41 protein-coding genes (2 of these 41 cut by a window edge) are annotated in these 57,671 nt (G+C 65.7%); 25 read left to right on the top strand and 16 right to left on the bottom strand.

Annotated features, from left to right (window positions below):
- A protein-coding gene (locus Q0071_RS14165) for a sterol desaturase family protein (protein ID WP_298170627.1) crosses the window boundary here: on the bottom strand, positions 1 to 784 show its 5' portion. 95 nt of this gene lie to the left of the window's left edge; 784 of the gene's 879 nt are visible here — the first part of the coding sequence; its start codon is at positions 782 to 784; its stop codon lies off the left edge, out of view.
- Positions 785 to 983: 199 nt separating this feature from the next.
- On the opposite strand from Q0071_RS14165, the gene Q0071_RS14160 reads away from it, so the two are divergent.
- Positions 984 to 4,313, top strand: a complete 3,330-nt coding sequence (locus Q0071_RS14160; RefSeq protein WP_298170624.1) for a glycosyl hydrolase — start codon at positions 984 to 986, stop codon at positions 4,311 to 4,313.
- Positions 4,314 to 4,409: 96 nt separating this feature from the next.
- On the opposite strand, the gene Q0071_RS14155 is transcribed toward Q0071_RS14160, so the two are convergent.
- The 6 genes from Q0071_RS14155 to Q0071_RS14130 all read right to left on the bottom strand — a co-directional run bounded on the left by Q0071_RS14155 (position 4,410) and on the right by Q0071_RS14130 (position 10,563).
- Complete coding sequence (locus tag Q0071_RS14155) at positions 4,410 to 5,723, bottom strand: NAD(P)/FAD-dependent oxidoreductase (protein ID WP_298170622.1); 1,314 nt, start codon at positions 5,721 to 5,723, stop codon at positions 4,410 to 4,412.
- A gap of 93 nt (positions 5,724 to 5,816) precedes the next feature.
- A complete protein-coding gene (locus Q0071_RS14150; RefSeq protein ID WP_298170615.1) occupies positions 5,817 to 6,977 on the bottom strand; it encodes an alpha/beta hydrolase in 1,161 nt (386 codons plus the stop codon).
- Positions 6,978 to 6,980: 3 nt separating this feature from the next.
- Positions 6,981 to 7,883: a VOC family protein gene (locus Q0071_RS14145; protein ID WP_298170612.1), complete on the bottom strand. Its 903-nt coding sequence runs from the start codon at positions 7,881 to 7,883 to the stop codon at positions 6,981 to 6,983.
- A gap of 3 nt (positions 7,884 to 7,886) precedes the next feature.
- Positions 7,887 to 9,128, bottom strand: a complete 1,242-nt coding sequence (locus Q0071_RS14140; RefSeq protein ID WP_298170610.1) for an amidohydrolase family protein — start codon at positions 9,126 to 9,128, stop codon at positions 7,887 to 7,889.
- A complete protein-coding gene (locus tag Q0071_RS14135) occupies positions 9,125 to 9,553 on the bottom strand; it encodes a heme-binding protein (RefSeq protein ID WP_298170602.1) in 429 nt (142 codons plus the stop codon). Before Q0071_RS14135 ends, Q0071_RS14140 begins: the two co-directional genes overlap by 4 nt.
- A gap of 86 nt (positions 9,554 to 9,639) precedes the next feature.
- Positions 9,640 to 10,563, bottom strand: coding sequence for a LysR family transcriptional regulator (locus tag Q0071_RS14130; protein WP_298170599.1), 924 nt, complete (start codon positions 10,561 to 10,563; stop codon positions 9,640 to 9,642).
- A gap of 118 nt (positions 10,564 to 10,681) precedes the next feature.
- Here Q0071_RS14130 and Q0071_RS14125 point away from each other — a divergent pair, with 118 nt between their 5' ends.
- Genes Q0071_RS14125 through Q0071_RS14110 form a run of 4 tightly spaced genes read left to right on the top strand, consistent with a single transcriptional unit; the run spans position 10,682 to position 15,152 of the window.
- The gene (locus Q0071_RS14125; RefSeq protein WP_298170597.1) at positions 10,682 to 12,031 is read left to right on the top strand and encodes a family 1 glycosylhydrolase; all 1,350 of its coding nucleotides are present in this window, start codon (positions 10,682 to 10,684) and stop codon (positions 12,029 to 12,031) included.
- 4 nt (positions 12,032 to 12,035) lie between these two features.
- Positions 12,036 to 12,905, top strand: coding sequence for an alpha/beta hydrolase (locus tag Q0071_RS14120; RefSeq protein ID WP_298170594.1), 870 nt, complete (start codon positions 12,036 to 12,038; stop codon positions 12,903 to 12,905).
- A gap of 2 nt (positions 12,906 to 12,907) precedes the next feature.
- Positions 12,908 to 14,017, top strand: coding sequence for a ThuA domain-containing protein (locus tag Q0071_RS14115; protein WP_298170591.1), 1,110 nt, complete (start codon positions 12,908 to 12,910; stop codon positions 14,015 to 14,017).
- Positions 14,010 to 15,152, top strand: a complete 1,143-nt coding sequence (locus tag Q0071_RS14110) for an FAD-dependent monooxygenase (RefSeq protein ID WP_298170588.1) — start codon at positions 14,010 to 14,012, stop codon at positions 15,150 to 15,152. The genes Q0071_RS14115 and Q0071_RS14110 overlap by 8 nt, the downstream gene beginning before the upstream one ends.
- A gap of 196 nt (positions 15,153 to 15,348) precedes the next feature.
- Here Q0071_RS14110 and Q0071_RS14105 read toward each other — a convergent pair whose 3' ends face one another.
- The gene (locus tag Q0071_RS14105) at positions 15,349 to 16,017 is read right to left on the bottom strand and encodes a TetR/AcrR family transcriptional regulator (protein ID WP_298170585.1); all 669 of its coding nucleotides are present in this window, start codon (positions 16,015 to 16,017) and stop codon (positions 15,349 to 15,351) included.
- 126 nt (positions 16,018 to 16,143) lie between these two features.
- Here Q0071_RS14105 and Q0071_RS14100 point away from each other — a divergent pair, with 126 nt between their 5' ends.
- From Q0071_RS14100 to Q0071_RS14070, 7 genes are all read left to right on the top strand, one after another.
- Positions 16,144 to 17,241, top strand: a complete 1,098-nt coding sequence (locus tag Q0071_RS14100) for an LLM class flavin-dependent oxidoreductase (RefSeq protein WP_298170582.1) — start codon at positions 16,144 to 16,146, stop codon at positions 17,239 to 17,241.
- A gap of 242 nt (positions 17,242 to 17,483) precedes the next feature.
- A complete protein-coding gene (locus tag Q0071_RS14095) occupies positions 17,484 to 19,883 on the top strand; it encodes a TonB-dependent receptor (protein ID WP_298170579.1) in 2,400 nt (799 codons plus the stop codon).
- A 77-nt stretch (positions 19,884 to 19,960) separates the two neighbouring features.
- Positions 19,961 to 20,728 (top strand): TIM barrel protein, encoded by a 768-nt coding sequence (locus Q0071_RS14090; RefSeq protein WP_298170577.1) that lies wholly within the window; start codon positions 19,961 to 19,963, stop codon positions 20,726 to 20,728.
- Entirely contained in the window at positions 20,721 to 22,070 is a 1,350-nt protein-coding gene (locus tag Q0071_RS14085; RefSeq protein WP_298170574.1) for an MFS transporter, read from the top strand. The genes Q0071_RS14090 and Q0071_RS14085 overlap by 8 nt, the downstream gene beginning before the upstream one ends.
- Positions 22,071 to 22,191: 121 nt before the next feature.
- A complete protein-coding gene (locus tag Q0071_RS14080; protein ID WP_298170571.1) occupies positions 22,192 to 23,199 on the top strand; it encodes a TIM barrel protein in 1,008 nt (335 codons plus the stop codon).
- A 14-nt stretch (positions 23,200 to 23,213) separates the two neighbouring features.
- Positions 23,214 to 23,591, top strand: a complete 378-nt coding sequence (locus Q0071_RS14075) for a DUF6379 domain-containing protein (RefSeq protein ID WP_298170568.1) — start codon at positions 23,214 to 23,216, stop codon at positions 23,589 to 23,591.
- 4 nt (positions 23,592 to 23,595) lie between these two features.
- Positions 23,596 to 25,986, top strand: coding sequence for a glycoside hydrolase family 3 C-terminal domain-containing protein (locus Q0071_RS14070; protein ID WP_298170565.1), 2,391 nt, complete (start codon positions 23,596 to 23,598; stop codon positions 25,984 to 25,986).
- A gap of 4 nt (positions 25,987 to 25,990) precedes the next feature.
- Here the strand turns inward: Q0071_RS14070 and Q0071_RS14065 are convergent, their stop codons facing one another.
- Entirely contained in the window at positions 25,991 to 27,628 is a 1,638-nt protein-coding gene (locus tag Q0071_RS14065; protein WP_298170562.1) for a family 43 glycosylhydrolase, read from the bottom strand.
- A 110-nt stretch (positions 27,629 to 27,738) separates the two neighbouring features.
- Between Q0071_RS14065 and Q0071_RS14060 the strand changes: the two genes are divergently transcribed.
- Genes Q0071_RS14060 through Q0071_RS14040 form a run of 5 tightly spaced genes read left to right on the top strand, consistent with a single transcriptional unit; the run spans position 27,739 to position 33,215 of the window.
- A complete protein-coding gene (locus tag Q0071_RS14060; protein ID WP_298170674.1) occupies positions 27,739 to 28,851 on the top strand; it encodes a Gfo/Idh/MocA family oxidoreductase in 1,113 nt (370 codons plus the stop codon).
- A gap of 11 nt (positions 28,852 to 28,862) precedes the next feature.
- Complete coding sequence (locus Q0071_RS14055) at positions 28,863 to 29,921, top strand: sugar phosphate isomerase/epimerase (RefSeq protein WP_298170559.1); 1,059 nt, start codon at positions 28,863 to 28,865, stop codon at positions 29,919 to 29,921.
- Positions 29,918 to 30,517 carry a gluconate 2-dehydrogenase subunit 3 family protein gene (locus Q0071_RS14050; RefSeq protein WP_298170556.1) on the top strand — a complete coding sequence of 200 codons (600 nt, stop codon included), beginning with the start codon at positions 29,918 to 29,920 and terminating at the stop codon, positions 30,515 to 30,517. The genes Q0071_RS14055 and Q0071_RS14050 overlap by 4 nt, the downstream gene beginning before the upstream one ends.
- A gap of 11 nt (positions 30,518 to 30,528) precedes the next feature.
- The gene (locus Q0071_RS14045) at positions 30,529 to 32,208 is read left to right on the top strand and encodes a GMC family oxidoreductase (RefSeq protein WP_298170553.1); all 1,680 of its coding nucleotides are present in this window, start codon (positions 30,529 to 30,531) and stop codon (positions 32,206 to 32,208) included.
- 26 nt (positions 32,209 to 32,234) lie between these two features.
- Entirely contained in the window at positions 32,235 to 33,215 is a 981-nt protein-coding gene (locus Q0071_RS14040) for an aromatic ring-hydroxylating dioxygenase subunit alpha (RefSeq protein ID WP_298170549.1), read from the top strand.
- Between the two features lie 3 nt (positions 33,216 to 33,218).
- Here the strand turns inward: Q0071_RS14040 and Q0071_RS14035 are convergent, their stop codons facing one another.
- Positions 33,219 to 34,445 (bottom strand): MFS transporter, encoded by a 1,227-nt coding sequence (locus Q0071_RS14035; protein WP_298170546.1) that lies wholly within the window; start codon positions 34,443 to 34,445, stop codon positions 33,219 to 33,221.
- 184 nt (positions 34,446 to 34,629) lie between these two features.
- Between Q0071_RS14035 and Q0071_RS14030 the strand changes: the two genes are divergently transcribed.
- The 4 genes from Q0071_RS14030 (at position 34,630) to Q0071_RS14015 (ending at position 38,806) form a co-directional block, all read left to right on the top strand.
- Positions 34,630 to 36,105 carry an MFS transporter gene (locus tag Q0071_RS14030; protein ID WP_298170543.1) on the top strand — a complete coding sequence of 492 codons (1,476 nt, stop codon included), beginning with the start codon at positions 34,630 to 34,632 and terminating at the stop codon, positions 36,103 to 36,105.
- Between the two features lie 85 nt (positions 36,106 to 36,190).
- Positions 36,191 to 36,760 carry a cupin domain-containing protein gene (locus Q0071_RS14025; RefSeq protein ID WP_298170540.1) on the top strand — a complete coding sequence of 190 codons (570 nt, stop codon included), beginning with the start codon at positions 36,191 to 36,193 and terminating at the stop codon, positions 36,758 to 36,760.
- Positions 36,757 to 37,713, top strand: coding sequence for a fumarylacetoacetate hydrolase family protein (locus tag Q0071_RS14020; RefSeq protein WP_298170537.1), 957 nt, complete (start codon positions 36,757 to 36,759; stop codon positions 37,711 to 37,713). The genes Q0071_RS14025 and Q0071_RS14020 overlap by 4 nt, the downstream gene beginning before the upstream one ends.
- A gap of 70 nt (positions 37,714 to 37,783) precedes the next feature.
- Positions 37,784 to 38,806, top strand: coding sequence for a LacI family DNA-binding transcriptional regulator (locus tag Q0071_RS14015; protein WP_298170535.1), 1,023 nt, complete (start codon positions 37,784 to 37,786; stop codon positions 38,804 to 38,806).
- Positions 38,807 to 38,932: 126 nt separating this feature from the next.
- On the opposite strand, the gene Q0071_RS14010 is transcribed toward Q0071_RS14015, so the two are convergent.
- The 4 genes from Q0071_RS14010 to Q0071_RS13995 all read right to left on the bottom strand — a co-directional run bounded on the left by Q0071_RS14010 (position 38,933) and on the right by Q0071_RS13995 (position 45,662).
- A complete protein-coding gene (locus tag Q0071_RS14010; RefSeq protein ID WP_298170533.1) occupies positions 38,933 to 40,108 on the bottom strand; it encodes an ROK family transcriptional regulator in 1,176 nt (391 codons plus the stop codon).
- Positions 40,105 to 40,977, bottom strand: a complete 873-nt coding sequence (locus Q0071_RS14005; RefSeq protein ID WP_298170531.1) for an ROK family protein — start codon at positions 40,975 to 40,977, stop codon at positions 40,105 to 40,107. Before Q0071_RS14005 ends, Q0071_RS14010 begins: the two co-directional genes overlap by 4 nt.
- On the bottom strand, positions 40,974 to 42,521 hold the full coding sequence (locus tag Q0071_RS14000; RefSeq protein ID WP_298170529.1) for a tryptophan halogenase family protein: 1,548 nt from the start codon (positions 42,519 to 42,521) through the stop codon (positions 40,974 to 40,976). Before Q0071_RS14000 ends, Q0071_RS14005 begins: the two co-directional genes overlap by 4 nt.
- A gap of 129 nt (positions 42,522 to 42,650) precedes the next feature.
- Positions 42,651 to 45,662 (bottom strand): TonB-dependent receptor, encoded by a 3,012-nt coding sequence (locus Q0071_RS13995; RefSeq protein ID WP_298170527.1) that lies wholly within the window; start codon positions 45,660 to 45,662, stop codon positions 42,651 to 42,653.
- Positions 45,663 to 45,897: 235 nt separating this feature from the next.
- Here Q0071_RS13995 and Q0071_RS13990 point away from each other — a divergent pair, with 235 nt between their 5' ends.
- Entirely contained in the window at positions 45,898 to 48,438 is a 2,541-nt protein-coding gene (locus Q0071_RS13990) for a glycoside hydrolase family 3 protein (RefSeq protein WP_298170524.1), read from the top strand.
- Positions 48,439 to 48,538: 100 nt separating this feature from the next.
- On the top strand, positions 48,539 to 51,940 hold the full coding sequence (locus Q0071_RS13985; RefSeq protein WP_298170521.1) for a LamG-like jellyroll fold domain-containing protein: 3,402 nt from the start codon (positions 48,539 to 48,541) through the stop codon (positions 51,938 to 51,940).
- 154 nt (positions 51,941 to 52,094) lie between these two features.
- Here Q0071_RS13985 and Q0071_RS13980 read toward each other — a convergent pair whose 3' ends face one another.
- Together Q0071_RS13980 and Q0071_RS13975 are read right to left on the bottom strand one after the other, a co-directional pair.
- Entirely contained in the window at positions 52,095 to 54,284 is a 2,190-nt protein-coding gene (locus Q0071_RS13980; RefSeq protein ID WP_298170518.1) for a molybdopterin cofactor-binding domain-containing protein, read from the bottom strand.
- 17 nt (positions 54,285 to 54,301) lie between these two features.
- A complete protein-coding gene (locus Q0071_RS13975) occupies positions 54,302 to 54,811 on the bottom strand; it encodes a (2Fe-2S)-binding protein (RefSeq protein WP_298170515.1) in 510 nt (169 codons plus the stop codon).
- A 193-nt stretch (positions 54,812 to 55,004) separates the two neighbouring features.
- On the opposite strand from Q0071_RS13975, the gene Q0071_RS13970 reads away from it, so the two are divergent.
- Complete coding sequence (locus Q0071_RS13970) at positions 55,005 to 56,192, top strand: efflux RND transporter periplasmic adaptor subunit (protein ID WP_298170513.1); 1,188 nt, start codon at positions 55,005 to 55,007, stop codon at positions 56,190 to 56,192.
- A protein-coding gene (locus Q0071_RS13965; protein ID WP_298170510.1) for a multidrug efflux RND transporter permease subunit crosses the window boundary here: on the top strand, positions 56,192 to 57,671 show its start. It continues 1,712 nt past the right edge of the window; the window shows 1,480 of its 3,192 coding nt (coding positions 1-1,480); its start codon is at positions 56,192 to 56,194; the stop codon falls past the right edge of the window. Before Q0071_RS13970 ends, Q0071_RS13965 begins: the two co-directional genes overlap by 1 nt.

Genomic DNA, 57,671 nt, shown 5'->3' with positions numbered 1-57,671 from the left:
GCCCCACTTCCACCGCCTCGCCCGCCTTGAACGTCCCGTGCAGCCGGTCAAACAGGATCAGCGCGCAAGAATAGTTGCAGCGGGTGTCTTCGTATTCCACCGAATGGTGCAGGCTGTGCGCCTCCACCGTTGTGAAAACGGCCGAATACCAGCGCGGCGGATTGAACCGCACATTGGCGTGGCTGAACGCCGCGATCGTTCCCAGCATATGCCCGGCGCACAGCAGCGCGGTCAGCGAGAAATCGAGGAAGACGGTCACGCTGAGGCCGATCAGAAACAGTTCGAAGGGATTGCCCACCGCGCCCTTCAGTGCATTCAGCTGGCGCACAAAGTGGTGCGGCGCATGTACCACCCACAGTGGAAACCAGTTGTGCATCGCGCGGTGCAGCCAATAGTGCCCCCACTCGATCAACAGCATGATCAGCGCGACCTGCACGATCAGCGGCGCGTGCTCCAGCCAAGGCGTGCGGATGCCCAGCGCATCCTTGACGCCGATCAGCGGCGCATCGGCCCAGTGCTTGCCCGCCCAGCGCACCACGGTGTAGAACATCACGAAGTAGAACAAGTCGGAGAAGAACTCCGCCCGGGTCAGCCGCCAGCCAGCGTGGCGTTCGTTGATCTGCTCCAGCCCCAGGATCATGAACTTGGTGCAGACCGCGGCGATGACGATGGTCCAGCCATTCGTCACCAGCTCCGGCGGTAGCAGCGACCAGAACGCGAAGATCGCCAGCAATGTCGCTGGCTGGTAATACTTGAAGATCACCGGCTTAATACCCGCCGCCATTGCGCGAACCCCCACGGCTGTTCTGTGCGTCAAAGGCTAACACCAAGTCCCGATATCAACAACTGCCCCATTCGTCATACCCGCAGAGGGATTGATGCTCGCTCCCACCGCGCCCCGGTTGCAATGGGATTTCGCTTGCATCCAATGCGCGTTTTTGATCAAAGCAATCATAAACAATCACCGCCTCGGGAGAAGAGCGTTGCACAAGGCCTCTATCCGCGCCCTCGGCGCGCTCCTGCTCGCTGGCAGCGCGCTCGCCCCAGTCCACGCCGAACAAGCGGCTGACCCGCTCGCCGATGGCTTCCGCGATCCCCCTTCCTCCGCCCGCCCGCGCGTCTGGTGGCACTGGATGAACGGCAACATCACCGAGGAAGGCATCCGCCTCGATCTCGAATGGATGAAGCGCATCGGCATCGGCGGCGCGCAGACCTTCGATGCGCAGCTCCAGACGCCGCAAGTCGTCGAAAAACGCCTCGTCTACATGACGCCGGAATGGAAGCACGCCTTCCGCACCGCCGCCGAAACCGCCGACAAGCTCGGCCTCGAACTCGCCATCGCCGCCTCACCCGGCTGGAGTGAAAGTGGCGGGCCGTGGGTCAAGCCCGAAGACGGCATGAAGAAGCTTGTCTGGTCCGAAACCCGCATCCCCGGCGGCAAGCGCTTCAAGGGCAAGCTGGCCCCGCCGCCCAGCACCACCGGCCCGTTCCAGGATCTCGGCATGCAGCCCGAGATCGGCGTCGATCATCCCAAGACCGATCTGCCGCGGCTCTACCGCGATACCTATGTCCTCGCCGTCCCTGAAACAGCCACCCCGCTTGCGCCGGTGTGGACAGCGTCCTCCGGCACCATCGACGGCGCAAGGCTTACGGATGGCAAGCAGGCCACCACCATCGAATTGTCGGCGGGCAACTCTGACGCCCCCGCATGGATCCGCGCTGATTTCGCCGCGCCCCAGCTGGTCCGTTCGGCCACGCTCGCCATGCCGCCGGTCTCGCTGTTCAGCGCCGCCAAGTTCGTGCCGGTCCTCGAGGCGAGCGAAGATGGCGCCGCGTTTCACGAAGTCACCCGCTTCCCCACCGGCACTTCGGCGCAGTACACGATCACATTCGCGCCGGTCGCCGCCAAGGCGCTGCGGGTGCGCTTCCTTGCCGAACAGACCGGCTTCGGCCTGCCCACCCCGCCCGCGCCTGGCGTGGAATTTCCCAGCTTCCCCGGCTTCATGAGTGGCACCGGCCCCCATGTCACAATCGCCGAACTCGGCTTCTCCACGACACCGCGCACCCACCGCTTCGAGGAAAAGGCCGGCTTCGCCACCACGCTCGATTACAACGCAATCCCCACGCCCGATGCGCCTGCCACGCCGGAAAACGCAGTTATCGATCTGACCGACCGCGTCGGACCCGATGGCAGTCTCGATTGGACCCCGCCCAAGGGCCAGTGGCGCGTCCTGCGCCTCGGCTACTCGCTCACCGGCACCGAGAACCACCCCGCCCCGCCCGAGGCAACCGGGTTCGAGGTCGACAAGTTCGATGCGGACGCCGTCCGCCGCTATGTGAACACCTACCTCGATACCTATATCGCCGCCGCCGGGCCGGACATGATCGGCCAGCACGGCGTGCGCGCCCTGCTGAATGACAGTATCGAGGTCGGCGCGAGCAACTGGACGCCGCAAATCGTTGCCGAATTCAAGGCCCGGCGCGGCTATGATCCCGTTCCGTGGCTGCCTGCGCTCACTGGCGTGATCCTTGGAAGCCCGGCGCGCACCGACGCGTTCCTGCACGATTACCGGCAGACGCTCGCCGATCTCATGGCGGATGCCCACTACAAGACCATTGCCGTAGAGGCCCACAAGCGCGGCCTGATCCACTATTCCGAAGCCCTGGAAGACAAGCGCCCCTCGCTTGGCGACGACATGGCGATGCGCCGCAACGCCGATATCCCGATGGCCGCGATGTGGTCCTACGATGTCACGCATGGCGAGCCACAGCCGAGCTATCAGGGCGACATGCGCGGCGCGGCCTCGGTCGCCCACGTCTACGGGCAGAACCTCGTCGCCGCGGAATCGCTCACCGCTGCGCTCCAGCCCTGGGCCTTTGCCCCGCGCGACCTCAAGCCCATGATCGACATGGAATTCGCCCTCGGCGTCAATCGCCCGGTGATCCACACTTCGGTCCACCAGCCTTTGACCGACAAGGCCCCCGGCTTCTCGCTCTTCATCTTCGGCCAGTATTTCAACCGGCTGGAAACCTGGGGCGAGCAGGCGCGGCCCTGGACCGACTACATGGCGCGCAGCAGCTACATGCTCCAGCAGGGCCGCAACGTGGCGGATGTGGCATACTTCTACGGCGAGGAAGCCCCGCTCACCGCGCTTTTCGCCAAGGCCGTGCCAGGCGATCTGCCCAGCGCCAACGCCTTCGATTTCGTCAACCCAGACGTCTTGCTGAACCAGCTTGCGAACGACGGCGCAGACCTCGTCGCCAAGAGCGGCGCGCGCTACAAGGCGCTCTACCTCGGCGGCAGTTCGGCGCGGATGAGCCTCGCCGTGCTCCGGCGCATCGACACCCTTGTGCGCGGCGGTGCCACCCTGATCGGCGAAAAGCCCACTGGCTCACCCGCATTGCAGGATGATCCCGCCGTCTTCGCACGCCTCGCCGATGCGCTGTGGAGCGGCGATACCGGCAAGGGCCGCGTCCTTGCCAGTCACGATCCGGACAGCGCGCTTGCCAAGCTCGGTATCGCGCCGGACCTGACCTACACCAAGGCCGCGCCGGACTCTGCGCTACGCTTCGTCCACCGCACCACCGGCGATGCCGAAATCTACTTCATCACCAACCGCAAGAACCGCGCCGAGCCAACCACGCTGAGCTTTGCGCAGACCGGCAAGGCCGCTGAATGGTGGGATGCTGCCACCGGCAAGGCGAACCCGATCGGCTACGCCACCGAGAGCGGACGCACATCGATCCCACTGACGTTGAAACCCTGGCAATCGGGCTTCGTCGTGTTCCGCAAGGCTGGCCCCGCGAGCATCGACGTCCCGGCCCGGGCGCAAACCCCGCTCGCCACGCTCACCGGCCCCTGGGCGCTGACCTTCCAGCCCGGCCGCGGCGCCCCTGCCAGCGTGACGCTCCCCGCGCTCGAAGACTGGACGCGCAGCGCAGATCCCGGCGTGCGCTACTTCTCCGGCACCGCCACCTATCGCCAGACGCTGAAAGTCCCCGTCACCAAGCCCGGGCAGCGCCTCATCCTCGATCTCGGCGATGTGCGCGATCTCGCTGAAGTGCTGGTCAACGGGAAGTCCGCCGGCATATTGTGGAACCCGCCCTACGAAGCCGACATCACCGGCCTTGCCCGCCCCGGCACCAACTCCCTCGAAATCCGCGTCACCAACCTGTGGGTCAACCGCCTGATCGGCGATGCGCAGCCCGGTGCCAAGCCGATCACCTTCACCACGCTGAAAACCTACCGCGCCGATGCGCCCTTGCGGCCCTCAGGCCTGATGGGGCCGGTTACGCTGAACGTGGAGAAGTAACCCCTCCCCCGTTCGTGTCGAGCGAAGTCGAGACACCTTGCGCAAAGTGTCTCGACTTCGCTCGACACGAACGGATAGGGTGTGATGCGCGCTCGATCAGTGCAGCTTCAGCCTCGGCCGCACGATCTGGTTCACGTGCCCGATCACGATCAGCGTGATGCCCCGCCACCAACCGTGAATGGCGATAAGGTGCATGCGGTAAAGCGACATGTAGACCATCCGCGCGATCCGCCCCTCAACGCGCATGCGCCCGCCGACGAGGTTGCCCATCAGGCTCCCCACCGTCGAGAACCGGCTGAGCGAAACCAGCGAGCCGTGGTCGGCGTAGGCAAAGTCCTTCAGCGGCTGCCCGGCCTGCGCGCGGACGAGATTGGTGAACACAAGGCTCGCCATCTGATGCGCGGATTGCGCGCGCGGCGGCACCGGGCGCTCTTTGCCGGGCAGGATGCAGGAGGCGCAGTCACCCAGCGCATAGATGCGCTCGTCAGTCTCGGTCTGCAGTGTCGGGCGCACGATGATCTGGTTGCCGCGAGTGAGCGCGAGATCGCTCATCGTCTTGATTTCCTCGGCGCCCTTCACGCCCGCCGCCCAGACGATGAGGTCTGACGGGATCACATTGCCGTCACCGGTATGGACCGCGCGGTCTTCCAGCCGCACCACTTGCGTGCGCTCCAGCACCTTGACGCCAAGCTTCTGCAGCTCATCGCGCGCCGTCCCCGCCAGCACTTCATCGAGCGCGGGCAGGATGCGCGGCCCCGCCTCGAGCAGGGAGACCTCCAGCTTGGTCTCGTCGAACACTTCAAGCCCGTAATGCCGCAGCGCCTTGGCCGCGTTGTAGAGTTCCGCCGCCAGCTCCACGCCGGTCGCGCCGCCGCCGACGATGCTCACCCGCACCCGCGCATCGGGATTGCCGGTATGGTGCGCATGATTGGTGCGCAGGCAGGCATTGAGCAGCTTCTGGCGGAATTTGTCCGCCTGCGGCCGATCCTCGAGGAACATCGCGTGCTCGCGTACGCCGGGCACGCCGAAATCGTTGGATATCCCGCCGACCGCCAGCACGAGATAGTCATAGCGCACGGTATGCCGCCCGATCACTTCCTCACCGCGCTCGTCGAGCAGCGGCGAAGTGGTAATGGTGCGATGCTCGCGGTCGATGCTCTCGATGCTCCCCTGGAAGAAGCGGTAGCCCCAGCGCACCGCGTGGCCGCCATAGCCGACTTCATCGAGATTGGCGTCGAGCGATCCGGCGGCCACTTCGTGCAGCAGCGGCTTCCAGATATGCGTCAGGTTGCGGTCGATCAGGATGATGTCGTGCTTCTTGCGCCCATACTTGGCGCCGAGCTTGCGGACGAGCTCCAGCCCGCCGGCACCCCCACCCACGACAACGATCTGCGTCTTCTGATCCGGCACGCGCAATTTCCCCCTGCGCACGCGAATGGCGCAAAAGGGTAATGCCAGAAACCGGCCGGCAATAGTAGCCTGTCCGTTCGGGAATGGCGCAAATCAGGCCTTCGCGTGCCCTCCGAGCGTTTCGGCGAACCAGTCGGCTATGTAATCATTGCCGAAACTCATGTTGTCTGCGCCGACATGCTCCACCCCGCCTTCGCGCGCGGTGAAAATCTTGAGCTCGCGCCGGGGCGAATTGACGAGCTGCGCATAGCTCTGGTGCGCATAGTCGACGCTGATCTGGCGGTCGGTCGCGCCGTGGGTGACGAGGAAGGGCACCTTGATCCGGTCGAGATGCCCGTTGAGGTTCATGTCGTTGCTCTTGGCGAGGAAATCCTCGTGGTCCTTCGCGCCGAAAACCCAGTAGACGTGGCCCCAGTAGTGCGGCACCGGGTTCTCGCCCTCGCGCGCCATGCGCTTGTCCTGCACTTCGCGCCAATTATGGTTCGCGCCCCAGGCCGCGCCGCTGGCAAAGCGCGGCTCATAGGCCACGGCGCGCGGCGCAAAGTGCCCGCCCAGTGAAATGCCGGTCATGCCGATGCGCGCAGGGTCCACCTCGGCCCGCGTCTCCAGCCAATCGACCCACTTCGAGGCCCACTGTTCGGAGTAAGGCGTCGCATTCAGCCCCTGCAGCCGCAGCGCCTCGCCCGTGCCCGGCTGATCGACGCACAGCGTGTGGATCCCGCGCTTGGCCAAGGCTTCCGGGAAGCCGCCGAGCCACAGCATTTCCTTCATGCTGTCGAGCCCGTTGCAATAGACCACACAGGGCGCAGGCCCTTCCACGTTCGCGCGGTGGAAATACGCGGCGATCATCTTGCCTTCGTAGGGGATCTCCACCCGCTCCACCGGATCGGCCGAAAACTGCGTGCCGCGCTGGAAGCTGTCGAGCGCCTTGGCATAAGTCTGCTCGCGCCCTGCCGATCCATGCGCCTGCATGCGCTCGCCCGTCAGGTAGTAGATCGTTGCGCGCTTGAGCTTGGTTCCGGCGGAAAATTCGCGCCCCAGCGCGAGGTCTTCCTCAGCCAGGCTCACCAGCTTGTCGCCCATCTTGACCCATTCGGCCATGAAATCGGCGGTGCCGGCATCCGCGCCGCTTTGCGCCTTGGCGCGGAGCGGCTCGATCATGTCGACGATCTCGCCGATCCGCCCGCCATTCTCCATCGCGATGGCGACAGAGAGGTTCCAGATGTAGTTGGGAAAGGGTTCGAACAGCGCCATGGCTCAGACCCCTGCCGGCTGGAACAGCGCCGCATCGGGCGCGGGCTTGGGCATGGTCTGCGGACCGCCGACGCCGATGCCCCACTGGTCCATGATCTCGGGCGCAGGCGCGATCACTTGCGCGACGTGGCCTTCGAAATCGACCTTCTCGAGCTCGGCAGTATACTCCACCGCAAAGCCGCCGGGCGTGGTGAAGTAGCTGAAGGTGTTGTTGCCTGCCGTGTGCCGGCCCGGCCCCCAGCGGATATCGATGTGCTGACGCTTAAGGCGCGCAACGCCGCGCATCATCTCGTCCACATTGGCCATGTCGTAGGCGACATGGTTGAGGCACGGCGGCCCGGGGAGGAAGGCAATCCGGTGATGCGCCTCGTTGCAGCGCAGGAAGCACATGAAGTCACCCAGCCAGTCGCTCAGCTTGAAGCCCAGCACGTCGATAAAGAACGCCAGTTCCTCGTGGTGGCGCGGCGAGTGCATCACGATATGGCTGATCCGCTCGGGGATCGCCTCACGCGGTGCCAGCACGCGCGCCGTGCCGCGCGCGACGCCGGCGGAAATCTCGTAGGGCAAACCGTCCTTGGAGAAGAAGCGGAAGCCGTAGCCGCCGCCGAACTGGTCGAGCGCCTTGGGCTCAAACACGATCTGGCAGCCATAGTCGCGCACCTTGGCAAACAGCGCATCGACGTCTGCTTCACTGTCGGCGGCCAACGCGATCACATCGATCCGCTGCACCGCATCGGGCCGCAGCCGCACCACGTAAAGCTCGTCATGGCCTTCAGCGGCGAAATAGACCATGCCGTCCGCTTCCTGGACCTCTTTCAGCTTCCAGTTGTCGGCGTAGAACGCCCGCTCGGCGGCCAGATCGGTGACGGCATAGCCGACATAGCGGATTTCGGTAACGCGGCTCATAGTTCAGCCCTTTTCGTGTCGCTCAAATGGTTTGATGAATTGCCCGCCCTTGATGATGGCGGCAAGATTTTGCTTGTCCTGCAGGATGCGCACGTCGGCTGTGGGATCGCCGTCGACCAGCAGCAAGTCGGCCAGATACCCGGCCTTGACCTGCCCGACATCCCAGCCGACCAGTTCGCCGCCCTGCTTCGTTGCGGCAACCAGCGCCTCGATGGGCGAGAAGCCGAACAGATTGACGAAGTGCTCCAGATCACGCGCGTTGCGGCCGTGCGGATTATAGGGGAAGCCGTAATCGCCGCCGGGCAGCACGCGGATGCCGCGCTTGCGCATTTGCGGGATAACCTGCTGGCCCAGTTCGATCCCGCGCAGCGCGCCGAGTTCGGCGGCTTCCTTCGGTCCAATCCCGAAGCCCTGCGCCTCATAGGCCCGCGCCCAGAGCAGGCCGACCGCCGGTGCCGTGAAAGTCTGGTCCTTCTTGGCCTCGAACAGGTCGAGTGCTTCTTCATCGGCATAAGTGCAGTGATAGATCGCGCGGAACCCGGCGCGCAGCGCGCGTTTCACGGCTTCCGCCCCCTGCGCATGGCAGGCGAGCCAAATCCCCGCCTCGCGCGCGGCCTCGCCAATCGCCTGCGCTTCCTCTTCGGAATACATCAGCGTCTGCGAACCGCCCGGCTGGAAAGCATCGTCGCTGGACATCAGGAACTTGATCGTGTCGCAGCCATCGGCCTTCTTCTGCGCCACGTACTCGCGCAAGTGCGGGATATCGCGCTGGTGTGTGGGGTCATGCCCCGCCGGCACGCCGAGCACGCCTTCCGCGCCCTTTTCCAGCGCCGACGCGCGCAGGCGCGGGCCGGGCAGGAAGCCCGCGTCGATCATGTCGCGCAGCGCCGGCTCGATCCGCTCTCCCAGTGAGCCCGCCGAATAGACGCTGGTGAAGCCCGCCTCGAGGGTGATCCGCGCGTTCTGCGCCGTGACCAGCACGTGCTGCTCGATCGGCAGCGGCTTCATCGTGTTGATCGTGCGCTCGATGGATGTCGGCCAGGTTAGATGGCCATGCGCCTCGACCATGCCGGGCATGAGCGTGCGGCCCTTGCCCTGCACCACCGTCATGCCTCCGCGCGGCAGGCGTTCATCGCCGCGCGCCACAGCCTCGATCCGCTCGCCGCGCACCAGCACTTCGCCCGGAAACAGCGCCGCGCCGCTGCCGTCGAAGATCATCACATCGGTGAACAGCGTGCCCGTCATGCGCCGGTATCCGCGACGAGGCCCGTCGCCGCGATCCCGGAAAGCGCACAGATTTCGTCGTTGTCCGAAGTGTCGCCCGTCACGCCCACTGCGCCGAGCAAGGCGCCATCAGCGTCGCGGATCAGCACGCCGCCGGGCACCGGCAACATGCCATGCGGAAATGCAGCCTGCAGGCCATTGAAGAACATCGGCATCGCCGCCGCGCGCTTGGCGAGTTCGCGCCCGCCAAAGCCCATGCCGAGGCAGCCCGCCGCTTTGCCCATGGCAATTTCGGGCCGGTAGATCGATGCGTTCTCATCGCGCAGCAGCGCCAGAACGTGCCCCCCGCGGTCAAGCACGACGCAGGCCAGCGGCGCAAAACCACGGCGGCGGCCTTCCGCCAAAGTCTCCATGGCGATCGTGAGTGCGTGCGCTAGTGTCAGCATGTCCCGGTCTCTCTCCCGGCACCCTTCTGCTGGCGCGCGATCAATCTGTAAAAATGCTTCTTTGGATGTTTGGATATCCATAGGATTTATGCATTGACCAGTTCGCCCTTGTGCGCAATCGCCTCGATCCGCCCGCGCAGCCAGGCCAGCCCGGCATCATCCTTGCGCCCGGGGTGATAACTCAACATCTGCTTCATCGCCGGAATCTCGAACGGCACCGGCGCGCTCGTGATCGCGAACCGCCCCTTGAGCTGCGCGGCAAGGCGCGAATGCATCACGGAAAGGCGATTGGTTCCCTCGATCAGCCAGGGCACCGCCGTGAAGATCGCCACAGTCGCCTCGATCGTGCGGGTCCGCCCCATCAGGTCCAGTGTCCGATCTGCATAAGACAGCGTCTTTCCGCCCCCCAGCACCACCGCGACATGCCCCGCCGCAAAGAACGCTTCCTCGGTGATCGTGCCGTTCGCAATCGCCGGATTTCCGCTCCAGCCCACGACAACCTGCGGCTCATGGTAGAGAATATAGGAGAGGTGATTGCCGCCGATCACATATTCAGGCGTGATCGTGATATCGATCTTGCCTTCCTCCAGCTCCTGCACCGTGCCCGGCTGCGGCAATTCGCAATCGATGCGGATGCCGGGCGCCTCCTCGGCCAGCTGCGCGACGAGGGGCACGATCAGCGAAGCGAAGACATAGTCCGAAGTCACCACCTTGAAGCTGCGCTGCGACGTCGCCGGATCGAAATGGGGCGAGCGCGAGAGCATGACCTCGAGCCCCAGCAGGCTCTCGCGCACTTGCGGCATCAGCTCGTCGGCGAAGGGCGTGGGGTGCATGCGCTTGCCCTGCAGCTGCAGCAGTTCGTCGCCGAAATACTCGCGCAGCCGCGAAAGCGCGGCGCTCATCGCCGGCTGGCTGAGGTTCAGCCGCTCGGCCGATCGGCTTACGCTGCGGGTGGTCATCAGCGCGTCGAATGCGACGAGGAGGTTGAGATCGAGACCCTTGTAGCGCATCCTGCCATCATCCCCTGCGGCCCTGCGGCCATCCAATGTATCGATTCCGTCTATACTACTTGATGCATCATGACAATTTTACTTGATTGATGATTTCGCCCAGATCAGCATCAAACAGATGGGAGATGATGGAATGGCAATCGACCGGCGCACGTTTGTGGCGGCGACGGCTGCGGGCCTTGCGATGAGCGCGGCCCCGCACGCCGTGGCGAAGGCGGTGAAGAAGGCTGCAGCACCCGGCCCCTTCCCCGCCGACTTCATCTGGGGCGCGGCCACCGCCGGCCATCAGGTCGAAGGCAACAACGTCAACGCCGATTGCTGGCTGCTCGAAAACATCAAGCCCACGGCATTCACGGAACCCTCGGGCGATGCCGCCAACAGCTTCGAGCTCTGGCGGACCGACCTCGAACTCGCCAAGAACCTTGGCCTCAACGCTTATCGCTTCAGCCTCGAATGGGCGCGGATCGAGCCGGAGCCGGGCCAGTTCTCGATCGCCATGCTCGATCACTACAAGCAGGTGATCGAAGGCGCGCGCGCCATAGGCCTCAAGCCCATCGTCACCTTCAATCACTTCACCACGCCGATCTGGTTTGCCGCGCGCGGGGGCTGGATGAACGACGAGGCACCGCAGCTTTTCGCCCGCTTCTGCGATCATGCCGCGCGCCACCTCGCCGCCGGGATCGACCACGCGACGACCTTGAATGAGCCCAATCTGGCGGGCGTGCTCCAATACCTTCTGCCGCCGGGCCTGCTCGATCAGGACAAGGCCATGGTCGAAGCAGCGGCGCAGAAGCTTGGCGTGCCGCTGTTCCTTGCGGGCAACGCGCTCTACCAGCCCGATCCGGCCAAGGTTCAGGCCCATCTGCAGGCTGGCCACACCCTCGGCAAGGCCGCGATCAAGGCGGTGCGCGGCGATCTCCCGGTCGGCGTCAGCCTCGCGATGATCGACGATCAGGAGGCGGAGCGCGGATCGGTGCGCGATGCCATGCGCGAGAAGTTCTACAATTCGTGGCTGCGCCTTGCCCAGGCCGATGATTTTCTCGGCGTCCAGAACTACGAACGCGCGCTCTGGGGCAAGACCGGCAAGCTTCCCGCTCCTGCCGATGCGCGCCGCAACTATATCGGCGCGGAAGTCTATCCCGCCTCGCTCGCTGGCGCGGTGCGCTATGCTCACGAAGTCAGCAAGGTGCCGATCATGGTCACCGAGCACGGCGTTGGCACCGACGACGATACCACACGCGCCTGGATGATCCCGCAGGCGCTCGATCACTTGCGCATCGCGATGGCCGATGGTGTGCCGGTCAAGGGCTACTGCCACTGGTCGCTGATCGATAACTTCGAATGGGTCTTCGGCTACAAGCCCCGGTTCGGCCTTCACAGCTTCGACCGCCAGACTTTCGCGCGCACGCCCAAGCCCAGCGCGCTCGTCTACCGCGACTACATCAAGAACCACACGGCAGGAGCCTGACCCCATGCGCAAGACCCTTGCCTTCCTGATCGCGCTGCTGACCTTCGCTAACGCCCCGGCGCGCGCGCAGGCGCCGGATTTCTCCGCCGATCCCGTGCCCGCCGTGCGCGGCGAGGAGATCGTGCTCAACAACGTGCCGGTGGGCGGCGAAGTGTGGAACCGCGTGTTCGGTCAGGTCTGGGCGCGCAATGTCCAGCGCTCGACGCTCTACGTGATCCGGCCCAAGAATGGCCGCGCCAATGGCAAGGCGGTGATCGTGGTGCCGGGCGGCGGCTACATGTTCGTCTCGATCGATAGCGAAGGCTTCCGCGTGGCGGACCGCCTCGCCGCAGAGGGCTATACCGCCTTCGTCCTCAAGTACCGGGTGAACCCCACCCCGCCGACGCCGGAAGGCTTCATGGCCGATATGGCGTCGAAGTTCGGCCAGCTCGGCAAGGGCGAGCTCGCCGATCTGCCCCCGGCGGTCGATGATCTCGCCGCGGCCATCTCGGTGGTTTCGGCCCGCGCGGCGGAATGGAAGATCGATCCCAAGGCCATCGGCGCCATCGGCTTTTCCGCCGGCTCGCGCACGCTCATCCGCCTGATCGAGCAGAAGAAGGAAGCCGCGCTGCTCCATCATGCCGCGCTGATCTACCCGCCGATGACCCAGACCGTCACCGGCGGCCCGCGCCCGCCGCTGTTCCTTGCCATTGCCGCAGGCGATCCGCTGTTCAAGCAAGGCGGCCTCAAGCTCGTCGACAACTGGCTCAAGGAAAGCAATGCCGTCGAATTCCACCTCTACTACGGCGGCGAGCACGGCTTCGGCATGATGCCCAAGGGCACCACGAGCGATCACTGGATCGACCAGTACATCAACTGGCTGGCGGTGCAGTGATCATGCTGCGAGCGTTCGCCACCGCGCTGCTGCTGCTTGCAGGCACCCCGGCTCTTGCGGGGGAGCCAGTGCGCGATTGCCCGTTGGCGAGCGCGCCGCTCGGTGTGGATTCGCCGCTGTCGGACGTGCTGATGCATCCCGATGGACCCGCCGCGCTCGCATCGGTCGCGCCCGATCTCGTGTCCGGTTTCACCCGCAACTTCGGCGGCGGCGACCTGCCGCCCGGCTTCGCCAATATCCTCAGCGTCAACGCCCTGCTGGAAGTACGCGCCGATGGAGCAGCATTGCGCCCGGCGCTTGCCACAAAGCTTGCGGCGCTCCCGATCACCGATGCCTTCACCGTGTCCCGCTGCGCGCGCTACGATCATGATCGCCCCGCCCTGCCCCCGGCAGATGGCCGCCCGCAGGTCCTCGTGTTCGAGAAGATCAACGGCTTTCGCGATAGTCCTTCGGTCGATTCCGCCCGCGCGCGCCTCACGGCCATTGCCGCGTCGCGCGGGTGGCAGATCGTGTTCACCGATCGCGGCGGGGTGATGAACGCGGATGACCTGGCCCGCTTCGCCGTCGTCGTCTGGAACAATGTCAGCGGCGATGCGCTCACCATGCCGCAGCGCGCCGCCTTCCGCGCTTATATCGAACACGGGGGCGGCTATGCCGGCATTCACGGGGCCGGCGGCGATCCCCAGTGGTTCTGGGATTGGTACGCCGATACCCTGCTCGGCACGCGCTTCATCGGACATCCCGGCCGGCCGCAGTTCCAGACCGCCACGGTAAGCCTCGTCGATCCGCAGGGCACCATCGGTGCGGGCGGCGCGATGGCCTTCCCGCTGCTCGAGGAATGGTACTCCTTTGATCGCAACCCGGTGGCAGGCGGCGCAGTCGCCGTCGCGACGATCGACGAGAAGGACTACCAGCAGATCGGCTATCGCGGCGAAAGTCTTGCGATGGGCTACCATCCCATCGCCTGGCGCAAGGCCATCGCGTCTGGCCGCATGTTCTACACCGCCATCGGCCACCGGCCGGAAAACTATGACGAGCCGCATGCCGCGGCACTGCTGGCCGAAGGCATCGCCTGGGCCATGGGAAGCAAAGGAACCAAGCCGCATGACTGAGCCCGCCACCACTTCCAGCATCGGCAATGCCCTCATCGTCGGCGGCGGCATCGGCGGCATGGCGGCTGCCATCGATCTGGCCGCGCGCGGCGTGGCGGTGACGCTGATCGATCTCGATCCCGAATGGCGCGTCTATGGCGCGGGAATCAGCATCACCGGCCCCACCCTGCGCGCCTACCAGCGGCTCGGCATGGTCGAGGATATTGCCCGCGAAGGCGCCGTTGTCGCGGGCTCAAGCATGTTCCTGTTCAACGGCATGCACCTGCGCGATCTCGATGAGCCCCCCATCGAAGATGGCCTTCCCGCCACCGGCGGTATCATGCGCCCCGTCCTCCACCACCTGATGCAGCAGCGCGTTGCCGCCGCCGGCGTTCCGGTGCGGCTCGGCGTGACAGTCGACACCCTCGCCAACCGCGATGGCGGCGTTGACGTCACTTTCTCCGATGGCACATCCGGCCGCTACGATCTCGTGATCGGCGCAGACAGCATCCGCTCACGCGTGCGCGATCTTGCGTTCCCCCACATGGGCGAGGCCGAGAGCACCGGGCAAGGCTGCTGGCGCGTCTCGATGAAGAAGCCGCCAACGCTGGAACGCGGCGAGATGTTCTTCGGCCACCGCTACATGGTCGGCATCACCCGCTGCGGCGAGGACCGCATCTATTTGTGGCTGCTCACCCCGCACGACGACGGCGAGGAGCGCCTCGAAGGCGAGGCCCTCGTCGCGCAAATGAAGGCCCACCTTGCTGATTTCGGCGGCAATGCCGGCTGGGTGCGCGATACGATGAGCGCGCAGGACTGGGTCAACTACCGACCGCTCGCCGCAAAAATCCAGCCGCGCCCGTGGTCGGATGGCCGGATCGTGCTGCTCGGCGATGCGGTCCACGCCACCACGCCGCACCTCGCCTCGGGCGCGGGCATCGCAGTCGAAAGTGCGCTCGTTCTGGGCGAGGAACTAGCCCGTGCGGAAAGCGCCGAAGCCGCGCTTCTGGCCTACGAGGAACGCCGCTACGAACGCTGCCGCGATGTCGTCGAAACCAGCGTCTCGATTGGCGCCGCGCAACTGGCAGGACGTCCGGGCGAGGAAATCGGCGGGATCATGGGCGCTGCGCTGCACCGCCTTGCCGGGCCGTTCTGAGGGGATGGGGCCTTCGCCCCACCGCCCGCTCGTTTGCGAACCGGCTACGGTGATATGGTGCCGCTCTGGATCCCCGCCTTCGCGGGGATGACGAGAGGTTTAGGAAGCCGGGCCATATCCAAATCTCGTCATCCCCGCGAAGGCGGGGATCCAGGGCCACCCTGCACAGCCCCGCGACAGGTAGGCCGCCCCATCCTCAATCCGCGTGGCGGAGATAGGCGAGCGCCATCTTGGAAATCTCGTCCTTGATGAAGCCCCACAGGAAGGGATCGCTCGATTCCGGCGTCGAGCCGAGCCCGAACTGGCGCGCGATCGTGGCGAAGACGATCTGGAACACCGCCAGCGCTTTGGCTTCCGGATCGGCTGATTTGATTTCGTCACGGAAGGTCAGGATCGCCGCGATCGACATTTCCGCCGAACGCCGCGCGGTTTCCTTGCCCGGATCCGAAACCAACGGATCGACCTCGGCCCGCGCCATGATCGTGCGCAGCAGCGGCGCATTCTGCTCGAGGAACGCGCTGTAGCGCTTGATGTAGAGCGGCAGGAATGCGCCGAGACTATCGGTCTCTGCCAGCACCTCGTCGATCATCACCCGCTCCTTGGCGAGGATCGCGGTCAGCTCTTCGGCGATCACCGCGTGTAGCAGGCGGTCCTTGCTTTCGAACCGCAGATAGATCGAGCCGATCGAGACCTGACCCCGCTCGCTCACGTCCTGCAACGTGAAGCTATCGCCCCCCGTCTCGATCATCAGCGCCTTGGTCGCTTCGATCATGCGTTCGAACGAGGCAAGACTGCGCCCCTGGCGCGGTTTTCGGCTGAGGGCCTGAAGCGCCAGCGCTTCGGTGTGACGAGTGGCTGTTGACATTGGCTTGCTAGACCCTACTAAAACAGGAACGTCAATTCTAATTTGATTCGCCTGATACGTACCAAAACGTTCCGCACCCAAAACCGGGGCAAGCGCGGACAGGCCGAAGGGGGAGAAAACAAGCACATGCGTTTCTCGGTGTTCCTCAACGCGCGCACGATGCGCCCCGAAGACGACCGTCAGCTCATGAAGGATCTCGAGACGCACGCCCTGCGCGCGGGCGATCTCGGCTTCTCGGCCATCTTCCTCCCCGATCACCACTTCAATGGCTATATGCCGGTGGCGAGCGACAGCTTCATGTTCGCCGCCTACCTGGCCGCGAAAATGCCGCAGATGCATTTCGGCTTCTCGGTCGTCTCGGTTCCGCTGCACCACCCGGTGCGCTTTGCCGAGCGGATCAACATTCTTGATCAGCTGACGGACGGCAAGCTCCTCGTCGGCATCGGCAGCGGCACGACGCCAGAGGAAATGATCGGCTTCGGCGTCGACTACAAGGACGCCGGGGCTATCTCGGAACAGAACCTCGCGCTGGCCGAGGCGCTCTGGGCCAAGACCATGGACAGCCCCGCGGTGGAAATCGCCAACGGTCCGCATCAGGGCCGCGTGCTCCAGCGCATCGCGCCCGCTGCTTATACGCCGGGCCATGCGCGGCTGATGCCGGTGGCGATGAAGGAAGCCAGTGCCCGCCGCGCCGCAACGCATGGCTGGCCCGCCTTCATCCCCGCCTTCACGCCGCCCAAGATCGGCGGCACCGAGCCCTTCGTCCACGTGAAGAAGTTCTTCGACATCTACCACGGCATGCTGACCGCAGCCGGCCACTCCGACGAAGTCGTTGCCAGCGCGCTCGACTGGACGACGCACACTTACCAGTGCGTCCACGTGGCCGAAAGCGACGAGCAGGCGCGCGAGGAGCTCGAGGTGATCCTGCGTGCCTATCAGGCCGCGGTCGAACGCGAGGCAGAGTTCAACGCCCGCGCCGAAAGCAACGACGCCAACAAGAAGACCGACCGCACCCCCAATGCGCTGACCGAGGACTGGATCGGCACATGGTGCCTCTATGGCTCGCCCGAAACGGTCATCGAACACCTGCAGCCCTACAAGGAGCTCGGCATAGGCAATGTGCTGTGCGGCACGACCACCGGACCGCTGACCGAGGAACGCCTGCGGCTGGGCAACCAGACGCTGGACCTGCTTTCGCGCAAGGTCATGCCGGCACTGGCCTGATCACGACGCCGATGGGATAATGCATCAATTTCGTGGATGCTGATTGATGAAAACATACTATTTCACTTAATGGAACCAATCAGGCAGGACATTCTTATTCGCCATTCCAGTTCCGGCCCGATCCATGCTGCACCGCATGAAAGGCCCGCTGGATTGGCCGCCCGAATTTCGAACATGGGCTCTTTGTTGAATATCGCAAACCAGACACCCCGGCTCAAGCAGGGTGCATAACGGGAGGGATCATGCGCAACATCATTCAAGGTACAAGTCTGTTCGCCACCTGCGCCATCATCGCCATGGCCGCTCCGGCGCATGCCCAGCAGGCACCGCAGGCCGATACAGACTCAGCCAGCACCGCAGAAATCGTCGTCACGGCGCAGAACCGTTCGCAGAAGATCAACGACGTGCCGATCGCGATCAACGTGATCAGCGGTGACGAACTGAAGAAGGTCGGCTTCTCCACCCTCAACGACATCGACAAGATCGCGCCGGTCGTCCAGCTCAATCAGGATCAGGGCACGGTCAAGGTCACCGTGCGCGGCGTGGGCACCACCTCGAACGACGAAGCGCAGGATACCTCGGTCGTCATCAACATCGACGGCGAGTACATCAACCGCCCGAACGTGATGGGCATGTCGCTGTTCGACATGGAGCGCGTCGAAGTGCTGCGCGGCCCCCAGGGCACGCTCTATGGCCGCAACTCGACCGGCGGCGCGATCAACTTCATCACCCGCAAGCCGGGCCGCGAGTTCGGCGGCGACGCCACGGTCAGCTATGGCAACTACAATGCCGTGCGCGCCGATGCCGGCGTCGATGTGCCGCTGGGCAGCATGGCGGCGGTCCGCGTTTCGGGCTTCTATGAAGACCGCGATGGCTACAACAAGCACCCGGCCGGCGGCGGCTTCTTCGTGTTCCCGGCCTATGCCGCGGGCCGTTCGGACGACAACAACGCCTATGGCGGCCGTGTCTCGCTGCGGCTTGATCCCTCCTCCGCGCTGTCGATCAATCTGGCGGGCGAATATGCCAAGCGCCGCTTCAGCCCGGGCATCTTTGCGGTGGCCGATCTCAACGGCGCAGGCAACGGACCGAGCGGCGGGGCCTGCGGCAACGGCTTCACCCGCGTTGCCCCGGCCTATCCGCAGGCCTTGTGCGTGCCCAGCAACACCAACCTGCTGTCAAAGATCGATCGCAACGAATATGCCGCGCCGCTCTATGGCATCGGGCGGGTCGAGCAGGATACCTGGGCCGTGCGCGGGCGCATTGCCTATGAATTCAGCGATGCTGCCACGCTGACCTACATCGGCGGCTATCGCAGCTTCTCGGGCGATCCCAAGAACCGCCTCACCCTGCCGGTGATCTACCAGTCGTTCGCGTTCCAGGACGAGGCCGACACGCAGAGCCACGAACTGCGCCTCAACGGCAAGATCGGCGGGATCATCTACCAGATCGGCGGATTCTACTTCAAGGAGAAGCAGGACCGCGAGAACGGCTTCTTCCTCGGCCCGATCGCGCCGCCGGCAGGCACTTACTTGTCGTACTTCGGCCGCAAGATCTCCAGCGACAGCAAGTCATTGTTCGGGCAGGTCGAAGTGCCGCTGGGTGACAAGCTGACCGCGGTCGGCGGCCTGCGCTACACCGACAACAAGCGCGATGCCCTCTACATCAACGGCACGCCGTTCGCGAAGTTCAAGGCCGATGGTGTCACGTTCGATCCCACCGGACCCAACTTCACCCTGCTGGGTGCAGGCCCGGGCCGCAAGGACCTCAACGCGATCAACGCGCAGAAGCTGCCGCTCGGCAGCAAGGACAACAAGGTCACCTGGCTCGCCGGGCTGAACTTCAAGCCCAGTTCGGACACGCTGGTCTACGTCAAGGCCTCGACCGGGTTCAAGGGCGGCGGCTTCGATGCTGTCGGCACCTACCGGCCCGAGACCAACACCGCCTTCGAAGGCGGCTGGAAGCAGACCTTCGGCGATCACCGCCAGCACCAGTTCAACCTTGGCGCGTTCTACTACGACTACAAGGACCTGCAGGTTTCGGTGCTGCTGGATACCACCGTGGGCGGCCAGACGTTCAACGCGGGCAAGGCCAAGATCTGGGGTATCGAGGCATCGGGCAGCATCCAGCTGGACGACAACACCAACTTCCACAGCTCGATCAACTACCTCAATGCCGAGTACAAGGAACTGCTCGCCCAGTTCAACGTGTTCGACACCACGGGTGCGATCAATGGCGTTGGCGATCTCGATCCGACCACGCCGGGCGTGCAGCAGCCCAACTTCGCGGGCAATCGTCCGGCCTTCTCGCCCCGGTTCATCATCACCGCCGGGATCGATCACACCTTCCAGCTGGGCGGTGCGGGCAGCCTGACGGCGCGTGCGGACACGACCTTCAAGTCGTCGTACTTCACCGACTTCTACAACTACCGCGATGGCACGCAGAGCGCTTTCACGCAGAGCGACTTCAGCCTCGAATACCAGTCGGCGAACAAGATGTACTCGGTCATCGGCTTCGTGAAGAATGTCGAGAACAACCGCCCGCTGACCTACGGCAGCTTCGTTTCAGCCGGCCCGGACGATGTGTTCAACTGGCAGTTCGGCGCGCCGCGCACCTATGGCATCCGCCTGAGCGTGAAGTACTAAGCACGTACCTATGAGGGGGCGGTTGGCGACCGCCCCCTTACAACCGGCAGCCAGCCGATCGAAAAAGGAGACCGGACATGGATTTGTCCGCCTGCATCGAATGGCAGTTTGCCGAAGGTAATGACACACTTGCAGACCGGGTCCGCGCCGCGAAGGCCGCCGGTCTCTCACACGCCGAATTCCACCTCTGGCGCGACAAGGATATGGCTGGCCTCGCCGCCGCGCTCGATGAAACCGGCGTCACGCTCACCGGCTTCTGCGTCGATCCGCGCCGCTCGATCGTCGATCCCGCGCAGCATGAGGAAATGCTGCAAGCTGTCGCCGATACGCTGGCCGCGGCAAAAACCGTCGGCTCCCCGCCGTTGATCGTGGCCTCGGGCTTTACCCGCGAAGGCGTTTCGCCCGAAGAGCACAAGGCCGAGGCCGTGAAGGTCCTGCGCCGCGCCGCTGACCTCGCCGAAGCCGCCGAAGTCACCCTCGTGCTCGAACCGCTCAACGACCGTGTCGAACACCCCGGCATGTATCTCGTCGATACGACCCTCGCGCTCGATATCGTCGAAGCCGTGGGCAGTCCGCGCCTCAAGCTGCTCTACGATGTCTATCACAGCCACGTGATGGGCGAAGACATGCGCGAAGTGCTCGCAGGCCGCATCCACCTCGTCGAGCATGTGCAGGTGGCCGATAGCCCCGGCCGAAACGAGCCCGGCACCGGCACCATCGACTGGCCGGCCGCGGTCAGTACCCTGCGCGATCTTGGCTATACCGGCGCATTCGGCCTCGAGTACAGGCCGACGCTGGACGCGGCGGCCTCGCTCGCGGCCAGCCGGACGGCGCTCGGTGTCTGACCGGCTCTCGCTCGCCGAGCGGGCGAGCTACGGCTTCGGCGACTTCGGCTACAGCCTGGCCTACAACATGGCGGGCGCGTTCCTGCTCTACTACTACACCACCGTCGTCGGGCTTCCGGCGGCGGCGGTGGGGACGATCTTCCTCGTCGCGCGGTTGCTCGATGCGGTGATCGATCCGCTGGTCGGGATTGCGGTAGACAAGACGCGCAGCCGCTGGGGCAGAACCAGACCATATTTCCTATTCACTGCGGTGCCTTACGTCGCGGTCTTCATCGCCACTTTCAGCGTGCCGCACTGGAGCCAGGGCGCGCAGCTCGTCTACGCGTTCCTCACCTTCAAGGCGCTCGGGATCATCATGAGCCTCGGCTCGATCCCCTATACCGCGCTCATGCCGATGATGACGGACAATCCGGCGGACCGCCTGCGCCTCGGCGGCTGGCGCTCGATCGGGACTTCGGTCGGCGTGATCCTTGGGACTGCCGCAACAATGCCGCTGGTCGGCGCGCTAGGCGGCGGAAACGAGACGCGCGGCTTCTTCGCCGTAACGCTGCTGTTCGGCACCTCCTCGCTCTTCGCGCTGGCCATGCTGTTCCGCAATTGCCGCGAACGCATTGCCGACGAAGCGCCAGCATCCGCCTTCCGCGCGCTGCCCGCCATCGGCCAGATGCTGCGCAACCGCGCGTGGGCTGTCTGCTTCGGCTTCTGCCTCCTCTATTTCATCCGCTTCGGCGCGATGCTCGGCCTCACGATCTTCTACGCCAAGGACGTGGTGCAGAAGCCCTGGCTGATCCCGGTCATGCTGCCGATGGTCTCGGGCGGGCTGCTCCTCGCCGCTTTCATCGCGCCGCCGATCCTTGCGCGCACCGGCATCCGCAAGGGCTGCATCGGCGCTGTCGTGCTCGCGCTAGCGCTCCTTGCCGCGATGGCCGGGCTGGATCACGCGGCGGACTGGCAGCTCGGCGGCATCGCCGTGCCGCCGCTGCTCTTCCCCTATTTTGCCTTTTCCATCGTCACCTCGATCACGATCACCGGGATCTTCTCGATGGCCGCTGCCACAGCAGACTATCATCAGGTGCTGTTCGGCGTGCGCCATGAAGGGCTGCTCTCCTCAGGCATCAGCACCTCGACCAAGGTCGGCATGGCGCTCGGCAGCGCGCTCGGCGCCTTTGTCCTCGCCTGGGCGGGCTATCAGCCAGACGCGGTGAGCGAGACCGCCCGCGCCGATATCCGCAGCGCCTACTTCCTCGTCGCGGGCGGGCTGCTCGCGTTGCAGGCCGCAGTCGTCTGGTTCTGGCCGATGGACGGGGCATGGCGCGACCGCCTTGGCGCTTTGGCCCCTTGACTTCGGAGGGCTATTAATAGAATTAGCGTTCTAATATTTTCACGGGAATCGCAGGCAGCCACGCGGTTCCGGAACACAATCAAGGCAGCGCTTTGGCAGCTGCCCCAGGGGAGACAGCACGATGCCGATCCAGCGCGGCGTAAGCCTGTACAGCTTTCAGAACGAGACCTTTCAGGGCAAGATGACCCTTGAAGACTGCATCCGCACTTGCGCCGAAATGGGCGCCAAGGGCATCGAGATCATCGGCGAGCAGACCTTCTGGGGCTGGCCCGAAGTCGGCGTCGAGGATGCTGCGGTTGCCGAGTGGCACCAACTCATCGCCAAGTACGATTGCGTGCCCGTCAGCCACGATTTCATGCTCGATTACAAGCGCTACAAGGGCCGCGAAATGCCTTTCGAAGAGCAAGTCGCGAGTGTGCGCAAGGACATCGAATTCGGCGCCCGCCTCGGCATGAAGTACATCCGCGCGCTCGTCTCGATCGCGCCCGAAGTGCTCGTCGCCGCCGCGCCTTATGCCGAAGAAAAGGGTATCAAGATCCTCATCGAGGTTCACGCACCGCTGCACTTCGATCACCCATGGATCATCCGCCACGCCGAAGCCTTCGAGAAATCGGGCTCGGACGCGCTGGGCTTCCTGCCCGACATGGGCATGTTCCTCCACGCCTTCCCGCCGGTGTGGAAGGAAAAGTTCCTTCGCATCGGCGTGCCGCAGAATATCGCCGACTACATCGAGAAAGCCTACGCCGACCGCGTTCTTTCGGAATACGTCATCCTCAACGTCCAGCAGATGGGCGGCGTCGGCCCCGCCATCGGCATGGCGGAAACACTGCGCCACAACGCCGCGTTCGAGCCCAAGCGGATGCTCGATTACATGCCGCGCATCCACAACGTGCACGGCAAGTTCTACGAGATGACCGCAGACTATGTGGAACCCTCGATCCCCTACGACGAGATCGTGAAGGTCCTGCAGCAGGGCGGCTACGAGGGCTACATCTGCTCCGAATACGAAGGCAACCGCTGGATCGAGGACTTCATGGAGCCCGACAGCGTCGAGCAGGTTCGCCGCCAGCAGGTCATGCTGGCTTCGCTCCTCGGCGAGCCCGCCCCCCAGCTTCGCGCTGCAGCCTGAAAGGATCCAGTGCCATGATGGACAACAAGATGATCGTCGAGGGCAGCCTCGAAACTTCCGACAAGGGCTTCGCCTTCTACGGCCGCCTCCCCTACTACCGCGGGCTCGGCCTTTCGATGATCGAGGATATCCAGATCACCGTCGACGGAGACCTCATCCCCCGCGCCGACGTGCGCTTCCACGTGCGCGGCAAGACCTACACGCTCGATCAGATGGAAACGGTCTACGACGACCGCTGGAACTTCGGCGAAAAGGCCAAGATCATCGCGATGAAGGCGGGCGGGCTCCCGGAAGGCGATCACAAGATCGAATTCGCCGTCCGCATGCGCGTGTCCTACCTGCCCTTCGTGCCCACCACGAAGGACACCAAGGTTCTGGCGCTGGCCGCCTGAGCGCGTGACACAGCTTACTCTCGATCAGGCCGCCCTGCTCACGGCGGGTGCAGCGATGTGGGCAACGCCCGCCGTGCCCGAAGCCGGCATCCCGTCGTTCACCATGAGCGACGGGCCGATGGGCATTGCCAGCGGCAAGGTCGATGAACGCGATATCGCCCGGCTTTCTCCCTGCGCCACGGCGCTGGGGGCAAGCTGGGATGTCGACCTTGCCCGCCGCATCGGCACACTGGTCGGGCAGGAAGCAGTCGGGCGCGGGATAGACATGGTGCTCGCCCCGAACATCAACCTCGCCCGCAGCCCGCTCGCGGGGCGCGCGTTCGAATACTTCTCCGAAGACCCGCTCCTCGCCGGCGTACTCGGTGCGGCCTGGATCGGTGGCCTGCAATCCACCGGCACCGGCTCCTGCGCCAAGCACCTCGTCTGCAACGACAGCGAAACCGCGCGCGACACGATGAACGTTGTGGTCGACGAACGCACCTTGCGCGAAGTCTACCTGCTCCCCTTCGAATTCGCCGCGCGCGCGGGCTGCGCCGGGATGCTGGCTGCCTACAACCGCGTCAACGGCAGCTACTGCGCCGAGCAGCACCACGTCCTCACCGAAGTCGTGAAGGGTGAATGGGGCTATGAAGGCGTGATCATGTCCGATTGGTTCGGCACTCATTCCACCGCGCCGACACTCGCCGCCGGGCTCGATCTCGAAATGCCCGGTCCCGCCCGGTTCCTCGGCGCCAAGGCCGCTGGTGCGGTTGCCGAAGGGACGCTGACCGAAGCCCGCGTGCAGGACGCCGCCGCCCGCGTTGCAAACGCCGCCAGGCGCGTGACCGGCGCAAAGTCCAAACCCCTCGCCGAAGAAACCGTCACCGCGCTGCTTGAGGAAGCCGCCGCCGCAGGCATGGTCCTCCTGAAAAACCACGGCGCGCTCCTTCCGCTCGATCCGGCCCGCCTCAAGACGCTTGCGGTCATCGGCCCCAATGCCGCCGCGCCCTGCTTTCAGGGCGGCACGTTCGCCAAGATCTCGGTGCGCCCTGACCTTGCGTCCCCCATCGAGGCGATCCGCGCCCGCTTCGGCGCACACTGCAAGGTGGTCTTCGAACCCGGCGTCGATCCGGCCCCGCGCCTGCCGTTCATGCCCGTCGCACCCGCGCACGATATCGGTGACGGCTGCACAAGCGGCATGAGCCTCGAATACTTCGCCAGCACCGATTGCAGCGGCGAGCCGCTCACCCGCGAGACGCGCGATACCAATTCGCTCGTCTGGTTCGCGGGGATGCACGATCAGGCCCGCTTCTCCGCAGGCGGTTCGATCCGCGCCTCGGGGCGCTTCACTGCCGAGAAATCCGGCACGCACCGCTTCCACCTCGGCGCCACAGGCGTTTCGCGGATGCTGGTCGATGGCCGCGAAGTGCTTGCCACCACCGAATGCCCCCCGGGCGATACCATGGGCGTGCTCAAGGCGGGTGACAGCGCCAGCGCCCCGGTCGATCTCGCCGAAGGCCAGTGCGTCACCGTCACGGTAGAATTCACCTTCGCCGCCGCGCGCGTCCACGGCCTGTGGTACGGCATCCGCGCGCCCGGCAGCGGTGAGGAGCTGCTCGCCGCCGCGGAAGCCGCCGCGCGCGCAGCCGATGCGGTCGTCCTCATCGTCGGCGAAACCTCGGACAGCTCGGTCGAAAGCAAGGACCGCGCAGGCACCCACCTCGCCCCCGGCCAACTGGACCTTATCGCCCGCGTCACCGCCGCCAATTCCCGCGTCGCCGTGGTCACCAATGTCGGCCACGCCTACGATGCTTCGTGGGAAGACGCCGCCGCTGCGCATCTTGCCACATGGTATCCCGGCGAAGGCTTCGCCGCTGCGCTCGCGGACGTACTGGCCGGAGACCGCGAACCCGGCGGCCGCATGCCCGTCACCATCGCGCAAGCCGAAGGGGACTATCCCGGCTATGACCTCCAGCCCCAGCACGATGGCGCGCTGCCCTATAGCGACGGCACGCGCATCGGCTATCGCGGCGTGATCGCAGCAGGCAAGTCCGCGCGCCACACGCTGGGCGCCGGGCAAGGCTACGCGCGCTTCGAATGGTCACATCCGGCCATCACCGCGGAGGGCGTGTCGATCACCCTCACCAACCTCTCCTCCCGCGCTGGTGCCGAAGTGGTGCAGGTCTACCGGGATGTCCCGGAGCCGACCTTGATCGGCTTTGCCAAAGTCCAGGTCGAACCCGGCCATGCTGCGCTCGTGACGATCCCGCTGACCCGCCGCCGCTTCATGATCTGGGGCGAGCAGGGCTGGGAGATGCTACCAGGCCCGCACCACATCCGCATCGCGCGCCACGCGCAGGATGCCGGCTTCGCCCTGCACTTCGATGCAGCAGGCCTCCCCGACATCGGCCTCTGAACGCCTAGTCCAGCGCGCGATAGCGAAAGTCCCGGAACACCCCCTGCCCCTTGCCCGAAGCGAACAGCGCGGGCCGCAGGCTGGCCAGATCGTCCATCGTGTTGGCGTTGTAGCCCGAGACTTCCGAGCGAACGCCATGGCGCGTCCAGTGCTCGCCATCGGTGCTGTAGAAGAACGTCACGATCTGCCGCTCGTTGACGATCCTGAGGTGCAAGGCGCGCGCTGCCGGCGCTGGCTCGCGCCAATACATCGGCATGCCGCCACGATAGCTCGTCATGCCGGAGCCGGTGACGCCCATGCCCAGAAACAGCCGCCGGTTGTAGAACAGCAGCAGGCCCGCCTCGCCTTCACCTTCCAGTTCCACCGTCACGCTGATCTCGTAGGCACGGTCGCCCACCATCTGTGTCAGCACGCTGCCATCGCCCGGTCCGGCGCCCTTGCCCGGCAGCATCAGCTTCCCGCCGCCCATGGCGATCCGCGCCGCCTCGTCCGGCGATGCGCCATAGGCTGTCCATCGCGTCCCCAGCGATGAAGCCGCAAAGGCATCTGACCGCGCCATCCCATGCGGCGCGCCTGACCGTCCCCCCGGCATCGGCAGCGCGCGCGAAAGATCGCCGCCCAGCGCGCGGGGCCAGCCATCCGCCGTCCACGCAAAGGGCTCCAGCAAGGTTTGCCGCCCCAGCGTGCGATAGCCGTTCTCGTAGCCATGGTAGACGAAGTACCACTGCCCGCCCGGCCCCTCGACCGCCGTGGCATGCCCGCGCGACCACCAGGCCTCGCTCGCGTCCTTCGTGCGGATGATCGGATTGTGCGGGCAATTCTCCCACGGCCCTTGAACCGACTTCGACCGCGCGACTGTCACCATATGCCCCGTCGGCGGCCCGCTCGTGCCGCCCACTGCCGTCACGAGGTAGAACCAGTCCCCCCGCCGCATCAGCTTTGGCCCCTCCAGCGCATAGGCCTCGGTCACCCATTCGTCGGGATACTTCCAGCCATCGAACGCTTGGCTGACCGGACCCACCGCCGAAAGCCCGTCATCCGTCAGCTGCACCCGCGCCACGCCAGAAAGGAACAGATAGCGCTTGCCGTCCTCGCCCACGACATGCCCCGGATCGATATAGCCGCGAATGCCAAGGTCGATCGGCTCGCTCCACGGCCCGGTGATCTTGTCCGCGTGGATCACCCAGATCTGCGGCGCATCCTTCACCTTGTCGGACCACGGCGCGGGGATGAAGGGGATGTAGATGAAATAGCGCCCGGCGTGCTTCACCAGATCGACCGCAAAGCCGATTGCCGCTGGATGCGCCAGCGCGGGCCCCACCGGCACCCAGTTCACCAGATCGCGCGAATGCCAGACAAGCAGGCCCGGCGCGGCATCGAAGCTTGAATGCGTTAGGTAGTAATCCTCCCCGTCCTTGAGGATGGAAGGATCGGGATAATCACCCGCGAGCACCGGATTGCGAAACCAGCCATTGCCCAGATCCGCCTTGCGTTGCCCCTCGATGCCCCGTCCCCACCGCGGCGCGGTCTTGGCCTTGCGCCCCGGAACGGCAGCGTCAACACCCACCGGCAAGGCCGCTCCCGTCATAGCCGCCCCGCCCAGCGCGAATAGCGAACGCCGATCCACCTCGAAGCCACCCATCGACACGTTCTCCCTTCTGATGTTCTATCCAACGCTTGAAAACTGATCTCTAACAAATTAGAACCACCATTACAAATAGACGGGGAGAAACAGTCTTGAGTCGGCTGCGCATGGCCATGATCGGCGGCGGCCCGGGTGCCTTTATCGGCCCCGTGCACAGGATCGCGGCAGAACTGGACCGCGAGATCGAACTGGTCGCCGGGGTATTCTCTGGCGATCCCGCACGCAGCCGTGCCGGGGGCATCGCCTATGGCATCGATCCCGCCCGCGCTTATGGGAGCCTCGCCGAAATGCTCGCCGCCGAACGCGCGCGGGTGGACGGCGCGCAGTTCGTCGCGGTGGTCACGCCCAACCACGATCATCTCCCCTCGGCCCGCGCCGCGCTCGCCGCCGGGTTTCCCGTGATCAGCGACAAGCCGATGACCGCGACACTGGATGAAGCGCGCGAACTGGCCGTCGCGGTCGCCGAAGCAGGGCTCCCCTTCGCCCTCACCTATACCTATTCCGGCTATCCACTGGTCCGCGAAGCCCGCGCGCGGATTGCCGCAGGCGCGCTTGGCACCGTGCGCAAGGTCGTCGTCGAATATCCCCAAGGCTGGCTCGCCAGCCCGGCGGAGGGCAAGCAGGCCGAATGGCGCGTCGATCCCGCGCGCGCCGGAGCTGGTGGCTGCATCGGCGATATCGGCGTCCATGCATTCCAGCTCGCCGAGTTCGTCACCGGCCTCCATGTCACCGAACTCCTCGCCGATCTCGGCGCGGTCGTGCCGGGCCGCCAGCTTGATGATGATTGCTCCGTACTCCTACGTTTCGAAAACGGTGCGCGCGGCGTGCTTCTCGCCAGCCAGATCGAAGTCGGCGAACTCAATGGCCTGCGCATCCGCGTCTATGGCGAAAAGGGCGGCCTCGTGTGGCGGCAGGAGGAGCCGAACACGCTTACGCTCCACCACCTCGATGGCCGCAGCGAGATGATACGCGCGGGCACCGGCCTGCTCGGCCCCGATGCCGCGCGCCGCACCCGCACGCCGGGCGGCCACCCGGAGGGCTATCTCGAAGCCTTCGCCAACCTCTACCGCGATTTCGCCGAAGTGCTGCGCGGCGGCAGCGCCCCGCTGCTGCCCGGCGCGGCCGAGGGGCTGCGTTCGATGGCTTTCATCGACACCGCCGTCCGCGCCAGCGCCGCCGCAAGAACCAATGGCGCCGGTTGGACGCCGCTTTCCGTCTGAGGAACCTTTCCATGAAGACCATCAAAGGCCCCGGCATCTTCCTCGCGCAGTTCGCAGGCGATGCTGCCCCCTTCAACAGCCTCGAGGCCATCGCCGACTGGGCCGCCGCCCTCGGCTACAAGGGCATCCAGATCCCCAGCTGGGACGCGCGGCTGTTCGACCTGACCAAGGCGGCGGAAAGCCAGACCTATTGCGACGAAGTGACCGGCATGCTGGCGGACAAGGGCCTAGCGATCACCGAGCTTTCGACCCATCTCCAAGGCCAGCTCGTCGCCGTCCACCCCGCGTTCGACGCGCAGTTCGATGGCTTCGCGCCCGCCGAACTCCACGGCAAGCCCGCCGCACGGCAGGAATGGGCGGTCAGGCAAGTCAAGAACGCCGCCGTCGCCAGCCGCCGCCTTGGTCTCACTGCCCACGCGACGTTCTCCGGCGCGCTCGCTTGGCCCTATTTCTACCCTTGGCCCGCGCGGCCCGCTGGCCTTGTCGAGGATGCCTTTGCCGAGCTCGCCCGCCGCTGGAAGCCAATCCTCGATGTGTTCGAGGACAACGGCGTCGATGCCGCCTACGAGATCCACCCCGGCGAGGACCTGCATGACGGCGTCACTTTCGAGCGCTTCCTCGAAGCCGTCGGCAATCACCCGCGCGCCAATATTCTCTATGATCCCAGCCACTTCGTGCTGCAGTGCCTCGATTACCTCCAGTTCATCGATATCTATCATGAGCGGATCAAGTGCTTCCACGTGAAGGATGCCGAGTTCCGCCCCAATGGCCGCAGCGGTGTCTATGGCGGCTATCAGGGCTGGGTGGATCGCCCAGGCCGCTTCCGCTCGCTGGGTGACGGGCAAGTCGATTTCGGCGGCATCTTTTCCAAGATGGCAGCCAATGATTTCGCCGGCTGGGCCGTGCTCGAATGGGAATGCGCGCTGAAACACCCCGAAGTCGGCGCAGCAGAAGGCGCGCCCTTCATCGCAAAGCACATCATCACGGTCACCGAACACGCCTTCGATGATTTCGCCGCAGGTGGCGCCGACCGCGCACTCAACCGCCGCATCATGGGCATCGCCGAATGACTGGCTGGAGCCGCCGCAGCTTTCTTGGCGCCGCCGCCCTCGTTGCGTTGCAGGCCGCAGTGCCCGGCGGCGCGGCAGTTCTGGGCAAACTTGATCCCAAGGACGCGCCCTCCCCCCGCCGCCGCAAGTTCATGCGCATGGTCGCCGATCACGTGATCCCTGCCACCGACACCCCCGGCGCGGGCGCAGTCGGCACGGGCGATTTCGTCCTCGTCGCGCTCGCCCACGGCCTCGAAGGCACGCGCCGTCCGCCCGCAGCAAACCCTGCCTTAGCGCCCTTCGTGCGCGCAGATGGCAGCCTCGATCACGCCGCATGGCTGGAGGCAAAGCTCGGCCCCAAGTGGCTCACCCTGCCCCCCGTCCGCCGCCACGATGCGCTCGCCGCACTCGATGCCGCCGCCTTCAAGGGAGACGCAAGCGCCGCCCCATGGCGCGCGATCAAGGGCCTGATCCTCACCGGCTACTACACCAGCGAAGTCGGCGGATCGAAGGAACTGAACTACGAACTGGTCCCCGGACGGTTCGATCCCAAGGTGCCCGTCACGGCGGAAACACGCGCCTATTCAAGCGACTGGACAGCGGTGGACTTCGGCTGATGGACGAGAGCATGAACTTTGACGCAATCGTCGTCGGCTCCGGCATCACCGGCGGCTGGGCGGCCAAGGAATTGACCGAGGCGGGCCTCAAGGTCCTTCTCCTCGAGCGCGGCCGCAAGATCGAGCATCAGGTGGACTACGAGACCGAGGTCAAGGCCCCGTGGGACATGCCTTTCCGCGGCGAAGGCGATGCCGATCTCTACGCCCGCGAATATGCGGTGCAGCGCCTCAACCGCCACTTTACCGAATTCACGCAAGGCCACTTCGTCAACGACGCGCAAAACCCCTACCAGACCGGCGCGGACACCGCCTTCACCTGGTTCCGCAGCTACCAGCTCGGCGGGCGTTCGCTCACCTGGGGCCGCCAGTGCTATCGCTGGTCGGACTACGATTTCGGCGCCAACAAGCGCGACGGCCACGGCACCGACTGGCCGATCCGCTATGCCGACATCGCCCCGTGGTACGACAAGGTCGAAGAGTTCATTGGCGTCTCAGGCGCGGCGGAAGGCCTGCCGCAGCTACCCGATGGCAAGTTCCAGCCGCCCTTCGCGCTCAATGTCGTCGAACAGGCGGTGCGCGAGCGGATCATGGCGCAATGGCCCGAACGCCGCCTCACCATCGGCCGCACGGCCAATCTCACCGCTGAAAAGGACGGCCGGGGCCTGTGCCAAAGCCGCTCGATCTGCGCGCGCGGCTGCTCCTACGGCGCTTATTTCTCCACGCAATCGAGCACGCTTCCGGCAGCCCAAGCCACCGGCAACCTCACGCTGATCACCGATGCCGCTGTCGAACACGTGGACTACGATCCCAAGACCCGCAAAGTCACCGGCGTGCGCTGGATCGACAGCAAGACCAAGACCCGGCATCAGGCCACCGCGCGCCTGATCTTCCTCAATGCAGGGGCCTTCAATTCGGTCCATCTCCTGCTGAACTCGGCCAGTGAGGCCATGCCCGGCGGGCTTGCGAACAGCAGCGGCGTGCTCGGCACCCACATCATGGACCACGCCAACACGCTCTCCGCCGCCGCGATCATGCCCGGCTTCGAGGCATGGACCAGCTTCGGCAACCGCCCGACCGGTGCAGTCATCCCGCGTTACCGCAACATGGAAACCATGGACGGCGTGGGCCACACGCGCGGTTTCTCGTTTCAGGGCGGTGCGCTGCAATCGACATGGACCGCCGGCAAGCGCGAAGCCGGGATCGGCGCGGACTACAAGAACAGTCTGCGCAAACCCGGCCCGTGGCGCATGGTCCTTGTCGGCTTCGCCGATTGCGTGCCGCGCGCTACCAACCGCCTCACGCTCGACCGGACGAAAGTGGACCCCAACGGTATCCCCCAGCTGCACATCGATTTCGCGTTCGGCGCAGAAGAAAATGCCGCGCTGGCGCAGGCCAAGGCCGATGCTGCTGAAATGCTGACCAAAGCGGGCGGCCATGTGATGTTCGGCTTCGACCGCCCCGGTCCCGGCGGCACCGCGATCCACGAAATGGGCGGCGCGCGCATGGGCAATGACCCGGCGACTTCCGTGCTCAACAAGTGGAGCCAGTCGCACGACGTGGCCAACCTGTTCGTCACCGATGGCGCGCAGATGAGCTCCTCGGCCTGCCAGAACCCCTCGCTCACCTATATGGCGCTCACCGCCCGCGCCGCCGCCCACGCTGTCTCGCTGCTCAAATCGAGTGCCCTATGACAAGGTATGTGAAGAACGTCTGGTACATGGCTGCGTGGGCCGACGAAATCGCGGGCGACACCCTGTTCTCGCGCACCCTGCTCGGCAAGCCGTGGCTGATCTGGCGCAACGGTGATGGCACACACGCGATGATCGCCGACCGCTGCCCGCACCGCTTCGTGCCGCTCTCGATGGGCAAGCGCGTGGGCGATACGGTGCAATGCCGCTACCACGGCCTCGGCTTCGATGGCACGGGCACTTGCGTTCACTCACCCTTCCCCGATGGTCCACCCGCGCATGTCAGCGCGCCGGCCATGCCGATCGTCGAGAAGCATCGCGGCCTTTGGTTCTGGCCCGGCGATCCCGCACTGGCCGACCCTTCAAAGATCCCCGATTTCAGCTTCCTTGACGCGGATCGCGGCATGCATCGCGGCTGTCTGCGGATCGAGGGCAACTACGAGCTCATCACCGACAACCTGATGGACCTCACCCACGCCGAGTTCCTCCATATCGAGACCTTCGGCGTCAACGGCTCGATCTTCCACGGGGAACAGACCGTGCGCCAGGACGAGGATGGCGCCATCTGGAACAACTGGGACATGACCGACGCGCAAGCGCCCGAATGGTCCAAGCCGATGCTGGAGCCGGGCCAGAAGATCGACCAGTGGCTCCACATGCGCTGGCACGCGCCCGCCGCCATGGCGCTCACCGTCGGCCTGGCCCGCGCAGGCACGCAGCGCGCCGATCTGATCCTGCCGCCAATGGTGAACCCGCATATCATCACGCCCGAGACGGAAACGTCTTCGCACTACTTCTACGATCACGAGGACAACCCGCAGGCCGCCGAAATGGCGCGCCGCGTGTTCGTCGAAGAAGACGAGCCAATGATCGAGGCCGCCCAGCGCGCGCTGGGGGCACAGGACTTCTGGGACGCGCGCCCCGCCATCCTCAAGACCGACGCCGGCGCCATCCGCGCCCGCCGCGCGCTGATGCAGCGGCGCAATGCGGAGGGGGGAGCGGCGGCCTGAACGTCAGGCCGCCGCTTTCCGCCCCGAACCCGAGAGCACCACCAGCAGAAGCGCCGCCCCCACCGCGCTGACAATCCCCGCAACAAGAAACGCGCCCTGCATCGTGCCGACCGCGCCGCGCAGCACACTCACCAGCAGCGGCGAGGAGAACTGGCCGAAGAAGAACGTCGCGGTCCAGATCCCCATGCCGCGCCCGCGGTGTGCAAAGGGCAGCTGGCTTTGCGCCCAGGCGATCAGCGTCGGGATCGCCATGCCCGCGCCCGTCTGCTGCAGCGCCATGCCCAGGATCATGCCCTTCCAGTCATGCGCCAGCCCCATCACCGCGAGCCCCGCGCCAAGGAAGCTCAGGAAGATCGCGATCAGCACTGGCGAGCCGACCCCGCGCGCGCCCAGCCACCAGAACAGGCTCGCGCCCGCCAGAATGAACAGCGTGGGCAGCGCAGTGATCTGGCCGATGCTCTGCGGATCGGTCACGCCCAGCTCCTGCCAGACGGTCGCGCCATTGACGATGAACACATAATAGATCGCCGAGGAAAACAGCGTGAGGCCCGCGATCCCGAGCATGGCGCGCCACGGGAACCCTTGCGTATCCTTTTCGTCCATCCCCAGCATCATGCGCACTGTCGCGTCGCTCGAAGGCTCGAACATCCAGCGCACCATCGCCGCCCAGATCGGCACCGCTAGAAGATAGAGCAGGAAGATGCCGTTCCACCGCCACGCCGTCATCGTGCCGGCAAAAAAGATCATCACCGACGAAAGCGCCGGCCCCACCAGCCCCTGCAGCGCCAGCCACTTGCGGCGGCCTTCATCGGGCCAGTAATCGGCGATCAGCGTGTTCACCGTGGTGAGGATCACCGCTTCGCACAGCCCCAGCAGCAGGCGCGAGGCATAGATCGTATCGAGGTTTTCGAGGAAGAACGGCGCCGCGCCGATCAGGCCGTAGAAGAAGGTCGAGACCAGCAGCAGCGTCCGCCGCCCGAACCGGTCGACCATCAGCCCGGCAAACAGCGCGACCAGCGCAATCGTCAGTCCGGGCGCGGTCACCATCGAGGGCACCTTGGTCGGCGCGGTCGGATCGGTCGGCGCGAAGTGGCCGATGATCGCGGGGATCGCCGGAAACATCGTGACAATGGCCAGAATCGGCAGGAAGCCTGCGATGATGACCGTCAGCCCCTGCGCCAGACCTGCTTGTGGCCCGGCGGTGCGCGCGGCCGTCGATGTGTTTGCCAAGATATTCTCCCCAAACAATTTTTGTCCCACAGGCGGGCTGTCATTCCCGTGATACCCTGCGTGCTGCGCTTGACCATAGGCGAGACGTGGTCATAATAGAAGCAAGATTTTAATTTGACCGGCTGATCCCGGTCGGCACCAATAACCGCCATGAGCAGGCGCACGGGACATCGGACAACCGCGAATGACAGCGCAACAGGCAGCACCGGCTGCGGCCTCAGGCAGCAAGCTGCCGCATGAACTCGATGATCGCCAGCGGGCGCTGGCCTTTTTCACCGTGCTCACCGCCGTGGTGCTGGAAGTGGCCGACACGACCATCGTCAACACCGCGCTGCCCGCCATTCGCGACGGGCTCGGCGCCTCTCCCCCCGCGATGCAGTGGATCGTCGCGGGCTACCTGCTCACGCTCGGCTCGCTCCTGCTGCTTGGCGGAAGGCTGGGCGATACGTTCGGCCACCGCACCCTGTTCCTCGGCGGCGTGGCGGGCTTCGTCGCCGCCTCCGCGCTTTGCGGCCTTGCCCCGACGCCGGGCGTGCTGGTCCTCGCGCGCGTCCTTCAGGGCGGGGCGGGCGCGATGATGGGGCCGCAGACCATGGCCATCGTCCAGCTGCTCTACACCCCGCTCGAACGGGTGCGCCGCCTCGCTTTCTTCGGCATGATCATCGGCCTTGCCGCGATCATCGGCCCGATCATCGGCGGCTTCCTGATCGAGCTCAACCTCTTCGGCCTCGGCTGGCGGCTGATCTTCCTGATCAACCTGCCGGTCGGCCTCTTCGCGCTCGCCATGGGCCGCGTGACGCTCCCCCGCACGGGTGAGGAACACAAAGGCCTCGCCATCGATCTTCCCGGCGCCGCGCTCTTCGCCGCAGGCTTCGGCCTGATCCTCCTCGCCCTGATCCAGGCGCACGACGATCTGGGTCTGGCGCCCGCAGCCGCGATCCTGTTCGGCGGTATCAGCGCCGTGGGCCTTGGCTGGCACCGCTCCGTCGCCCGCCGCGCAGCCGGGCTTCCGGCCATGATCGAACCCTCGCTCTTTGCCCTACCCACCTTCCGCTGGGGCGTGATCGCCGCGATGGCGTTCAACAGCAGCTCGGTCGGCTTCCTGATGATCTTCGCCGTCGCGTTGCAGCAGGGCCTTGCGCTAACCCCGCTGAAGACGGCGCTGATCCACATTCCTTTCGGCCTCGGCGTGATGGTGGCAGTTGCCCTGCTTGTCCCACGTCTGCTGCCAAAGCTCGGGCGCCTCCTGCCCATGGCGGGCGGCATGCTGATGGCGGCTGGCATCGTCAGCACCCTCGCGCTGATCCATGCGCGGGTTGAAGGCGGGCCGCTGCTCATCGCCACCCTCGCGCTCGCCGGGATCGGCTTCGGCACGCTCTCCGGCCCGCTAGGCCCCATCGTCGTCTCCGAAGTTCCGCGCACCCACGCCGGCACCGCCAGCGCGACGATGCGCACCGCGCAGCAGCTTGGCGGCGCACTCGGCATCGCCTTGGTCGGCTCGGCCTACTTCGCGGTTGCCGGACATGACGCGGCGGCGCGGCTCGCCGGTCTGGTCCCCGGCGCGATCATGGTCGCAGCGCTCCTCTCGATTGCGGTGCTCGCCGTCTCGCGCTTGCCCTCCACTCTGTTCGCGACCGAGCGCAAGCCAGCAGCGGATTGACCTGCCGCCGCTTCATAGGCATTGTTGATCCGAAGTGAACTAAACCCATCTGTCAAACAGATAGATAACCATCGCGGGAGATTATATGGACGTCAAACCTGTGCGCCGCATTGTCACCGGCCACGATGCGGAAGGTCGCGCGATCATCCAGGAAGACGGCGCCCCGCCCCGCGTCCAGCAAGTCGGCGGCGCGATCGGGCCGATGTTCCACGAAGTCTGGAACACGCAGGCCACCCCCGCACCCATCGACGCAGCCTCGGGCGAACCCGCCGAAGCCGGTGTGGTCCTCGCTCCGCCGAAAAACGGCACCCGCATCCGCGTGCTCGACATTCCGCCCGAAGGCGAGGGCATCCGCACCATGACGCCCGAGGAAGCTGCTGCGCACTTCGCCGAAATCGGCGCCGGCCATGCCTCCAACGCCGCCAAGGCAGGCGCGCGCCACGCGCTGATGCACCGCACCGAAACCATCGACTACGGCATTGTCATCGAAGGCGAACTCGTGCTGATCATGGATGAGGGCGAAACCACCGTCTATCCGGGCGATATCGTGATCCAGCGCGGCACCAACCACGGCTGGGCCAACCGCTCCGACAAGAATTGCCGCATCGTCTTCGTGCTGATCGACGGCGAATTCGCGCCGGAGCTCAAGGCATGAGGCTAGCCACTCTGCGCGACGGCACGCCCGATGGCGCGCTGGCGCTCGTCTCGGCGGACGGGGAGCGTGCGCTGCGCGTCGGCGGCCATCTCCTCGGCGCGATGGAGGACTGGCCCTCGACCGAAGCGAGGCTCAAGGAAGCCGAAGCCCGCCTCAACGCCGGCGATGGCGAGCCGACCGACGACGTGACCTTCGCCGCGCCGCTCCCGCGCACCTGGCAGTGGCTCGATGGCTCGGCCTTCACCACGCACGGCGATCTCATGGCCGTAGCCTTCAAGCACGATCCCCACGAAGGGGACCGCCCGCTCATGTACCAGGGCCTGTCCGACCGGTTCTACGGCCCTGCTGATCCCGTCCCCTTCCCCGCCATCGAACACGGCATCGATTTCGAAGGCGAGTTCGGCGTGGTGGTCGATGCCGTGCCGATGGGCACCAGCGCCGCAGAAGCGATGAAGCACATCCGGCTGATCGTGCAGATCAATGATTGGTCGCTGCGTGCCATCGCCCCCATCGAAATGAAGACCGGCTTCGGCTGGATTCAGGCCAAGCCGGCCTGCTCGATGGCCCCCTTCGCCGTCACGCCCGATGAACTCGGCGAGGCATGGAAGGACGGGCGCGTCGGTCTCGATCTCATCATCGACTGGAATGGCAGCGAAGTCGGCCGGGCCAACGGTGCCCCGATGGCCTTCGGCTTCCACGAACTCGTCGCCCATGCCGCGCTTACCCGCGATCTTGTTGCCGGAACGGTGATCGGCTCGGGCACCGTCTCCAACGCCAACTACGCCGAAGTCGGCTCCAGCTGCATATCGGAAATCCGCGCGATCGAGATCATCGCCCACGGCGCGCCGCAAACGCCGTTCATGGCCTTCGGCGATACCGTGCGGATGACGGCGGTGGGCAGTTCGGGCCGCGCGCCCTTCGGCATGATCGACAGCGAAGTCGTGAAGGCCTAGCATTTCCGGGCCGCCCCGGTGTAGGATCAGCGAAGATTTTTCGCAGACCCACCGAGGCGGCCCGATACCCATGAGCAGACCCAAACGGGCCACCATTGTCGATGTTGCGCGCATGGCAGAAGTTTCGGCCAAAACCGTCAGCCGCGTTGTCAACAACGAGCCGCATGTCACCGAAGCGGTGAAAACCCGCGTGCGCGAGGCTATGCGCACGCTGCGCTATCACCCCAATGTCTCGGCCCAGGGCCTTGTCCGCAGCCGCTCCTACCTGATCGGCCTCGTCTACGAAAAGCCGAGCCCCAGCTACGTCGTCGAACTGCAGAAAGGCGCGCTCGAACGCCTCCACGGCGAGCGCTTCCGCCTTGTCGTGCTGCCGGTCGAATCCGTCACCGAGCGCGAGGATGAGATCATCGCGCTGCTGCGTTCCGCCGCGCTTGATGCCGTGCTGCTTGCCCCTCCCGCCTCGGACCACGCCGGACTGATGGCCGAACTGCGCGAAGTGGGCATGCCGTTTGCGCGCATCTCGCCCACCCGCCTGCTTGGCAATGGCCCCTCGGTCGCGATGGACGATGTCGCCGCCGCGCAGGAAGCCGCCGAACATCTCGTCGCGCTCGGCCACCGCCGCATCGGCGTGATCAAGGGCGATCCCAGCCACGCCGCATCCGATGCGCGCCTCGTCGGCACCATGCAGGCGCTCGCCAAGGCGGGCCTCACGCTGCACCCGGAACTGATCGAATCCGGCCTGTTCACCTTCGATTCCGGCCTCGCTGCCGCGCGCCGCCTGCTCGCGCTCGATCCGCCGCCCACCGCGATCCTCGCCCAGAACGACGACATGGCCGCCGCCACCGTCGCCGCCGCGCGCGAATGCGGGCTGCATGTGCCGGAAGACCTCTCGGTCGTCGGCTTCGACGATTCCGACATTTCGCGCGTAGTCTGGCCCCCGCTCACCACGATCCGCCAGCCGGTGGAAGACATGGCCTACAAGGCGATGGACATGCTGCTCCATGTGCTGAAGGGCGAACCCGAAGGCGGCGACATCCACCTCGCTCACGAACTCCTGATCCGCCGCAGCACCGCCCCGCCGCGCGCGGGATAGGACAACCGCAATCATCCCTTTTCGTCACCCCCGCGAAGGCGGGGGGCCAGAGCCGCACACACCGCGCAGGCCCCTCTGGATTCCCGCCTTCGCGGGAATGACGAAGTTGGTTGACCTGGGGTCCGGCTAGCCCGCCTCCACCGCCAGCGCCAGATCGTCGAACGACAGCAGCGCCGCACCCACCGCAGAGGCATCCTCTGCCAGCGCCGCCGCCATCACCGGGGCAATTGCGGGGGCATCGCGCCCGCCGCTGCGCAACAGGAGATTGGTGCGCTGCGTGAGCCGTTCGAGCAGCGGCATCGGCAGGCGCCCGCCCACCAGCACCACGCCCGGATTGATCAGCAGGTTCACCGCCACCAGCGGCTGCACCAGCGCGCGAGCGCATTCCTCGATCCACTCATCATGGATCCGCTGCAGAGCCGCATCGCCCGAAATCGCCTCGCCATGCGCAAAGGGCGATCGGTCAGCCTGTTGCAGCCGCCGGTTTAGGCCGGCAATCGAAACGATCGACTGCAGCGGTACCATGGCCCCACCTTCGCCCGGCACGCTCATGAAGCCGATCTCGCCGCTGCGCCCGTCCGCACCGCGATCATATTGCCCGCCCACCACCAGCCCGCCGCCAAGGCCATAGCTGATGAGGATGTAGAAGAAGCTCGCCTCCTTCTGCCCGCGCCCGAATTGCATCTCGCCGATGGCCGCCGCGGCCGCATCGTTCTCGATGAAGATCGGCCGGCCCAGCGGTTCGGCAAACAAGGCCTCGAGATTGGTGGCAGACCACTGCGCATAGTCCCCCGGCATGCCCGGCAGATCGATCACGCCGAGGCCATCGGGCAACGCAAGCCCGATCCCGGTGATCGCCGCTGCGCGCACACCCGCCATCGCCAGCAGCTTGTCGAGATTGCGGCGATAGAAGCTGCGCACCTGCTCGGGCAGCGCAAAGGCGATTTCCTGATCGAGCCGCGCTTTTACCGTTCCGGCGAAATCCGCCAGCACCATCGTGATGTGATCGCGGTCGACATTGAGCCCGATGGCATGCGCGCCCTCGGCATTGATCACCAGCCGCGTCGCCGGCTGCCCGCGTCCGCCGCGCTGCATGCCGGCGGTGCGCAGCAGGCCGCGCTCCATCAGGCGGCGGGTGATATTGGTGACGGTGGGATGCGCCAGCCCTGTCTGCCGCGCCAGTTCCGCCTTGGTCAGCGTGCCCTGCGCGCGGATGGCGCGCAGCACGATCCGGGTGTTGTGCGCGCCTGCATCCTCGATCGTCGCGCCGCGATAGCCGCTGCGCGTCAGCCCCAAATTCACGCCGTACCGCCCTCCAGCACATCGAGCGCGATCGCCAGCGCGCCCAGTGGCCCCGCCTGATCACCGAGCACCGGCGCCCCCACGCCGAACGAAGCCTGCGCATAGCCGCTCAGGCTTTCCCGCACGGCAGTATCGACCCGCGCCACCAGTTCGGGCCGGCTTGTCAGGACTCCACCGCCCAGTGCCACGCGCTCGGGTGCCCCGGTCAACACGATGGTATGGACGAGCCGTGCAAGAACATGGACGAATGGATTCCATATCGGATGCAATTCGTCCAGTGCCTCGCCCGGCACCCCCGCCCGCGCAGCAAGTGCTGGTCCTGCGATCAATCCTTCCACGCAGCCCCCGTGAAAGGGGCATATCCCGGGCGCATCGTCCCCCGGCATACGGTCGACAAAAATGTGCCCCATTTCACTGTGTGCGCGGCCCGCCATGGTCCGGCCGCCCACCACGAGCCCCACGCCGACCCCGGTGCCCACGGTCACGTAGGCATGATTCGCCATACCAACCGCGCCGCCCCAGCGCCCTTCCGCCAGGGCCGCGCCATTCACATCACTGTCGAGCCCGACCGGCAGGCCGTATCGGTCCCGCAAATGCGCCGCGAGGCTGAAGCCCTGCCAGCCCGGTTTGGGCGTGGCGAGGAACGTGCCGAAGTCAGGTGCCGCCCGGTCGGTACTGATCGGCCCGAAGGCGGCGACGCCGATGGCCTCGACTTCATGCGCGGCCACCCATTCATCGAGGATCGCGGTGAGATCGCCAACCGTCGCGCCTGCATCGCGCGTCGGCACCCGGCGCTGATCGATCACCTCGCGCCCCCGCGCCAGCGTGGCCACGCACTTGGTGCCGCCCAGTTCGAGGCCAGCAATCATGCCCCGCCCCAGGTTTGCTGGAAATTGGGCCGTCCTTTGAGCGCGGGATCGAGCAGGCGTGCCAGCATGTCCCCATGCGTCGGCGCGGCCTTGCGATAGCGTCCCATCACGTCGCTGATCTGCCCGATCACCCGCCGCACCTCGTCAAACGGCGCCGCATCGGCCAGCGGATCGAGCGCTTCGGGCACGATCCCCATGCCTGCCGCGACAAAGAACCAGCTGATATCAGCAAACAGCTCGCGCCGCCGCGAAACGATGCGGCCGGTGCGGCGGAAAAGGTCAAGCTTTGCCGCCAGCGTATCGGGAAGCGGATTGGCGCGGATCTCGTCCCAGAACGGCTCGCCATGCCGCCGGTTGGGCACGTAATGCAGCAGCAGGAAATCGCGGATATGCGCATATTCGTCCGCCGCCTCGCGGTTGTACGCCGTCGCCAGCGCGGGATCGCAGTGCCGGTCCGGGAAGTAGTCCAGCAGCCGGTTCAGCGCGGTGTGAATCAGATGAATGCTCGTCGATTCCAGCGGTTCCAGAAACCCGCTCGAAAGCCCGACAGCAAGGCAGTTCTTCACCCACATCGCCTTGCGGTGCCCCGCCGTGAACCGCAGGAACCGCGGCTCCGCCAGCGCCTCACCCAAGGCCGCACAGCGCAGCGTATCCGCCGCCGCGTCATCGCCGATAAATCGGCTCGAATAGACATAACCGTTGCCCACGCGCGACTGCAGCGGAATGCGCCAGCGCCAGCCCGCCTCGTGCGCGGCAGAGATCGTGTAGGGCGCGGGCGGCCCCACGGTGGCAGTCGGCATCGCCACCGCGCGGTCGCACGGCAGCCATTTCGTCCAGTCCTCGTAGCCTGCGTGGAGCGCGTCCTCGATCAGCAGCCCGCGAAACCCTGAGCAATCGATGAAGAAATCGGCCGCGATCCGCCGCCCGTCCTCAAGCCTGACCGCTGCAATCGCGCCATCATCCGCCAGTTCGCAGCCCGCGATCCGCGCATCGATATGCTCCACCCCGCGCGCGGCGGCATGCCGGTGCAGATATTGCGCCACCAGCCCTGCATCGAAATGCAGCGCATAGTTGAGCGCCCCGCCGGGATAGCTTCCGTCCGGCGGCGGGAATGCGAACTTCCCGTCTTCCGCCAAGGCAATCGCAGGGCACAGATCGGCAAAGCTTTCGCCGTGCCCCGCCGCCTTGTTCTTCCACCAGTAGTGGTGAAACGGCCGCTGGTTGATCGTCACGCCCAGATTGCCGAAGGGATGCCAGTAGGAATGGCCCCGCTCCAGCCAGTCATCAAAGCGGATCGCCAGCTTGAACGTCGCTTGGCAATGGCGAATGAAATCAATCTCATCCACGCCGCAGTTCGCCAGAAACTCGAACACCGGCGGGATCGTCGCCTCACCCACGCCGACAGTGGGCACGTCGCTCGATTCAATCAGCGTGATCTTGCAGCCAGTCGGCGCGAGCACGGCGGAAAGCAGCGCTGCCGCAGACCAGCCCGCCGTGCCGCCGCCGACGATCAGGATCGAGCGCAAGGGTTCAGGGGTCATCATAGGTCCGGTCCGATGCTGGCGGTCATCCGGCCGCAACACAATATCTCCCTGGAATGCGCCTCACAAGAAAGGGGGGAAGGCCCGCAAAGGCCCTCCCCCCAAGAGGCTCCGAGGGAGGTGGAGCTAAGGTCAGAAGTTGAACTTCACACCGGCGAAGATCCGGCGCGAGCCCGATTCATACCGGAACGGCAGCTCGGGGAACTGCAGGTAGGTCTTGGTGTTTTCCTTGTTCAGGTTGATGCCTTCGAGGAACACGTTGAAGTTCGGCGTCACCTGATAGGAAATCTGCCCGTCGAGCTGGCCATAGGGCTTCTGGTAGATGCCCAGCGTGCGCGTCACGCCGCCATCACCGAAGCCGAAATTGCCGAGGTACGATTTCGAGCGCCACGAGTAGGAGGCGCGCGCCGCGAACCCGTGCTTCTCGAAATAGACCTGCCCGTTGAACGAGTGCTTCGAAACGCCCGGCAGCGGCAGCCCCGTCTCGAAGTCATTGCTGAACTCGGTGCTCGTGTCAGAGAAGGTGTAGTTCGCGGTGAAGCCAAGGCCGAACGGGAAGGCATATTGTGCCGCCAGTTCGAATCCCTTGACCCGGCCGCCCTTGCCGTTGACCGGCTGCGACACCGGGCCGACACGCCCGCCTGCCTGGTCGCTCACGAAGACCGGCACGGTCTGCGTCACGACGAAGCTGTCCACTTCCTTCCAGAACACGCCCGCCGAAAGCAGCCCCTGCCGGCCGAAGTAGTATTCAACGCCGAGATCGAACTGGTAGGCCCGGAACGGATCGAGCGTGGCGTTGCCGCGGCTGCCGCTGGTGAACAGGAACTTGTCGGTCGCCGCATCGCGGGTGAAGTCGGTGGCAAAGCCCCGGCCCAGATCGAACAGCGGCTGGCGCGAGGTCACGCGAGCTGCCGAGGCACGCACCTTGATGTCCTGCGCCGCATCGACCACCACGTTCACGCTCGGCAGGAAGTCGGTGTAGGACCGCTGAACACTCGATGTGTCGAAGTCCTTCACCACGCCGTTCCAGCTGTCGGTGCCCCAGTAAGTCGGGTTCGCGGTGCCCTGGTTCTGGTCCACCTTCAGCTGGGTGTTGACGATGCGCAGGCCAACGTTGACGTGGAAGCTATCATCCTTGCCGCCGATATCGGCCATGACATAGCCGGTCTTGGTCTCCTCCTTCACGAAGAAGGTCTGAAGCGGATCCTCGAAGAAGCTGAACGGCGTGGACGGATAGAGGTTCTGGATCCACTTGAGCGCATTGACCATCTGCGCGCGGTTCTGGATCAGCACCTTGCCGCCCGGCACGTTGGGATTGACCAAGGTCTCGACCCGGCCCGCATTGCTTGTGAACGTGTCATAGGGCGTGATCAGCGCGGGCGAATTGCCGAAGCGGCTGCACCCGGCGAAGGCGGCGGGCTTGTTCGCTTCCGGCAGGTCGCAGATCTTGTAGCCGATCGCGCCGTCCTGGAAGTAGCCATAAGGCGTGTAGTTGTAGTTGAAGGTGGGATCGCGCTCGGCCAGCGGGATCTTGGTCGCGTCGATCTCGCCCTTGCCTGAATAGTCCGCCAGATAGCGGCCCGAGGTGAAATCAACCGTGCGCTGGCCATAGCGGAAGCCCGCGCTCAGCGTGATCTTGCCCTTTTCCGAAGGATCGACATCCCAGGCAAGGTCGGTGCGGATCGAGTGCCCCTTGATCTTTGAGCGGTCCCCGAAGGCCCAGTGCGACTTGAAGAAGCCATTGGCCGGGTTGCTGAACAGATCCTGCGGGCTGCCCGGCGCGATGCCGAACTTGGGGAAAGCGCCGTTGCTGTACGTGAAGTCGAATGTTGCAGGCGCCGCGCTATTGAGCGCCACGCCGTCCTGCAGCGGTCCGCCCACCGCACCCTGCCGCACCGTATACTTGGTGAAGCGCACGTCGTTGTTGGCAACGTCGCGGAAGAGGCTGCCGGTCGAGTAAGTCGCCTCGACATTGGCACGGAAGTTCGAGCCGTTGTCGAACTTGGTGCCGAACTGCAGGTTGTCAGACTTGATGCTCGACTCGTCCACCACCGAGATGGCCTCGGCCGACTGCGCACGGATGGTGCCGCTTTCCAGCACGCCATTGCTGTTGATCTTGTAGCCCGGCAGCAGGCCAAGCGATTCGCCCTGACCGAACGGGAATTTCACCGAACCCTCGCGCGTGTCCACCTTGAGATCGGAGTGGAAGTACTGGAGGTCCATGCTCAGCGTATCGGTCGGGCGATAGGCGAGGCCCACCGAAACGCCCCAGCGCGTGCGATACTGGTCGCGGTCCGTCACATAGCGGTATTCGGGCGCGTAGTAGTTGGTCGGCACCGTCGCCGTATCGCGGCGGCCCGCGCCGAAGGCCCAGTTGCCGCGGTTCTCGCCGCCCAGAATGTCGTAGTGGCCGTTGGTCTTGCTGTAGCTGCCGGAGACGATGATGCCGAACTTGTCGTTGAAGTTGTAGCTCGCGACGACCGCGCCGGTCGGCTTCCAGCCATCGATGCCATTGGCCTTGTTGAGCCGCGCGTTGCCCGCCACGGTCAGGCCGTTCTTGAGATCGAGTGGATTGCGCGTCTTGAGATTGACGATACCGCCCAGGCCGCCTTCCAGCAGCGAGGCATTGGGCGACTTGAACACCTCGACGCCGCCGATCAGTTCGGAAGGCACGCTTTCAAGGCTGTCGGTGCGAGTGAAGTTGCCCTCGCCCACCTTGAACACTTCCTGGCCCGTCACGAAGAGCTCGTTGTTGAGCACGGTCAGGTTCTGCTCGAGGCCGCGGATGCGCACCTTGGTGCCCTGCCCGTTCTCGCGGTCGATCTGGATGCCCGGCAAGCGCTGCAGCGATTCGGTTATGTTCTGGTCGGGGAACTTGCCGATGTCCTCGGCGCTCACCGATTCGATGATGAGGTTGGAATTGCGCTTGGCATCAAGCGCAGCGGCCAGCGACTGGCGGAAGCCGGTGACGACGATCGGCGCGGCGCCCTCATCTGCTGCAGCGGTATCGGCCTGCTGCGGCCCCGAACCTTGCGCAGCCTGCGCGGCGGCATTGCCCGCAACCAGCAGCGCCATGATCGACGCGGCGCCCATAAGCCCCTTCTTAGACAGCACGGCCCTTGGACGTGCGATGCGATCAGACATGGTCTCTCCCCTTGCAAGTTGAGCGGCAGCCCCCGCTTTGAACGGGGTGCTGCCGCCTTTCTGATTATCCGGCTACCCGCAGTGCGGATTTGGCCGGAGGCGTGTGGCATGGTTGAAATACGATCATCTTCGCCGTATTGTCAACGTTGTCATTCACATTACGTCATCATAATGTATTATTATATTGCCCCGAGAAGGTTCACGAGACCCGGGCAACGGAGAGGAAAGCCAAGGAATGAAGCGGATTTCGCACCGGAACGGCCACATTGCAGCGACAGCCTGGGCGGTAGCCATCGCGGCCTGTCTCACGCCGGCCGCACTCCTTGCAGCGCCCTCCGTTGCCGCGAGCGACTCGGCCGCCAGCGTCCATCCGGAGCAATGGCCGCGAATCGCCTGGCCCAAGGTCGTCACGGACGCGGACGAGCTGAAAATCGCGTCGCTTCTCAAGCAGATGGATGCCGCCTGCAAAGTCGGGCAAGTGATCCAGGGCGATATCGCGAGCCTCACGCCGGAGGACGTGGCGCGCTACAATCTCGGCTCGGTGCTCAATGGCGGCAATTCGGGGCCGGGCGGCAACGACCTCGCGCCCGCCTCGGAATGGCTGAAGTTCGCTGACAAGTTCTACGCCGCCTCGATTCGCGGCCGCCCCGGCTGCCCGGCGATTCCCGTGATCTGGGGCACCGATGCTGTCCACGGCCATTCCAACATCATTGGCGCCACGCTGTTCCCCCACAATGTCGGCCTGGGCGCGATGCGCGATCCCGATCTGATCGAGAAGATCGGCGCCGCCACCGCCGCCGAAATCCGCGTCACCGGGCAGGAATGGACCTTCGCCCCCACCGTCACCGTGCCGCAGGATTGGCGCTGGGGCCGCGCCTACGAAGGCTATTCGTCCGATCCCGCGCTCGTCGCCAGCTATGTCGGCCGGATGGTGCGCGGCTTGCAGGGCCCGCCGACGACAGGCCGCGTGCTCGCAGGCCCCCACGTCATCGCCAGCACCAAGCACTTCCTAGCCGATGGCGCGACGAAGGACGGCCACGATCAGGGCGATGCGCAGATCGACGAGACCACCCTTCGCCTCGTCCATGGCGCGCCCTATCTTCCAGCGATCGAAAACGGCGTCGCAACGGTGATGACCAGCTTCTCCAGCTGGAACGGGGTCAAGATCGCCGGCAACAAGGGCCTCGTCACCGATGTGCTCAAGGACCGCCTCGGCTTCGGCGGCTTCGTCGTCACCGATTGGAACGCGCACGGCCAGATCCCCGGCTGCACCAATGCAAGCTGCCCGCAGGCACTCCTCGCCGGGGTCGACATGTACATGGCGCCCGATAGCTGGAAGCCGCTCTATGGCAGCCTGCTGAAACAGGTCCAGGACGGCACTGTGCCGATGGCCCGGCTGGACGACGCCGTCAGCCGCATCCTGCGCGTCAAACTGCGCCTCGGCCTGTTTGAGATGGGGGCGCCTTCCACTCGGCCTTTGGCGGGCCAGTGGAACCTCCTCGGCAGCGCCGAGCACCGCGCCATCGCCCGCGAAGCCGTGCGCAAGTCGCTGGTCCTGCTCAAGAACACCGGCGTCCTTCCGCTGAAGCATGGCGCGCGTCTGCTTGTCGCGGGCGATGGTGCAGATGATGTTGCGCGCCAGTCCGGCGGCTGGACGATCACCTGGCAGGGCACCGGCCTGACGCGCGACCAGTTCCCCGGCGCGACGACGCTGTGGGAGGGCCTCAAGGCGGCGGCCGAAGCTTCCGGCGGCAGCGCGCAGCTCGCGCCCGATGGCCGCTTCACCCAAAAGCCCGATGCCGCCATCGTGGTCTTCGGCGAAACGCCCTATGCCGAGTTTCAGGGCGATATCCGCTCGCTCCAGCTGCGCAGCGATCTCACCGGCCCACTCGCCACGATGAAGGCTCTGAAAGCGCAAGGCATCCCCGTCGTCGCGGTCATGCTCACCGGCAGGCCCTTGTTCGTGAACCCGGAACTTAACGCCGCCGATGCCTTCGTCGTCGCCTGGTTGCCGGGATCGGAAGGCGGCGGCGTCGCCGATGTGCTCTATGCAAAGGATGGCGCGGACTTCACCGGCCGCCTCCCCACCGCATGGCCGCGCACCGCGCGCACCGGCGATGATCCGCTCTTCGCCTATGGCTACGGCCTGTCGATGGCCGGCGGACCCGCACCATGGACGGCCTTGCCCGAAGATCCCGGCGTCGCGCCGGAAGCTCTGCCCGGCGTCTTTCTCCAGCGCGGTCAGGCCGCGCCCGGCTGGTCGCTAGTGCTGACCGATCCCGCCGCCGCGCCGCACACCGTCGGCCCGGTCCCCGCCGCCACGCCGGGAGGCCGCCTGACCATCACCGCAATCGACAAGGATGTGCAGGAAGGCGCACGCCGCATCACGCTCGCCGCCGGGTCGCAGCCCGCCACCATCGCGCTCGAAGCCGCCACGCCGCAGGATCTTGCGCGAGAAACCAACGGAGATGTCCTGCTGCTGATCAACCTGCGGCTCGATGCCCGGCCCGGCGCGCCGGTCACCCTGTCCGCGCATTGCGCCAGCGGCCCCTGCGGTGCGCCGGTGGCGCTGCCCGAACTCGCCGCCATGCCCCTCGGCACATGGCAGACCTTCGCCGTCCCGCTGAAGTGCCTGCTTCCGGCGGGATCGGCGAGCCAGACCGTCTCAAGCCCCCTCGTACTCACCACGCGCGGCTCGCTCTCGTTCGGTCTTGCCAGCGTGACGCTGGGCACGAAGGGCGATATCCTCGCCGGGTGCAAGTCGGTGCCTAAATAATGCATCTATTATGCATTTTAATTTATGGATGACGTGCTAAATTGATTGCGTTGTCAGATGTCCGGGCAAGAACGCTCGGGTACGGGGAGAGAGACATACCATGCCGAGATCCCAGCGCCATCTGGCGCCGCTCCTCCTTGCAGCGAGCGTCCTCAACGCAACGCCGCTCTGCGCCGAAGTGCCTGACAACGGCGGCCCCTACAATGTCCGCATCCTCGAAGGCGGCATCGGGATCGAGCGCGAACTCCCCGCTGCCAGCCCGATCCTCGCAGCGGGCGCCGCCTTCACGCTGTCCGCATGGGTTCAGCCCAGCCGCATCCAGCCCGGCGAAGTCACCCTGATCGAGCAGGGCCGCCGCGCCCTCGTCCTCGTCGATGGCCGCCCGGCCCTGCGGCTGGACCAAACCCTGCTGGCCGCCGCCGCCCCCCTCCCCGCTGGACGCTGGAGCCAGCTCACTGCCACTTATGACGGCAAGACGGCACGCCTCTTCATCGACGGCAAACCCGCTGGCCAGCAAACCGCCGCCAGCCCCGCCGCCGATCCCCGCATCGCCATTGCCCCGCCGCTGCCCGGCAAGCCGCACTTCGCCGGAGCACTCGCCGCCGCGCAAATCGATGACGCGCTCGGCGATCCCGCCGCGCTTTTCGCCGCCCGTCCGGATTTCGCCACCATCCAGTTCCGCGATGTCGGGGTCGGCTGGCCGTTCCAGCGCAAGGCCAATATCGGCCTCACCGAGCAGCAGGACCCCTGGCTGCTCCCACATGCCAAGACGCCGCCCGGCGCCCCGCGCGCCGTGCCCATCACACCCCTGCCCGCACTCGCCCCCACCGCCCCAAGCCAGTGGCAGGTCAATGGCTGGAAACTGATCCCCGCCCCCGATCTCGGCCCGGCTGACGGTGCCGCCCTGTCCCGCCAAGGCGTCGATACCGCCAATTGGCTCGCCGCCCGCGTCCCCGGCACTGTTCTCGCCACCATGGTCGACCGCGGGATCTATCCTGACCCCTATTACGGCCTCAACAACCTCGCGATTCCCGAAAGCCTCGCCCGGCAGGACTACTGGTATCGCACCAGCTTCACGGTCCCTGCGGAAGCCGCTGGCAAGGCCCTCGCCCTGCGCTTCGACGGCATCAACTACGCCGCGGAAGTCTGGATCAACGGCGCGCGGCAAGGCTCAACCAAAGGCGCGTTCTCCCGCGGCCGTTTTACCTTCACGCCCGCAGTAGGCGAAAACGTCGTCGCAGTGCGCGTCAGCCCCCCGCCGCACCCCGGCATTCCGCATGAACAGTCCGTCAAAGGCGGCGTCGGTGAAAACGGTGGCCAGCTCGCCATCGACGGGCCGACGTTTGTCGCCACCGAAGGCTGGGACTGGATCCCTGGCATCCGCGATCGCAACACCGGCCTCTGGCAGGGCGTCACGCTGGAAGCCACCGGCCCGGTGCGCCTCGGCGATCCCCATGTCATCACCGACCTGCCCTTGCCGCGCACCGATAGCGCAGACATCACGATCACGGTGCCCCTCACCAACACGGCCAGCCAGTCCGTCCCGCTCACCGTCACCGCCAAAATCGGCGAGATCACTCTCACTCGCGCGCTCACCGCCGCCCCCGGCGAAACCACCGTCACCTTCTCGCCCCGGACCGACCCCGCACTTCACATCGCGAACCCGCGCCTGTGGTGGCCCAACGGCTACGGCGATCCCGCACTCTACAGTCTGTCCATCAGCGCCGCCGCCAACAGCGCGCCGTCAGACACCCGAACCCTTCGCTTCGGCATCCGCGAAATCAGCTACGAACTCTCGCTGTTCGGCAGCGATGGCCGCCTGAACCGCGTCGAAGTCGATCCCACCGATGCCAAACCCGGCGAACTCCCGCTGATCGACGTCCGTCACGCCGCCATCAAGCAAACCCCGCTAGGCTGGGCGCAAAGCCTGACGCCAGCGGGGGAAAAGTCCCCCGCAGTCCGCCCCGTCCCGCCCTCCATCGCGCTCCCGCACCTCACCTTGCGCGTCAACGGCGTCCGCATCGCCGTGCGCGGTGGCAGCTGGGGCATGGACGATGCGATGAAGCGCTTCGGCCGCGCCGAACTCGAACCCTATTTCCGTCTTGAGCGGGAGGCCCACATGAACGTGATCCGCAACTGGATGGGCAACAACACCGAGCCTGCGTTCTACGACCTAGCCGACGAGAACGGCATGATGATCCTCAACGACTTCTGGCAGTCCACGCAGGATTTCCAGATCGAGCCCGAGGACCCCCAGCTCTTCCTCGCCAACGCGGCAGACACCATCGCGCGCTATCGCAATCACCCGAGCATCGTGGTCTGGTTCGGCCGCAACGAGGGCGTGCCCTACCCCGCGCTCAACGAAGGCCTCGATGCGCTGGTCACGAAGCTCGATGGCACGCGCTGGTACACCGGCTCGTCCAACGTCGTGAACCTGCAGGGCTCCGGCCCCTACAATTACCGCCCGCCCCAAGGCTATTTCACCGATCTCGCCTCAGGCTTCTCGGTCGAGACCGGCACGCCGTCGCTCGCCACGCGCGAAGCGATCGAGGCCAGCGTCCCTGCCGCCGACCGCTGGCCGCTCGGCGATACGATGGCCTACCACGACTGGCACTTCAGCGGGAACGGCGACACGCGCACGTTCATGGATACGCTGGCCCAGATGTTCGGCCCAGCAACCAGCCTCGCCGACTTCGAGCGCAAGGCGCAGATGATGAACCTCGAAACGCACAAGGCGATGATGGAGGGCTTCGTCGGCCACCTCTGGACGAAGAACTCCGGCCGCCTGTTCTGGATGACGCACCCCTCGTGGCCGTCAAACGCCTGGCAGCTCTACAGCTCAGATATGGACACCCACGCTGCTTACTACGGCGCCCGCGCCGGGGCCGAGCCGGTGCATGTGCAGATCAATCTGCCGGACAACCAGCTCATGGTGATCAATACCACGCGAGGCGATCTGCCGGACCTCACTGCCAAAGTGCGCGTCACCGATCTAGCGGGCCGCACCTTGCTGCAGAAAGAGCAGACACTTGCGGCGCCCGCCAACGCCGCCACACCCGCAGGCACGGTCGATCTTGCCCCGCTGATGGACAAGGGCGGCATGGTCCTCGTCGCGCTCGAACTGATCGATGCGAAGGGCGCCGTCCTCAGCCGCAACCTCTACTGGCGGGGGCGCGATCCGTCCGCCTATCGCGAACTCGGCTCAATGCCCGCTGCCGCCATCAGCATGAAAGCGCAGTCGGGCCAGCAGCAAGGCGCCGACCGACCGCTGATGCTCACCCTCGCCAACACCGGCAAGACCCCCGCGCTCGCGATCAAGCTCACCGTCCTCGACAAGTCCGGGGCGCGCGTTCTGCCCGCCTATTTCGAGGACAACTACGTTTCGCTGATGCCCGGCGAAGCACGCATGATCACAGTGCGGGTGCCAGCCAGCGCCAAGCCCGCCAGCATTGCGATCCGAGGCTGGAACACGCCCGATCGCAAGGTGAAAATCGCGCCGTGAGGGACAACCTCCCCACCCTCGTCATTCCCGCGAAGGCGGGAATCCAGAGCGGCATACCATAGCGCCAACCGCCCTGGATTCCCGCCTTCGCGGGAATGACGAACGGAGGGAGCGGCACACCCGGACTTGCGCCGGGGTCCCGCTAACCGTCCCCTCAAGCCTTCGCCTGATCCCTGATCGGCAGACTGCGCACGCGCTTGCCCGTCAGCGCAAACAGCGCGTTGGCCAGCGCTGGCGTTGCGGGTGGCAGGCCCGGCTCGCCGATCCCGCCCATTTCCGCGCCGCTGCTGATGAAGTGCACGTCGACCGTCGGCGCATTGGCCAGCTTGAGCACTTCATAGTCGCTGAAGTTGCTCTGTTGCACCGCGCCCTTGTCGACGGTGATCGCCTCACCGATGCCGGACGAAAGCCCCATCACCAGCCCGCCAAGGATCTGCCCTTCGGCCGCCACCGGGTTCACCACCGTGCCGCAATCGACCACGGCAAAGGCCTTGTGCACCTTGGGTGTGCCGTCCTCGGCCAGCGAGGCCTCGATCACCTGGCCGACGATCGTGTTGAAGCATTCGACCACCGCCACACCGCGTGCGCGGCCCGGTTCGAGCGGGGAACCCCAGCCGCTGCGCTTGGCCACTTCCTCCAGCACCGTCCGATGCCGCCCGGGCTTCAAGTGCTTGAGGCGGAATTCCACCGGATCGGCGCCCGCCAGATGCGCAAGCTCGTCCATGAAGCTCTCGGTCGTGAAACCGTGCTGCGTGGCGTTGACCGAACGCCATGCGCCGACGGTCTGGTTCGAGACCTGCTTAAAGTGCCGCCGCGCCACAGCCGGCACATCATAGAAGAACGGCACTTCGCGCAGGCCATCCTCTGGCTGGGCGAAATCGTTGCGCCACGCCGTGATCCTGCCATCGGCCCCGAGCGCTGCAGTCAGCTTCGCCGAGCTTTGCGGACGGTATGCGCCTTGCGACACTTCCTCCTCGCGCGACCAGATCAGCTTGACCGGGAACGGCACCTGCATGGCAACCCGCGCCACCTGATCGACGATCTCCATGTACATCGGCAGACGGCGGCCGAAACTGCCACCGATCAGCATAGGATGGAACGTCACCTTGTCCGCGCCGAGGCCCGCCGCGGTGGCCGCTGCCGCCTTTGCGCCCAGCGGGTCCTGCATCCCGCCCCACAGATCGAGGTGCCCGTCCCTGTAGTGCGCCGTCAGCGCAAAGGGCTCCATCATCGCGTGGTGGAGGAAGGGCATCTTGTAGTCGGCATCGAGCAGTTTCACGCCGTCAGCCTTGAGCGCGGCATCGACATCGCCTTCGCCTGCGGTCTTGGTCGGCTTGCCCTCGGCGCGCAGCTTGTCCTGCTCGGCGAAGATCGTGGCCGTGGTGATGAGCCCGTTGCCGCCGTCGCTGAACTTGGGCGCCAGCGCGCGGGCGCCTTTCAGCGCCTGCCAGTAGCCCTTGGCAACCACCACGACGGCGCTTTCAAGGCTGATCACCTTCTCGACGCCGCCAACCGCCATGGCCGGTGCCGGATCGACCGAGAGCAGCTTGCCGCCGCGCACCGGCGCGGCGATGACCGTCGCCACCCGCATGCCGGGCTTCACCACGTCCATGCCGTATTGCGCGGTGCCGTTGACCTTGGCCGGAATGTCGAAGCGCGGGACCGACTTGCCCATGTGCTTGAAGTCTTTGGGGTCCTTCAGCGCCACCTTGGTGGAAAGACTCCGCGTCGCCGCCTCCGCCGCCAGTTCGCCATAACGCAGCGACTTGCCGGACTTGGCGTGGAGCACCTTGCCGTCCGCCGTCGTCAGCTCGCCAGCCGGAACGCCCATGCGCCCCGCTGCCGTCTCGATCAGCGCCTGACGCGTGCCCGCGCCGAGCACGCGCAGCCCCTGCTGCCCGGTGAAGCGCAGCGCCGAAGAGCCGCCGGTGATCTGCAGGTTGAGCTGGCGCGCGACCATGCCCAGCAGCGACATCGGCATCGCGCCGATGATGCCGGGATAGCCGCTCATTTCGGAAAGGAAGCCCTTGCCCAGCACGGCATTGGCAAAAGCCGCTTCCGCCGGTGCCGAGACGACCGAGAGCTTGCTCCAATCAGCATCCAGCTCCTCGGCCAGCATCTGCGCAAGGCCGGTGTTCGAGCCCTGCCCGATATCGGTGTGCGGCGAATAGATGGTGACGGTGTCGTCCTCGCCGATGCGCAGCCAGGTGCCGAAATTGTGTCCACCAGTGCCGTCGGTCAGCTTGGCGGCCTGCGACTTGGCCGAGCTGTCGCCATACTGGACTGCGAAGATGCCGCCGCCAACCAGTGCCGCGCCGCCAATCAGGAATGTTCTGCGGATCATGCCCATGTGCTTGCTCCTCAGGCGGGGGTTGCGGGGGTGGTCGCGGGCGTGGCAGCAGGGGCCGGAGCCGCTGCCGTGCCGGCCACATCGTGGATCGCCGCGCGGATGCGGGGATAGGTCCCGCAGCGGCAGATATTGGTCATCGCCGCATCGATATCGGCGTCGGTGGGCTTGGGCGTCTTCGCCAGCAGCGCGGCCGCTGCCATGATCTGGCCCGATTGGCAGTACCCGCACTGCGGCACCTGATGCGCGGTCCACGCCTGCTGCAAGGCCGTCAACGTGCCCTCTGCCCCGGAGAGGCCCTCGATCGTGGTAATCGATTTTCCGGCCACATCGCTTACGGGCACGCTGCACGATCGGGTGATTTCGCCGTCAACATGCACGCTGCATGCACCGCAGGCTGCGATCCCGCACCCGAACTTGGTGCCGGTCATCCCCAGCTCCTCGCGGATGGCCCAAAGCAGCGGCGTATCCGGCTCGACCGCGAAGCTGACCGGCTTTCCGTTAACCTTTGCCTCGATAGCCACGATTTACCACTCCCCTGGAAGCAATCACTGCGTTGCGTGTCGCAATAGGTCGCTTTTAGCAACGGATTTCAGCCTGCGCCACTGGCAACACGGCCCCTCCCCAAGTATGTCGGAATTGCTCCAACCGCTGGGGGGCCCTCACTGCACCGCAGCAACGGTTGCGCTGTAACCGGCATGCCCATACTTTGAAGGCGTGCGCCGAATCATCCTCCCCCCGCTTTTCGCAACTGCGGCGCTCGCCGCCTGCTCCCCCTCAGCCCCGCCTCCGCCGCCCAAGCCCCATGTCTCGGTTGCCGTGCCGCTCAAGCGTCAGGTCGTGGACTGGGATGACTATGTAGGCCGGTTCGAGGCGGTCCAGGATGTGGAGATCCGTCCGCGTATCTCCGGCGCGGTCGATAGCGTGAACTTCCGCGAAGGCGTTGAGGTGTCCAAGGGCCAGGTGCTCTTCACGATCGATCCGCGCCCCTATCGCGCCGCCGCGCAGCAGGCCCGCGCCGATCTCGCCAAGGCGCAGGCGCTCGTCACCAATGCCCGCACCGAGCTGGCCCGCGCGCAGAAACTCGTCGATGCGCAGGCGATCAGCCGCGAGGAGTTCGAGACCAAGGAAGCCAATCTGCGCAGCGCCGTGGCCGCAGCCGGGGCGGCCCGCGCCAACCTTGAGGCGAAGTCGCTCGATCTGTCCTTCACCACGATCCGCTCGCCGATCAGCGGCCGCATCTCGGACAAGCGCGTTTCGATCGGCACCTACGTTGCCGCCGGGCAGACGGTGCTGACCCGCGTCGTCACCGTCAATCCGATCCGCTTCGCGTTCGAAGGCGCGGAAACCTTCTACCTCAAATATGTACGCCAGGCCCAATCGGGCGAGCGCGAATCCTCGCGCTATGCCCCCAATCCGGTCGACATCAAGCTTGCGGATGAAACGAACTATCGCTGGCACGGGTTGATGAAGTTCGTCGACAACGCGATCGACCGCAATTCGGGCACGATCCGCGCCTTTGCCGAAGTCGACAATCCCACCGGCTTCCTCGTCCCCGGCATGTTCGGCCGCGCCCGCCTGCTTGGTTCGGGCACCTACAGCGCGCTGCTGGTGCCCGATGAATCCATCGTAACCGACCAGACCCGCCGCTTCGTCTATGTCGTCGGCAAGGATGGCAAGACCGTCCAGCGCAACGTCGAAACCGGCCCGCTCGTCGAAGGCCTGCGCGTGATCAAGACAGGCCTGGCGCCCAGCGAGAAGGTCATTCTCGATGGCCTCGCGCGGCTCCAGCCGGGCATGGACGTCGATGCCAAGGTCATCCCGCTGAAGCCCCGCGCGGCGGCGGATTCGCCTGCTTCCAATGCCATCAAGGCACCTGCTGCGGCCGAGGCAACGGCCAAGTAATGCGCCTGCCGCATTTCTTTATCGACCGGCCGATCTTCGCGGCGGTGCTGTCGATCCTGATCGTCATCATCGGGGCGATCGCCTATCCCTCGCTGCCTGTCGGCCAGTATCCGGAAATCGCCCCGCCCACCGTCGTCGTCTCGGCCAACTACCCCGGCGCAACCGCCGAAACCCTGGCCGAAACCATCGCCGCCCCGCTCGAGGAATCGATCAACGGCGTCGAGAACATGATCTACATGCAGTCGTCCTCCACGGGCGACGGCAATGTCTCGATCACCGTCACCTTCAAGGCTGGCACCAATGTCGATCAGGCGCAGGTGCTGGTGCAGAACCGCGTCGCCACGGCAGAGCCACGCCTGCCCGAGGAAGTCCGCCAGATCGGCGTGACGGTGCGCAAGAACTCGCCCGACCTGCTCATGGTGATGAACCTCTATTCGCCGGACAAGTCGCTCAGCCAGCAATATGTCGCCAACTATGCAACCCTGCAGGTGGTCGACCGGCTGAGCCGCGTGCCCGGCGTGGGCGGCGTGCGCATCATCGGCGGGCGCGATTACAACATGCGCGTGTGGATCGATCCCGATGCCGCCGCCAGCCGCAATCTCACGGTGGACGAGATCATCGCCGCGATCCGCGCCCAGAACGCGCAGGTCGCCGCCGGCTCGGTCGGCCAGCCGCCCTTCAACCAGGGCGGCACCGCCTTCCAGCTCGGCATCCAGACCACCGGACGCCTCACAACGACCGAAGAGTTCGGCGATATCATCATCAAGCGCTCTGATGATGGCCGCCTTACCCGCCTGAGTGATATCGCCCGCATCGAGCTCGGCGCGCAGGATTACGGCACCAACGCCTATCGCGACAACTACCCGTCGATCGGCGTCGCCGTCACCCAGCTCCCCGGCTCCAACGCGCTCAAGACAGCCGCTGCGGTCGAGGCGGAAATGGAAGCGCTGTCGAAGGCCTTCCCGCCCGGCCTGATCTACTCCATTCCCTACCACCCGACCGAATACATCAGCGCCTCGATCGCCGCAGTGGAGGAAACACTGTTCGAGGCGATCGTGCTCGTCGCGCTGGTCGTGCTGGTGTTCCTGCAGAGCTGGCGCGCCTCGATCATCCCGATCATCGCGATCCCGGTCTCGCTGGTCGGCAGCTTCGCAGCGATGGCCGCCTTCGGCTTTTCGCTCAACAACCTCTCGCTGTTCGGCCTCGTTCTCGCCATCGGCATCGTCGTCGACGACGCCATCGTCGTGGTCGAGAACATCGAGCGCCTGATGGAAGAAGGCCTCGCCCCCCGCGCCGCCGCGCACAAGACGATGGACGAGGTTTCCGGCGCCCTCATCGCCATTGCGCTGGTGCTGTGCGGCGTGTTCATCCCCACCGCCTTCATCCCCGGCATCTCGGGCGCGTTCTACAAGCAGTTTGCGCTCACCATCGTCAGCGCCACCGCGATTTCCGCGTTCGTCTCGCTCACCCTTTCGCCGG

The organism is Novosphingobium sp., from assembly GCF_027486195.1.
In the GTDB taxonomy this organism is placed as follows: domain Bacteria; phylum Pseudomonadota; class Alphaproteobacteria; order Sphingomonadales; family Sphingomonadaceae; genus Novosphingobium.
The sequence above is the reverse complement of the archived record's forward strand: the minus strand, read 5'-3'. Positions and strand labels throughout refer to the sequence as shown.

Bases quoted from the DNA above. Each gene is read 5' to 3' on its own strand.
- Q0071_RS14150 (WP_298170615.1), bottom strand. From the start codon at position 6,977: ATGGCGCTGTTCGAACCCTTTCCCAACTACATCTGGAACCTCTCTGTC.
- Q0071_RS14145 (WP_298170612.1), bottom strand. From the start codon at position 7,883: ATGAGCCGCGTTACCGAAATCCGCTATGTCGGCTATGCCGTCACCGAT.
- Q0071_RS14140 (WP_298170610.1), bottom strand. From the start codon at position 9,128: ATGACGGGCACGCTGTTCACCGATGTGATGATCTTCGACGGCAGCGGC.
- Q0071_RS14135 (WP_298170602.1), bottom strand. From the start codon at position 9,553: ATGCTGACACTAGCGCACGCACTCACGATCGCCATGGAGACTTTGGCG.
- Q0071_RS14130 (WP_298170599.1), bottom strand. From the start codon at position 10,563: ATGCGCTACAAGGGTCTCGATCTCAACCTCCTCGTCGCATTCGACGCG.
- Q0071_RS14125 (WP_298170597.1), top strand. From the start codon at position 10,682: ATGGGAGATGATGGAATGGCAATCGACCGGCGCACGTTTGTGGCGGCG.
- Q0071_RS14120 (WP_298170594.1), top strand. From the start codon at position 12,036: ATGCGCAAGACCCTTGCCTTCCTGATCGCGCTGCTGACCTTCGCTAAC.
- Q0071_RS14115 (WP_298170591.1), top strand. From the start codon at position 12,908: ATGCTGCGAGCGTTCGCCACCGCGCTGCTGCTGCTTGCAGGCACCCCG.
- Q0071_RS14110 (WP_298170588.1), top strand. From the start codon at position 14,010: ATGACTGAGCCCGCCACCACTTCCAGCATCGGCAATGCCCTCATCGTC.
- Q0071_RS14105 (WP_298170585.1), bottom strand. From the start codon at position 16,017: ATGTCAACAGCCACTCGTCACACCGAAGCGCTGGCGCTTCAGGCCCTC.
- Q0071_RS14100 (WP_298170582.1), top strand. From the start codon at position 16,144: ATGCGTTTCTCGGTGTTCCTCAACGCGCGCACGATGCGCCCCGAAGAC.
- Q0071_RS14095 (WP_298170579.1), top strand. From the start codon at position 17,484: ATGCGCAACATCATTCAAGGTACAAGTCTGTTCGCCACCTGCGCCATC.
- Q0071_RS14090 (WP_298170577.1), top strand. From the start codon at position 19,961: ATGGATTTGTCCGCCTGCATCGAATGGCAGTTTGCCGAAGGTAATGAC.
- Q0071_RS14080 (WP_298170571.1), top strand. From the start codon at position 22,192: ATGCCGATCCAGCGCGGCGTAAGCCTGTACAGCTTTCAGAACGAGACC.
- Q0071_RS14075 (WP_298170568.1), top strand. From the start codon at position 23,214: ATGATGGACAACAAGATGATCGTCGAGGGCAGCCTCGAAACTTCCGAC.
- Q0071_RS14065 (WP_298170562.1), bottom strand. From the start codon at position 27,628: ATGGGTGGCTTCGAGGTGGATCGGCGTTCGCTATTCGCGCTGGGCGGG.
- Q0071_RS14060 (WP_298170674.1), top strand. From the start codon at position 27,739: ATGGCCATGATCGGCGGCGGCCCGGGTGCCTTTATCGGCCCCGTGCAC.
- Q0071_RS14055 (WP_298170559.1), top strand. From the start codon at position 28,863: ATGAAGACCATCAAAGGCCCCGGCATCTTCCTCGCGCAGTTCGCAGGC.
- Q0071_RS14050 (WP_298170556.1), top strand. From the start codon at position 29,918: ATGACTGGCTGGAGCCGCCGCAGCTTTCTTGGCGCCGCCGCCCTCGTT.
- Q0071_RS14045 (WP_298170553.1), top strand. From the start codon at position 30,529: ATGAACTTTGACGCAATCGTCGTCGGCTCCGGCATCACCGGCGGCTGG.
- Q0071_RS14040 (WP_298170549.1), top strand. From the start codon at position 32,235: ATGGCTGCGTGGGCCGACGAAATCGCGGGCGACACCCTGTTCTCGCGC.
- Q0071_RS14030 (WP_298170543.1), top strand. From the start codon at position 34,630: ATGACAGCGCAACAGGCAGCACCGGCTGCGGCCTCAGGCAGCAAGCTG.
- Q0071_RS14025 (WP_298170540.1), top strand. From the start codon at position 36,191: ATGGACGTCAAACCTGTGCGCCGCATTGTCACCGGCCACGATGCGGAA.
- Q0071_RS14020 (WP_298170537.1), top strand. From the start codon at position 36,757: ATGAGGCTAGCCACTCTGCGCGACGGCACGCCCGATGGCGCGCTGGCG.
- Q0071_RS14015 (WP_298170535.1), top strand. From the start codon at position 37,784: ATGAGCAGACCCAAACGGGCCACCATTGTCGATGTTGCGCGCATGGCA.
- Q0071_RS14005 (WP_298170531.1), bottom strand. From the start codon at position 40,977: ATGATTGCTGGCCTCGAACTGGGCGGCACCAAGTGCGTGGCCACGCTG.
- Q0071_RS14000 (WP_298170529.1), bottom strand. From the start codon at position 42,521: ATGATGACCCCTGAACCCTTGCGCTCGATCCTGATCGTCGGCGGCGGC.
- Q0071_RS13995 (WP_298170527.1), bottom strand. From the start codon at position 45,662: ATGTCTGATCGCATCGCACGTCCAAGGGCCGTGCTGTCTAAGAAGGGG.
- Q0071_RS13990 (WP_298170524.1), top strand. From the start codon at position 45,898: ATGAAGCGGATTTCGCACCGGAACGGCCACATTGCAGCGACAGCCTGG.
- Q0071_RS13985 (WP_298170521.1), top strand. From the start codon at position 48,539: ATGCCGAGATCCCAGCGCCATCTGGCGCCGCTCCTCCTTGCAGCGAGC.
- Q0071_RS13980 (WP_298170518.1), bottom strand. From the start codon at position 54,284: ATGATCCGCAGAACATTCCTGATTGGCGGCGCGGCACTGGTTGGCGGC.